This window comes from Nostoc sp. (genome assembly GCF_035638895.1).
GTDB lineage: Bacteria > Cyanobacteriota > Cyanobacteriia > Cyanobacteriales > Nostocaceae > Nostoc.
This window is the reverse complement of sequence record NZ_DASQZC010000118.1, coordinates 1-57671: the sequence shown is the minus strand read 5'-3', so window position 1 is coordinate 57671 and position 57671 is coordinate 1. Positions and strand designations below refer to the sequence as shown.

The 57671-nt window shown below is 41.3% G+C and carries 52 protein-coding genes and 1 pseudogene (1 of these 53 running past the window's edge); 23 read left to right on the top strand and 30 right to left on the bottom strand.

Going from position 1 to position 57671, the window contains the following annotated elements; genetic code table 11:
• From VE944_RS05730 to VE944_RS05710, 5 genes are all read right to left on the bottom strand, one after another.
• On the bottom strand, window positions 1–3 hold the 5' portion of the coding sequence (locus VE944_RS05730) for a glycosyltransferase (protein ID WP_324973555.1). 1263 nt of this gene lie to the left of the window's left edge; only the first 3 of its 1266 coding nucleotides appear in the window; it begins with the start codon at window positions 1–3; its stop codon lies beyond the left edge, outside the window.
• A 120-nt stretch (window positions 4–123) separates the two neighbouring features.
• Window positions 124–1563 (bottom strand): Coenzyme F420 hydrogenase/dehydrogenase, beta subunit C-terminal domain, encoded by a 1440-nt coding sequence (locus VE944_RS05725; protein WP_324973552.1) that lies wholly within the window; start codon window positions 1561–1563, stop codon window positions 124–126.
• A 48-nt stretch (window positions 1564–1611) separates the two neighbouring features.
• Complete coding sequence (locus VE944_RS05720; protein ID WP_324973550.1) at window positions 1612–2664, bottom strand: polysaccharide pyruvyl transferase family protein; 1053 nt, start codon at window positions 2662–2664, stop codon at window positions 1612–1614.
• Window positions 2665–2669: 5 nt separating this feature from the next.
• Entirely contained in the window at window positions 2670–4190 is a 1521-nt protein-coding gene (locus VE944_RS05715; protein WP_324973546.1) for a lipopolysaccharide biosynthesis protein, read from the bottom strand.
• Window positions 4191–4838: 648 nt separating this feature from the next.
• Window positions 4839–5381, bottom strand: a complete 543-nt coding sequence (locus VE944_RS05710) for a tetratricopeptide repeat protein (RefSeq protein WP_324973545.1) — start codon at window positions 5379–5381, stop codon at window positions 4839–4841.
• Window positions 5382–5550: 169 nt separating this feature from the next.
• Between VE944_RS05710 and VE944_RS05705 the strand changes: the two genes are divergently transcribed.
• Complete coding sequence (locus VE944_RS05705; protein ID WP_324973543.1) at window positions 5551–5985, top strand: hypothetical protein; 435 nt, start codon at window positions 5551–5553, stop codon at window positions 5983–5985.
• Window positions 5986–6042: 57 nt separating this feature from the next.
• Here the strand turns inward: VE944_RS05705 and argB are convergent, their stop codons facing one another.
• Window positions 6043–6936, bottom strand: coding sequence for an acetylglutamate kinase (gene argB / locus VE944_RS05700; RefSeq protein WP_324973540.1), 894 nt, complete (start codon window positions 6934–6936; stop codon window positions 6043–6045).
• A gap of 284 nt (window positions 6937–7220) precedes the next feature.
• Between argB and VE944_RS05695 the strand changes: the two genes are divergently transcribed.
• On the top strand, window positions 7221–7844 hold the full coding sequence (locus tag VE944_RS05695) for a Uma2 family endonuclease (RefSeq protein ID WP_324973537.1): 624 nt from the start codon (window positions 7221–7223) through the stop codon (window positions 7842–7844).
• 103 nt (window positions 7845–7947) lie between these two features.
• Here the strand turns inward: VE944_RS05695 and VE944_RS05690 are convergent, their stop codons facing one another.
• The 3 genes and pseudogenes from VE944_RS05690 to VE944_RS05680 all read right to left on the bottom strand — a co-directional run bounded on the left by VE944_RS05690 (window position 7948) and on the right by VE944_RS05680 (window position 9419).
• Complete coding sequence (locus VE944_RS05690; protein ID WP_324973600.1) at window positions 7948–8283, bottom strand: XisI protein; 336 nt, start codon at window positions 8281–8283, stop codon at window positions 7948–7950.
• Window positions 8284–8456: 173 nt separating this feature from the next.
• Window positions 8457–8852: pseudogene (locus VE944_RS05685) on the bottom strand (XisH family protein); the annotation flags it as partial.
• 21 nt (window positions 8853–8873) lie between these two features.
• Window positions 8874–9419, bottom strand: a complete 546-nt coding sequence (locus VE944_RS05680; RefSeq protein WP_324973534.1) for a shikimate kinase — start codon at window positions 9417–9419, stop codon at window positions 8874–8876.
• Window positions 9420–9608: 189 nt separating this feature from the next.
• Between VE944_RS05680 and VE944_RS05675 the strand changes: the two genes are divergently transcribed.
• The 3 genes from VE944_RS05675 (at window position 9609) to VE944_RS05665 (ending at window position 10979) form a co-directional block, all read left to right on the top strand.
• Window positions 9609–9944: a DUF433 domain-containing protein gene (locus VE944_RS05675; RefSeq protein ID WP_324973531.1), complete on the top strand. Its 336-nt coding sequence runs from the start codon at window positions 9609–9611 to the stop codon at window positions 9942–9944.
• The gene (locus VE944_RS05670; RefSeq protein WP_324973529.1) at window positions 9913–10251 is read left to right on the top strand and encodes a DUF5615 family PIN-like protein; all 339 of its coding nucleotides are present in this window, start codon (window positions 9913–9915) and stop codon (window positions 10249–10251) included. The genes VE944_RS05675 and VE944_RS05670 overlap by 32 nt, the downstream gene beginning before the upstream one ends.
• Window positions 10252–10784: 533 nt before the next feature.
• Entirely contained in the window at window positions 10785–10979 is a 195-nt protein-coding gene (locus VE944_RS05665) for a hypothetical protein (protein WP_324973526.1), read from the top strand.
• Between the two features lie 19 nt (window positions 10980–10998).
• Here the strand turns inward: VE944_RS05665 and VE944_RS05660 are convergent, their stop codons facing one another.
• The 3 genes from VE944_RS05660 to VE944_RS05650 form a co-directional block, all read right to left on the bottom strand.
• Complete coding sequence (locus VE944_RS05660) at window positions 10999–11700, bottom strand: LapA family protein (protein WP_324973597.1); 702 nt, start codon at window positions 11698–11700, stop codon at window positions 10999–11001.
• Window positions 11701–11995: 295 nt separating this feature from the next.
• Window positions 11996–12616 (bottom strand): flavin prenyltransferase UbiX, encoded by a 621-nt coding sequence (locus tag VE944_RS05655; RefSeq protein ID WP_100901789.1) that lies wholly within the window; start codon window positions 12614–12616, stop codon window positions 11996–11998.
• 17 nt (window positions 12617–12633) lie between these two features.
• Window positions 12634–14985: a ribonuclease R family protein gene (locus tag VE944_RS05650; protein ID WP_324973524.1), complete on the bottom strand. Its 2352-nt coding sequence runs from the start codon at window positions 14983–14985 to the stop codon at window positions 12634–12636.
• Window positions 14986–16210: 1225 nt separating this feature from the next.
• On the opposite strand from VE944_RS05650, the gene VE944_RS05645 reads away from it, so the two are divergent.
• Window positions 16211–17098: a hypothetical protein gene (locus VE944_RS05645; protein WP_324973521.1), complete on the top strand. Its 888-nt coding sequence runs from the start codon at window positions 16211–16213 to the stop codon at window positions 17096–17098.
• 81 nt (window positions 17099–17179) lie between these two features.
• Window positions 17180–17497 carry a hypothetical protein gene (locus tag VE944_RS05640; protein WP_324973518.1) on the top strand — a complete coding sequence of 106 codons (318 nt, stop codon included), beginning with the start codon at window positions 17180–17182 and terminating at the stop codon, window positions 17495–17497.
• Window positions 17498–17617: 120 nt separating this feature from the next.
• Here the strand turns inward: VE944_RS05640 and clpP are convergent, their stop codons facing one another.
• Complete coding sequence (clpP, locus tag VE944_RS05635) at window positions 17618–18229, bottom strand: ATP-dependent Clp endopeptidase proteolytic subunit ClpP (RefSeq protein WP_196517036.1); 612 nt, start codon at window positions 18227–18229, stop codon at window positions 17618–17620.
• Between the two features lie 466 nt (window positions 18230–18695).
• Here clpP and VE944_RS05630 point away from each other — a divergent pair, with 466 nt between their 5' ends.
• The gene (locus VE944_RS05630) at window positions 18696–18851 is read left to right on the top strand and encodes a hypothetical protein (protein WP_324973513.1); all 156 of its coding nucleotides are present in this window, start codon (window positions 18696–18698) and stop codon (window positions 18849–18851) included.
• 365 nt (window positions 18852–19216) lie between these two features.
• Window positions 19217–21268 (top strand): thioredoxin domain-containing protein, encoded by a 2052-nt coding sequence (locus VE944_RS05625; RefSeq protein ID WP_324973510.1) that lies wholly within the window; start codon window positions 19217–19219, stop codon window positions 21266–21268.
• Between the two features lie 53 nt (window positions 21269–21321).
• Here the strand turns inward: VE944_RS05625 and VE944_RS05620 are convergent, their stop codons facing one another.
• Window positions 21322–21744: a type II toxin-antitoxin system VapC family toxin gene (locus tag VE944_RS05620; protein ID WP_324973507.1), complete on the bottom strand. Its 423-nt coding sequence runs from the start codon at window positions 21742–21744 to the stop codon at window positions 21322–21324.
• On the bottom strand, window positions 21741–21965 hold the full coding sequence (locus VE944_RS05615) for a hypothetical protein (protein ID WP_324973504.1): 225 nt from the start codon (window positions 21963–21965) through the stop codon (window positions 21741–21743). Before VE944_RS05615 ends, VE944_RS05620 begins: the two co-directional genes overlap by 4 nt.
• Window positions 21966–22058: 93 nt before the next feature.
• Here VE944_RS05615 and VE944_RS05610 point away from each other — a divergent pair, with 93 nt between their 5' ends.
• On the top strand, window positions 22059–22661 hold the full coding sequence (locus VE944_RS05610; RefSeq protein WP_324973501.1) for a molybdenum cofactor guanylyltransferase: 603 nt from the start codon (window positions 22059–22061) through the stop codon (window positions 22659–22661).
• Window positions 22662–22946: 285 nt separating this feature from the next.
• Here VE944_RS05610 and VE944_RS05605 read toward each other — a convergent pair whose 3' ends face one another.
• From VE944_RS05605 to VE944_RS05595, 3 genes are all read right to left on the bottom strand, one after another.
• Window positions 22947–24173 carry a hypothetical protein gene (locus VE944_RS05605; protein WP_324973498.1) on the bottom strand — a complete coding sequence of 409 codons (1227 nt, stop codon included), beginning with the start codon at window positions 24171–24173 and terminating at the stop codon, window positions 22947–22949.
• A gap of 106 nt (window positions 24174–24279) precedes the next feature.
• Window positions 24280–26691: an nSTAND1 domain-containing NTPase gene (locus VE944_RS05600; RefSeq protein WP_324973495.1), complete on the bottom strand. Its 2412-nt coding sequence runs from the start codon at window positions 26689–26691 to the stop codon at window positions 24280–24282.
• A gap of 19 nt (window positions 26692–26710) precedes the next feature.
• On the bottom strand, window positions 26711–27091 hold the full coding sequence (locus tag VE944_RS05595) for a hypothetical protein (protein ID WP_324973492.1): 381 nt from the start codon (window positions 27089–27091) through the stop codon (window positions 26711–26713).
• A gap of 239 nt (window positions 27092–27330) precedes the next feature.
• On the opposite strand from VE944_RS05595, the gene VE944_RS05590 reads away from it, so the two are divergent.
• Window positions 27331–27465: a hypothetical protein gene (locus VE944_RS05590; protein WP_324973488.1), complete on the top strand. Its 135-nt coding sequence runs from the start codon at window positions 27331–27333 to the stop codon at window positions 27463–27465.
• A gap of 192 nt (window positions 27466–27657) precedes the next feature.
• On the opposite strand, the gene VE944_RS05585 is transcribed toward VE944_RS05590, so the two are convergent.
• On the bottom strand, window positions 27658–29157 hold the full coding sequence (locus tag VE944_RS05585) for a family 10 glycosylhydrolase (RefSeq protein WP_324973485.1): 1500 nt from the start codon (window positions 29155–29157) through the stop codon (window positions 27658–27660).
• 269 nt (window positions 29158–29426) lie between these two features.
• Here VE944_RS05585 and VE944_RS05580 point away from each other — a divergent pair, with 269 nt between their 5' ends.
• Both VE944_RS05580 and VE944_RS05575 read left to right on the top strand, forming a co-directional pair.
• On the top strand, window positions 29427–30362 hold the full coding sequence (locus tag VE944_RS05580) for an ABC transporter substrate-binding protein (protein ID WP_324973482.1): 936 nt from the start codon (window positions 29427–29429) through the stop codon (window positions 30360–30362).
• A 180-nt stretch (window positions 30363–30542) separates the two neighbouring features.
• On the top strand, window positions 30543–30788 hold the full coding sequence (locus tag VE944_RS05575) for a hypothetical protein (protein ID WP_324973479.1): 246 nt from the start codon (window positions 30543–30545) through the stop codon (window positions 30786–30788).
• Between the two features lie 504 nt (window positions 30789–31292).
• On the opposite strand, the gene VE944_RS05570 is transcribed toward VE944_RS05575, so the two are convergent.
• The 5 genes from VE944_RS05570 to VE944_RS05550 all read right to left on the bottom strand — a co-directional run bounded on the left by VE944_RS05570 (window position 31293) and on the right by VE944_RS05550 (window position 35725).
• A complete protein-coding gene (locus VE944_RS05570; RefSeq protein WP_324973476.1) occupies window positions 31293–31541 on the bottom strand; it encodes a hypothetical protein in 249 nt (82 codons plus the stop codon).
• Between the two features lie 301 nt (window positions 31542–31842).
• The gene (locus tag VE944_RS05565) at window positions 31843–32811 is read right to left on the bottom strand and encodes an FTR1 family iron permease (protein WP_324973473.1); all 969 of its coding nucleotides are present in this window, start codon (window positions 32809–32811) and stop codon (window positions 31843–31845) included.
• 96 nt (window positions 32812–32907) lie between these two features.
• Window positions 32908–33342 carry a ferritin-like domain-containing protein gene (locus tag VE944_RS05560; protein WP_100901802.1) on the bottom strand — a complete coding sequence of 145 codons (435 nt, stop codon included), beginning with the start codon at window positions 33340–33342 and terminating at the stop codon, window positions 32908–32910.
• A gap of 150 nt (window positions 33343–33492) precedes the next feature.
• Window positions 33493–34530, bottom strand: a complete 1038-nt coding sequence (locus tag VE944_RS05555) for a helix-hairpin-helix domain-containing protein (protein ID WP_324973470.1) — start codon at window positions 34528–34530, stop codon at window positions 33493–33495.
• 169 nt (window positions 34531–34699) lie between these two features.
• Window positions 34700–35725 (bottom strand): multicopper oxidase domain-containing protein, encoded by a 1026-nt coding sequence (locus tag VE944_RS05550; protein WP_324973467.1) that lies wholly within the window; start codon window positions 35723–35725, stop codon window positions 34700–34702.
• A gap of 698 nt (window positions 35726–36423) precedes the next feature.
• On the opposite strand from VE944_RS05550, the gene VE944_RS05545 reads away from it, so the two are divergent.
• The 5 genes from VE944_RS05545 to psb27 all read left to right on the top strand — a co-directional run bounded on the left by VE944_RS05545 (window position 36424) and on the right by psb27 (window position 42146).
• On the top strand, window positions 36424–36615 hold the full coding sequence (locus VE944_RS05545) for a CbtB domain-containing protein (RefSeq protein ID WP_229551865.1): 192 nt from the start codon (window positions 36424–36426) through the stop codon (window positions 36613–36615).
• Between the two features lie 290 nt (window positions 36616–36905).
• On the top strand, window positions 36906–38075 hold the full coding sequence (locus VE944_RS05540; RefSeq protein ID WP_324973464.1) for a hypothetical protein: 1170 nt from the start codon (window positions 36906–36908) through the stop codon (window positions 38073–38075).
• A gap of 316 nt (window positions 38076–38391) precedes the next feature.
• The gene (locus tag VE944_RS05535; RefSeq protein WP_324973461.1) at window positions 38392–40401 is read left to right on the top strand and encodes an ArnT family glycosyltransferase; all 2010 of its coding nucleotides are present in this window, start codon (window positions 38392–38394) and stop codon (window positions 40399–40401) included.
• A gap of 56 nt (window positions 40402–40457) precedes the next feature.
• Window positions 40458–41603, top strand: coding sequence for a 7,8-didemethyl-8-hydroxy-5-deazariboflavin synthase subunit CofH (gene cofH, locus VE944_RS05530; protein WP_324973458.1), 1146 nt, complete (start codon window positions 40458–40460; stop codon window positions 41601–41603).
• Window positions 41604–41741: 138 nt separating this feature from the next.
• Window positions 41742–42146 carry a photosystem II protein Psb27 gene (psb27, locus tag VE944_RS05525; protein ID WP_324973455.1) on the top strand — a complete coding sequence of 135 codons (405 nt, stop codon included), beginning with the start codon at window positions 41742–41744 and terminating at the stop codon, window positions 42144–42146.
• A 132-nt stretch (window positions 42147–42278) separates the two neighbouring features.
• Here the strand turns inward: psb27 and polA are convergent, their stop codons facing one another.
• Complete coding sequence (polA, locus tag VE944_RS05520) at window positions 42279–45218, bottom strand: DNA polymerase I (RefSeq protein ID WP_324973452.1); 2940 nt, start codon at window positions 45216–45218, stop codon at window positions 42279–42281.
• A gap of 193 nt (window positions 45219–45411) precedes the next feature.
• On the opposite strand from polA, the gene VE944_RS05515 reads away from it, so the two are divergent.
• On the top strand, window positions 45412–46281 hold the full coding sequence (locus VE944_RS05515) for a Cof-type HAD-IIB family hydrolase (RefSeq protein ID WP_324973449.1): 870 nt from the start codon (window positions 45412–45414) through the stop codon (window positions 46279–46281).
• Between the two features lie 179 nt (window positions 46282–46460).
• Here VE944_RS05515 and VE944_RS05510 read toward each other — a convergent pair whose 3' ends face one another.
• Window positions 46461–47246, bottom strand: a complete 786-nt coding sequence (locus tag VE944_RS05510; RefSeq protein ID WP_324973446.1) for a DALR anticodon-binding domain-containing protein — start codon at window positions 47244–47246, stop codon at window positions 46461–46463.
• 486 nt (window positions 47247–47732) lie between these two features.
• Here VE944_RS05510 and VE944_RS05505 point away from each other — a divergent pair, with 486 nt between their 5' ends.
• The gene (locus tag VE944_RS05505; RefSeq protein ID WP_100901811.1) at window positions 47733–48452 is read left to right on the top strand and encodes a Crp/Fnr family transcriptional regulator; all 720 of its coding nucleotides are present in this window, start codon (window positions 47733–47735) and stop codon (window positions 48450–48452) included.
• A gap of 79 nt (window positions 48453–48531) precedes the next feature.
• Here VE944_RS05505 and VE944_RS05500 read toward each other — a convergent pair whose 3' ends face one another.
• The 4 genes from VE944_RS05500 to VE944_RS05485 form a co-directional block, all read right to left on the bottom strand.
• The gene (locus VE944_RS05500; RefSeq protein ID WP_324973441.1) at window positions 48532–49578 is read right to left on the bottom strand and encodes a PstS family phosphate ABC transporter substrate-binding protein; all 1047 of its coding nucleotides are present in this window, start codon (window positions 49576–49578) and stop codon (window positions 48532–48534) included.
• A 499-nt stretch (window positions 49579–50077) separates the two neighbouring features.
• Window positions 50078–51124, bottom strand: a complete 1047-nt coding sequence (locus VE944_RS05495; RefSeq protein ID WP_324973438.1) for a PstS family phosphate ABC transporter substrate-binding protein — start codon at window positions 51122–51124, stop codon at window positions 50078–50080.
• 25 nt (window positions 51125–51149) lie between these two features.
• On the bottom strand, window positions 51150–52550 hold the full coding sequence (locus tag VE944_RS05490; protein ID WP_324973435.1) for a serine/threonine-protein kinase: 1401 nt from the start codon (window positions 52548–52550) through the stop codon (window positions 51150–51152).
• 344 nt (window positions 52551–52894) lie between these two features.
• A complete protein-coding gene (locus VE944_RS05485; protein ID WP_324973432.1) occupies window positions 52895–53908 on the bottom strand; it encodes a LysR family transcriptional regulator in 1014 nt (337 codons plus the stop codon).
• A gap of 212 nt (window positions 53909–54120) precedes the next feature.
• On the opposite strand from VE944_RS05485, the gene VE944_RS05480 reads away from it, so the two are divergent.
• From VE944_RS05480 to VE944_RS05470, 3 genes are all read left to right on the top strand, one after another.
• Window positions 54121–54843 carry an NnrU family protein gene (locus tag VE944_RS05480; protein ID WP_324973430.1) on the top strand — a complete coding sequence of 241 codons (723 nt, stop codon included), beginning with the start codon at window positions 54121–54123 and terminating at the stop codon, window positions 54841–54843.
• Window positions 54844–55259: 416 nt separating this feature from the next.
• Entirely contained in the window at window positions 55260–55646 is a 387-nt protein-coding gene (locus VE944_RS05475) for a thioredoxin family protein (protein ID WP_324973427.1), read from the top strand.
• Window positions 55647–55838: 192 nt separating this feature from the next.
• Window positions 55839–57671 (top strand): NAD(P)H-quinone oxidoreductase subunit 5 (locus tag VE944_RS05470; RefSeq protein ID WP_324973424.1); only part of this gene is annotated, 1833 nt, incomplete at its 3' end.

Genomic DNA, 57671 nt, shown 5'->3' with positions numbered 1-57671 from the left:
CATCAGAAATATCCTCAATTATCAAGCAAAAAAGCTATTTTCATCAGAAATACCCTCAATTATCAAGCCACAGTACTTAACTTGCAAGATTACACGCCAGCCAAAGTTTTACAAAAATTGACCTTACCTCAAAAATACTGATTTAATAATCTTTTTCAAAACAAGTATTAAGCTTTTCAAAAATAGCGGTTTATATAGATAATTATATTTTTCAATTACAGTATCCATAGAACTTTTAAAATAATCAAAATTGCCTACTTCCAGAGCTTTATCGAAAGCAGTATGGCTTTGACTGGCCATCAATATTCTCAATTCATATATCTTTTTTTGCCTCAGGTTTATATGATTAAATTGCACTTTAATGCGTTTTAATGGTCTCCAAGAACCTACTTTATCTTTCAAATGGAGACGATAAGCTAAACCATCGCGTCTATGCCGTAATCCAGCGTCTTGTGATTTTGCAACCTCATCAGCGCTAATGTGATCTAAATTTAGCCTTCCTGAAGATATGCCACTTTCAATTAAAGCTTTAATTAATGGATTACGGACGACAACAACATTAGTACCATCACTATCTTTAACATATTGAGGCAACCAAGCATCACCAACAACGATATCTGCGGTTTCAGCTATTACATCATCACAGTAATCACAAGCTTGATACTTGAAAAAGCCATGTCCCCAAAGATAGCCATAAAAATTATGGTTTGACCTCGTAATTCTAACTTCTTGGTTATCCTGATTCCCTACAATCTCAATACCATACCGATTTGCATCTTGATTAGGAATTTTCTTTCGGAAGTTGATAGAAAGAAGATTACCAGATTGCACTCCACACTGCCAAGCAAACATATCGGCAAATCGAGTACTTTTTAAGTGTCCACATACGAGTCCTATACAGAATCGAATGCGTTCACCAATAATGGGGTCTTGTTTTGCTAAAAGACGAACTGCCTTAATAAAGCATGGAACACCAACAATTGCGTATCTGCCAGGACGTTTCCGCACTAAATCTAAAACTTCTGACATTTCAATTGGATAATAACGAGATTTCGCACCAGCGCAGATTTTATCAATTGAATCTGAAACTTGAAAACGAAATAACATCGGATCAGTTGCCGATGGTTTTTGCCCATGCACATGAATTACAGCATCAATCAAACCTTGGCTAAATAGTTCAGTGATAATCCATGTACCCATACCACCCGAACTACCATGCTTGCGAAAATTTTTCTCTGAAACGAATCCAGCATAATTAGCCAAGTAGTAACCAATCAGCTTATGATGCTGGCAATTCTCACTAAAAAGTTCTTGGCCTATTTGGTCTTCGTTGGCACTAACCCCCGAAAATGGACACACTGCCAGCACAGAAGGATTAGAAGTTTTACTATCATTTGAACGATCTAGTGATGCACAAAAACGACCATATTTATCCAAAGTTATATTAATTGGTGAATCCTGAACTGATGCACAGACTCCGCAACCAATACAATATCCACCTGCAACTACGGTATTAAATAGAGTAGATACTTCTTCTGATTGACTTTCGTAGATTTTAGACATTTATTCTTCAATTTATGGTATATCTAACAAGAAAAAATTGTGAATTATTTAAGTCTTCAGTTCATTTAACACTATTCTCTTAGGAATTGTATCAAAATATGTCTTATTCCAATCAGGAACTTCTCTACTTTCAACGGATATACACTCATCTACCGCTGAGGGAATTGCATCAATGTTAGGTACAAATTTAATGAAAGGAATTTCTTTAAACCAGTGCATTGCAGAGGTCAATTTATGATCTACCGTTGGTAATACTACACATGGCTTTCGGCATAAAATTGTAAAAATTAAGCCGTGATAACGATCAGTTATTACAACGTCCGCAGCCTGAAATAAATCAAGTGTACGTTCTACAACTTCCTTTCTTTCATTAACTTTGATAGGGCTTGCAATTGTTGTATCAAAGTAGGTGCAATCATAAGGCAGCTTTTTGGCTATTTCCTCTCGTTGCTCTACATTTAAAGCAGATTCGTCATCAAGCCGCAAACAAAGAAGAACTTTTGGTGGGTTATTCTTTCTATCTGACTGCCTCGAAGGTAACGAAAGCACGAAGTCAGGCATACAGAATGTCTGAGCTTTTGGAAATAACTCTTTAGCCAACTCACCACTTTGCGGATCGCGACCTATAACTGTGAGATTTTGGTGAGTAGCATAAATTTGGCGTGTATTCTCCTGCTCTGTTCTGCCAGTCGGAGTATCACTAAAGTAAATTGTTTGTGGTAAACTAACAATTTGGTTCTGAGGGAAGGAACTGATGAGTAAACGCCGAATACTCTCAGACCAAATACCACGATCGCCTAGATTTCCTCCACTATGAAGGAAAAATAAATCATTTGGTTGAACCAATTGCTTTAAAGCTGGAATAAATTTTTGAGATTCGTTTTTATCCAACTCAATCACAGGCAGTTCAGGAAAGTGCTTTTGTAGCCAAACCCTGATAGCAACTACCTGGGCATGATCTCCTATATTTTTTAAGTAGGGTGGAGGAGTCAAAGCATAAATGATTTTGCGTTGATTTATTAAAGATTTATGGGTGTATAAAAAATTTGCATTTTGTAGTTTTTGCTTAACTGGACGAAGAACTTCTTTAATGTTAGTCATAATGGTCAATTGTTACTTTTAGGTTTGATAATGAATGGCATTAAATTCTTGAAATCTTGAAGTGCCGCTCTTCCTGCTGGTAGAGCAATAAGAACTAATAAAGTTATCGCTATATTAATAAAAAAAGCTATGGTAAGGCTAATTATCGGATGGAATATTCCTACCCATTGACGAGTTATTAATAAGACGAATAGACTACATAAAGATGCAAGGGTAGATGGTGCCATTGTGCGATATAAGTCTACAGCTTTAACTGAGCCAGATCGTCCAACATACCAGAACAATATGGGCGTACGAATGAGTAAACCAGAGATTGAATAAGAGGCAGCTACACCGACTGATCCCCACTGTATACCAAAAACAATAGCTACAACAGACAATGTACTACCAATAATTCCCCACTGGAACATGTGGTTGGTGCGTCCTTGTGTAATGAAAAGCCAACCAGTTGTATTTGCAACAGGCTGAGTGAAAGCTATAATACCGAGCAGTGAAAATATTGGACTGGCATCAGTCCATTGTGATCCTAGAAGCAACAACACTATCCAGTCGGAAGTTGCAATCATGAATACGACTAGGGGACCAGTTATGATAGTTAGCTTTTCTAGAATTCGTAGGTATGCTTGTCGATAGCGCTCTGGTGAATCTATTAATCTACTCAAAGCCGGTATAGCTACTTTTTCAAATGGTGCATTGATTTGTTGAAGTGGCAATAATAGCAACTGATAAGCTTTGGTATATAAACCCAACTGTTGCGCTCCCCAAACTTTTCCGATAAGTAAATTATCAAGGTTACGGGCAAAGTAATTGACAATATTGAAGCCAGTTAGGTTGCCACCAAAAACTAGCATAGATCGCACTCCAGATTGTTTAACAGGAAAACTCGGACGCCAACTACATAGAATCCAAAATCCGACAGTGCTAACAATTCCTGTTACTAATGGTAAAATTACCAGCGCCCAATAGCCCAAACCAAACCAAGCAGCAACGATCGCACTTCCAATACCAATCCCTACAGACATAATCTCGTTGATCGTCAGCGCTTTGTATTGCATCTGGCGATTGAGCAAAGCAGAGTGTTGAACACCTAAGCCACTGATGAAAAATCCTGATGCTAAACTTAGGGTAATCCAGAGCAAGCGTGGTTCATTATAAAACCAAGCGATTACAGGTGCGATCGCTATTGTAACTATGCTAGTTACAATCCCTAGTGCTACATTCACCCAAAATAGGGTACTAACTTGCTTGTGATTAATCTTTTCCTTCTGAATAGTTGCCGTTGACAACCCCAAGTCTTTAAATATGGTGACCAGACCGGTAACTACAGTCACCATACCCACCAAGCCATAATCTTGTGGTGTTAATAACCGAGCCAACACTACATTTGATCCCAAAGTCAAGCCAAACTTCAAACCTTGGGCAATAATAGTAACTGCTCCACCCCTAATAGAGCGTTCTTTTAGGTCAGCCTTAAGATGCTCAGTATGGAAATACTGATTATTGTCACTAGAAGCACGATTTTTCATGTATCTGGTCTAAATTTCTAGCCGATATGTTGCTATCAACTAAATAAAACTGGTTGTTTCAGCAGTTGGAGCAAATACACAAATCAAAATGGGAACCAAAGAAAAACTGAATTGCAGATCCAGATTTAAAAATCTAGTGATTTCACTGAAGCCTTTGAGTCTGTTTGATGGCATTGAAAATTGCCGGAAATGTTATAGAGTAATTCTGCCATAGTTTTTTGGCTAATTTGCAGCAGCTTTAAAAACTTTTTCAAAAAATACTACTAAATAAAATTACTAACCTACATACTGCTTGAATACAAGTACTTGCGGCATTTTAACTGTATGTGTACAGCTATCAAATTGTGAAGTTTATATAAATATTTTATAATTTCTATTGCCAAAAAGATAATTTTGATGTAAGTGCGGTTAAGGTACTTTACATTGAAGAGGAAAAGGCAATAAAAGCGTGATTTTTGTTGCTCTTTTCTCGTCTTTTATCTAATAAAGGTTTTTAGGGTGAGGTTCATCAAACTCACATTAACTCAGTCTCAGCCTTCTTTAGCACCTTTTTTTAACTCGTCGAACTACTAGGAAACTAGATTTTTTCTGTTAAGGCATCACGAATGTGGTTCGTTGGAAACTCACCTAATCCAATGTAAATTGGTATCAGCCAGGGTTCCCTGAAAAACTTAACCACACTAAGTACGAGATGGTTAAACCAATGGCAATTAGCGCCACCCAGATAAAGCGATTATCTCTGGTATTGACCTGACTGAGGTCAACAAATTCTGGCTCCGTAGGTTTAAGCTTTTGCTGCACAGAAGATTTAGTAGACTTAGCAGGTACAGAAATTTTGAGTTCATTATCGGATAGTGCGCCTAAATCGGGGATTTCGGTCATCCACTCGCTGGGTCTTTTCAGCTTTGGTGCTTTTAAAATGTAAAGCATCTGTCGCGCTTGTTTGCCAATTTCAAAATGGGCATGGCGTTTGAGTCTTTCGCAAAGAGCGATCGCATCATCGGTGCGTCCAGCTGCTTCATAAGCTGTCACCAGATGAATTTCTACTTCCCCCGCAAGGCGAGAATTACGAGCTAACAGGGCGCTGGCCTTTTCTAAATTTTCTATGGCTTCGCGGTATTGCCCATTTTCAAAGGCAGCTTTCCCAGCCTGGTAGCGGGTTTTAGCAATTTCTAAACTTTCTACACTCACGGTTTATACAATAATCAGCACTATTTTAATTTTGCCAATGCCAGCAATCTTTTTGGAATTTTTTCAAAAGCTGGCAACCTGAAACTAAATAAACTTCTAAAATTTTAACTAAGTAGCTGCAATTATTTTCTGATTAAAAATTCTGGTATCAAATACACGTGAGCAAAATATGTTGAAAATCAAGCATTCGCAACTGAATTGGCTCTTAGCAGGTATGACTTTAGCAGTTGTGGGTGTAAGCATTGCTCCAGCTTCTGCACAGCGTGTGATCGTAATTGATGGTGGTTATGGAGTCAGGCGTAGATGCGAAGCAGCTTGTCGTCAGACATCGCCTCCTGTCGGTTCCTTCATCTATGGTAGCCCGATTCCCACACCTATGCCTGTAGACCCAGCAACGGGACTGATGCCACAACGCAATAATTACCCTGATTATTACTATCCCCAGTTCAGGCAGAACGTGAGAAATTCTACCCTAATTAATCCAACTTTGATTAATCCGGCAATTCGAGACTCAACCATAGTTAATCCGGTGATTATAGATAATTCATGGCATCGTAGATCATTTAGCGGCGGGCGATCGCGTGTTTTCGTTTATCCCCGGTAGAGTGCAAAGTGGGGAGCAGAGGAGGAATCCTAACTCCTCACTCCTAATTCCTAACTCCTATGAGGTATGCGAACCGAGAATCATTGTCCCGATCCCAACATCAGTAAAGATTTCTAATAATAGGGCGTGGGGAATGCGACCATCGATAATGTGTGCTGCACGGACTCCTTGAGCAAGCGATCGCACACAACAACTGACTTTGGGAATCATTCCACCGCTAACTATACCATCGGCAATCAGTTCGCGGGCTTCACGAATATCTACTTTTGGAATCAAAGTAGATGGGTCTTTATAATCTTTTAAAATTCCACTAGTGTCAGTCAATAAAATTAGCTTTTCTGCTCCCAGTGCAGCAGCGATTTCTCCAGCTACAGTATCGGCGTTAATGTTATAAGCTTGCCCTGTCTCGTCTCCGGCGACGCTGGACACTACCGGAATATAGCCATTGCTAGCGAGGGTGTCCAAAATCTTGATATTCACATTGCTGACTTCCCCAACAAAACCGATGCCTTCTTGACCTTGGGGACGGGCTGTAAATAGATTACCGTCTTTACCGCAAAGTCCTACAGCCAATCCACCAGCTTGGTTAATTAGCGCGACAATTTCTTTGTTGACTCGACCAACTAAAACCATTTCCACCACATCCATTGTGGCGGCATCAGTGACTCGCAAGCCATTTTTAAACTGTGGTTCGATGCCTAGCTTATCTAACCAACTGTTAATTTCTGGGCCACCGCCGTGGACTACAATTGGACGTAAGCCGACGCAGGATAAGAATACAATGTCGCGGATAACTTTGTCTTTAAGTGTGCTATCTTTCATCGCTGCGCCACCATATTTGACAACAACAGTGCGACCGGCAAATTGTTGAATATAAGGTAGTGCTTCGCTTAGTACACGTACACGAGTGGCTTCATCTTGCCTGATGTATTCAGAATCGTTGTCCGTCATGAGGAGCCTAACAGAGAGAGTTAAAACCTATGCAGTCAGTGTAGAAGACTTTGTAACTCCTCACAATCTCTGATGCCAAAATTGAGTATTTTTGTACTATAACAACTCTAGCAATCTGGCTGGATTTGTAAAAATATGGTTGCTTGTTATGTAAATAACACAGCAATAACAGTAATAGTGGCAGTATCTCTTTTGTAAGGAGATACTTTTAGTGGTATTAATAAGCGCTTTATTGGAGTTATGGATATTAATTAAAATCATTCGGCTGAAGCTAGGGAATGAAAATGACCACGCTGCTAATTCAAACTGAAAGCACACCCCTAACGGTAAATTTCCCCTCGCTGGTGCAGATGACAAATGAGCAGTTCTACGAATTTTGTCAAGCTAATGGAGATTTACGAATTGAGCGTACTGCCAATGGGGAAGTTATCATTATGCCACCAGCTTTTTCAGATACGGGCAACCGTAACTTTAATATTGCTGTACAGCTGGGGAATTGGACTGAACAAAATGGCACTGGCATAGGCTTTGACTCCAGTGCAGGTTTTACACTACCCAATGGATCGATGTGTTCCCCTGATGCTTCTTGGATTGAACTGGAGCGCTGGAACGTCTTAACAGATGCACAAAAAGCCTCATTTGCGCCAATTTGTCCTAGCTTTGTGATTGAGTTACGCTCATCTAGCGTAGGCGTAGCCCGTCGTAGACATCGCTTGATAAAATTACAAGAGAAAGTGCAGGAGTACATTGATAACGGTGCATCACTAGGCTGGTTAATTGATCGGCAGAATCGAAAAGTCTACATTTACCGTCCTAATCGAGAAGTTGAAATTTTGGAAAATCCCGAAGCCGTTAGTGGTAATCCAGAATTACCAGGATTTATCCTACGGATGACCAAAATTTGGTAATTTGAGTCTTCTTAATGAGAAACTTGGGGTTTAAGAACATTAGCAATTGCTTCAAGAATTCGCTGAGAGTAAAGTGGTGTTCGTTGTTCGAGGAGCGATCGCACTACGCTACGCCATAATCTGTATACTGACGCTTATATGGAGCTTGCAAACCCAAGACAATATCCTCTCGCGGTACTCCCATCATCACTAATTCCTCTGCTGGATTGCGATCGGTTAAATTCTGTTGCAGCCAGATTTTCCCATTTTTAATATCAAAATGGATCACGCATCGATAAATACGATTAAATTCTTGCCAACCTACATTCATCCATTGATAATGATTGCGTTCTGTGTCTAAAATCAGTTGGACTTCAACATTGTTATCCGAAACATCATCACTGGCATAGTTCGTCAACAATGTTTTAACATATTCTTGATATTTTGCTAGTTTATCCACTCTATAATAGACCTCTTGCATAATTATTTTGTGGTATGGTTAAGGGTTTAGAAAAAATCCATATCAAAATCTATACAGAGAATTTTTGTTACCTCATTAGGATGTTTGATAGAGATAGAAAGCAAATTTTTAAAACCCCCCATCATACCATAATTTATTTTTGCAAGAGGTCTAATCACCTCATCTACTGGATTGTAAACAATTAATAGCACCTGATACTGTTTGATCGCAGTTTGAGTAAACTCCAGTTGAAAAAATGTTTTGTACGTATCCAATGGAACTGCTAAGTATAAGACTCGCTCTGGGTCATATCCTGCTAATGCTAGACGGTAACTAAGAAATTGTCCCACAGAGTAAAAATCTGTAATTGCCGAGGGGTTTAAAAAGCTTTTGATTTCAATTGCTATTTTTTCATTTCCTTTTTCTGCGGCAATTATTTTCTCTACGCCTAAATCAATTTGGAAATTGACTTCCCCAAATTTAAATTGTAATGGATCGTTCGTAATCCTCCATTGTTCTTTTTGCAAAGCTTTTTTAACTGATTCATGAAAAATATCTTTTGCAGACACAGTTAGATTAATATTCCCTAATTAATGAGAAATAGTTTTTTTTAGTACGCCAGGAATTGCCTCAAGTATTCGCTTGGCAACGTCTTCAGGTGTATCTCCCTCTCGCTCGGTGATGTGCAAATCAGCTTGAGAATAAAGTGGTGTTCGTTGTTCGAGGAGCGATCGCAATTTCCCTTTAGGATCAGCATCTTGCAGCAGTGGTCTTGTGGTATCCTCAGCTAAACGGCTGTAAATTATCTCCACTGGCACATCTAGCCACACTATCAAACCGTGGTGCAGATAGCCCCAGTTTTCTCGCCGCAGTACAATACCTCCCCCGGTTGCGATAGTTAACCTTGTAAAAGCACAAACTTGTGAAAGTACGTCGCTTTCTAACTGGCGAAACCCTGCTTCACCTTCTTCGGTAAATATCTGATTGATAGATTTACCTGTTGCTTGGGCAATAACATCATCGGTATCCACAAACCCATAACCCAATTCCTTCGCCAGTAAGCGCCCTATTGTCGTCTTACCAACGCCCATTATCCCAATTAAGTACAAGTTGACTCCTTGTAATAAGCTGCTCACCAGTTGTTTCGCTCCAATTCTGAGTGCTGAGTCACAGTTTCTAATTATAAACTCAACGACTTAATCTCGGATTTAAAAATAGGAAGTTTACCACTATCGTGCAAGCGGATAAAATTACTTGATTGGCGATCGCTAATTAGGTGATAATTAAAATATAATTTGTTCTTATAGGAGTATTTCTTGGATAAAATGTCTAAGATACCAGTAATCTCAGAACACATTGAAATTACTCCAGATGGGAGTAAACCACGCATTGCTGGACACCGAATTAGAGTGCAAGATATTGTTATTTGGCACGAACGGATGGGGCTTTCGCCTGACGAAATCGTTTATCATTATCCCAGTATCACTTTAGCTGATGTTTATGCTGCTCTAGCTTATTACCACGATCATCAAGATGAGATCAGGCAAGAAATTGCAAAAGGAGAAGCCTTTGTCAAAGAAGTACAGGCTAAAACTCCTTCGATTCTGCAAGAGAAACTAAAGAATCGAAATGACACAAAAAATTCGATTCCACCTAGATGAGAATGTCAGTAATGCTATAGCAGATGGCTTACGTCGTCGTGATATTGATGTGACGACTACATCAGGAACAGGACTGATAGCTGCATCAGATGGAGAACAGCTTTATTTTGCAATGTCTCAGAATCGGGTAATTTTCACCCATGATGATGACTTTGTAATACTTCATCATAGTGGCTTTATTATGCACACAGGAATTATTTACTGCGCTCAGAACCGTCGGTCAATTGGGGAAATATTGAGAAGTTTAATTTTAATCTGGGAAGTTCTTGAGCCACAAGAAATGAGCTATCAACTTGAATTTATTTGAAAGCTTTTATTTATTTTTAAATTCTACAAATTTATCTTCTATTTAAGAGGAATTAATTGTTGTAATTACCGTTATTAATGTAATTGAAGTAACTCAAGCAATAGATTAAGATGCTTCTGTGAAATTACCATAAATAATAAACGATGAATTTGTCAAAAACCTAGTAATATCCCTATTGTAACTTGGTATTTGCTGTATAGCGATCGCTATGCTTAACTAAAAAATTAATATAGCTTGTTTGAAACTTTATCCAAACAATTTCTGTCTATTTAAATAGTCCGAATTTTCACTCTGGTGGGTAAATTTAGGTATACCCAATACTGTGTTTCTACTAACACAGGGTCGTGATTCTAAAAGTTCAGTTATAACAAGCCCCAATCAATTAAATGTTTCCTATAAAGGTGTAAATAATGACTTATATCCGGCGATCGCCCACAAAAGCTTGCCAAGTTGAAATTTCGGCACAAAAACTACTGCATATTTCACCCCAATAAGCCTGAATGAATAAATATAGGATGGATGAGGCGTCAACTATGACTCGAATTCGTGATGTTGTAAAAAAAGCTTTAGCAATTGGCTATTTGACAGTGGAAGCTGAAAATCAACTACGACAACTCTTGACTACCCGGTATGACTTGGAAGATTTTAATGCTTTCATGACTTTGCAAGAAGCTGCCATGACTGGTAAGGTCAAGCAAGAGTCTAGAGAGCAGTGTGGCATCAAATAGAGACGTAGCCTGCTACATCTCACCGACGGGGGCGTTTACCATCATCTTCAAAATCATCATCATCATCAAAAAATTCCCAATCATCATCATCATCGGCTTGATTGGTAGTTGGCGGCTGATAAGGGGGGACGATTACCCGGTAATCAGCATCATAAACAGATTCAGTTTTTCCCGCAGCCGTATTTTTTGGTTCCCGGTAGCTGTAGGAATAAACTGAACCAGACTGAGAACTACTTTTAGCTTCTGATTGACGTTCGTAAGTTGTAGAGTCTTTAGGCTGTTGAGCTTGAGAATTAGGAGTAGATGTTTCCTCTGACTTTTCATCAAAGTTCCAATCATCATCTTTACTGCCATTTGTCTCCCAATCATCAAATACATCACTAGTAGGCTCTTCTTTTTTACTAGCTGGTGGTGGAGAACCGGCAGGGCGAGATGTAAATTCTTCTCTACGGGTTGCCTTGGCACGAGGTGTTGTGCTTCGGCGGTCAGGAGCTTGGCGTTGTCTTCCTCCAAAATAATTGGATAAGTTAAACAAGGTAGCAATCAATACAGATGTGAAAGCACCAGTGGCAGTACTAAACAAAATCCATATAGCTAGTGGTAATGGTTGAGTTCGCACGCCCAAAAATACTAGCGATACGGCAGGTGAGAAATTTTGGACTAATAACAGCGTTAGTCCTCCCAGTACTGCCACCAATAGAATTAAGCGAATTACAGCCATAGCAATTTTGTCAGTTGTCATTTACTGAAGAGGACAAGGGGCAGGGGACAGGGGGCAGAGGGAAAACCTCATAAATCAAATTTATTTGCTCTGACACCCTAATAGAGCCGGGAATTCCAGAATCTTTCTCCCTTTGTCCCCTCCTCACTACTCCCCTGCCTCTTTTGTCAGTGGTCAGTTATCAGTCTGAATATTCTTCGCTAATTACTGTTCACTGACTACTAACACTATCAGCCATCTCTATCATTACCTTTTTAGAACTATTGTGAAATTTACAATAAATCCATTGAGAATGTTAGCGACGACCTTGCCACCTCTGAATTGGAATGCAGTCAATATCTAATTGATCTAAAGCACGGGCAACTACAAAATCCACTAAATCCTCAATGGTTTGGGGATTGTGATACCAGGCAGGAATAGCGGGGACAATTCTCACTCCAACTTCTGCTAGAGACGTTAAGTTACGGAGGTGGATGAGGCTAAAAGGGGTTTCACGAGGAACAATGACTAACTTTCGTCCTTCTTTGAGTTGGACATCCGCCGCCCGTTCTAGTAAATCGGAACTCAAGCCAGCCGCTAGCTTTGCCACTGTGCTCATGCTGCATGGAATAATTATCATCCCCAGAGTGGCAAATGAACCACTGGCAATCCCGGCTCCAACGTCACCCCAAGGATGGCACCGAAGTTTACCCGAAATTGCGACTCCAGCTTGCTCTCGCCAGAATTGTTCTTGTCCGGTTGGTTCAGGTGGCATCCGAATTTCCTGTTCTGACTGCCAAACCATGTAAGTAGATTTAGAGGCAACCAATTCAATACTAAACTCCGCTTCTAGCAAAAATTTGATTGCGCGAACAGCGTAAATCAGACCAGATGCGCCTGATACGCCTAAAATTAGAGGTTTTGTGTTATTTGACACGTAAGGGTTACTTAATTTTACTCGTCATCAGAGTAAGGGTCTAGGTCATCAGGTTCAATATCATTTGGTAAGTAGAGGTCTGAAAGCTCCTCATTGGAACCACCGCCAGTTAAACCTCTGGGTACGCCATCGCTGCCAACTGTTACCAAATCAATTTGCTGACGGTAGTAATCGACACTCTTAACTTGTACGGCGACGCGATCGCCTAATCTGTAAGAAGCGCGATTTTTACGACCAAACAGTGCTTGTTGTCTGGCGCGATATTCATACCAATCGTCTTTGAGAGAACTGACGTGTACCAATCCTTCTACCCTCAAAGGCACACCAGGATTACTACTGGACTCCACCTCGGCTGCTGGTACTTCAATTTCTACAAAGAAACCGTAGGATTGAACCCCGGTAATCACGCCTTGAAATACCTGACCGATGCGCTGCTTCATCAGTTGGGCTTTTTGCAGCCCAGCTAAATCGGCTTCAGCTTCTAGGACTTCTTTTTCTCGGTCGTTGATTTGGACAATTACCCTAGTCAAATCGCTTTGCAGTTCTTGTTGCAATTCTGGGGGTAAAACGTTCCAGTTAATTTCCTCGTGGCTGGAGGAGTGGCGCAGGTTAACGCGCTCTCTCACACGGGTATTGCGGCGATCGCGTCCGTTTTCGAGTAGCGCGTAATACACTCTCTGCATCAGCAAATCTGGGTAACGCCGCAAGGGAGCGCTAAAGTGGACATATTGCGGTAGTGCCAGACCAAAGTGAGATCCTTTGGTGGTGCTGTACGCTGACGGCTTAAGTGTATCTTGTAACAAGTAAGTAAGAACTTGCTCAGAGGGAGATTCAGCAAAAGCTGTGGTCAAATGTTGATAATCTAAGGGTTGGATATCGACTTCTGGATCTAGTGTGAGGTCAACGCCTAAATTGACTGCCAATTTCAGCATTTCCTGGACATCTTCAACATCAGGTGTGCCTTGAACTCGCCAGATGGCGGGAACACCAAGAGCATTTAAGTGAGTTGCTACCAGTTGATTAACTAACAGTACCAACTCCGTGAGTAGCGATCGCACTGGTAAATCATTCACCACCACAGCGCCGAGAATCCCCTCATCATAGTAGGCGTTTTGGCTGGGCGGCAGATTCAACTGGAGGCTACCACGATTTAACCGTACCTGTTTGACGGCTGTTTGCAAGGCTTGGAGGTCTTGCAGGATTTGGGAAACCTGTGGGGATTGAACTTGAGATTCACCTGTGAGAATTGCTTGGGCTTGTTCAGTAGTCAGTGCAGTTTCGACGTTAATTACACTGGGTTGAATTTCCCACTCTAGGACTTGTCCAGATTGGGGATCAATGGTAATTAAAAAAGAGATAGTTAAGCGATCGCTTCCAGGTACTAAAGAACAGCGTTCTACCACACCTGGGGGCAAAATTGGCAACACTAATTCTCCCAAATACACTGATTTGCCCCGTTTGAGTGCTTCTCTATCTAGGGCTTCGTCAGGTTGGACATAGTGAGAAACATCGGTGATATGAACGCCCAAAAGCCAATTTCCGGCTAAGTTTTTTTCTAAACTAAAAGCGTTTTCTATAACTTTGGTATCGCCTACCCCTTCAATGGTGAAGGTAAATAAATTACGTAAATCCAGCCGATTTTTCAGGTCTGCTTTTAGTAGCTTTTTGGGCAACTTGGCGGCTGCATCTAGGACATTATCTGGAAAAGTCCGGGAAAGGTCGTGTTTGCACGTAACTAAATCTATATCAGCAGCAGCTTCGGCATCGCTACCGAGGATTTGCACTACTCGACCAAGGGGAGGATATTGTGCCAATGGGTAACGCAAAACTTCTACATGAACCAAGTGATCGATCGCTTCTTCCAACTTTGCCCCATTAGGCTGGATCTTCAGTTCAAAGAGCAATCGATCATCTAAAGGCACAGCCCTAAAACCAGCTTCCACCTGCTTGATTCGTGCCAGTAAAGTGTGGTTAGAACGTTCTAGAATTAGCTTTACCTCCCCTTCGGGAGAGCGACGGCGACTGCCTTCTTTAAGAACTCTGACCAAAACGCGATCGCCATTCCAAGCATTACTCAGATGACTTTCGCGGATGTAAATATCCTCAGCTCCTTCCACATCTTGAATAGCAAAGCAAAAGCCTTTACTAGAACAACGGAGTTTTGCTTCGATTATTCCCTCTTCTGAGACACGGCGGTACTTGCCCCGTTCTTTTACTAAAATACCGATTTTTTCCAGAACATCTAAGGCAATGTGAAGTTTTTGTAAGCTTTTTTCATCTTCACAGCCAAGTTTCTTTTCTAAAACCTTCCGAGCTACCAATTTATCATCGGTGAAATTGGCAAGGAGTGTAGCGATTGAAAATTCCATGCAGTGAACCGACCTTTGGTCAAAACATCATTTTTGTTTAACAAAACAGAATTCAGGAGTCAGTCGCCAGAATGGGCTAAACCTTAGCTATCCGCTAACAGAATTGAATTCTCTGTAACTTGCGGATAGCGCAGTGGTAGCGAGTCCGCGTTTGAATCAAGAGGTTTAAGTTCCCCACAAAAATTTTCTTGTTTTGTGGTCAACTTTTATAGTGGCGGGTCTCTCTTACAAAATTGCTCCTCTTCTCCCAAGGGGAGACGCTAAAAGCGATGGGGAGACCCCAAGACCGCGCTTTGCGCTGAATTCCCCACTATATTGATTCTGAATTCTGAATTCTGAATCAATCTGGTTCTTTTCTCTATACCCTCACGGCTTACAGAAACAAGTTGGAAACGAATTGCTCAGAGGCAAGACTTCCTAAGTTCTAAGGAAAGGAAGCCCGACCCCGCAAGAGTGATAAACTACTCCCGCAGTTCTAAGCAAAGGAAGGCGACCCACACATAATGGGCGTCTACGAACTTCTCACTGCACGATGATCTCAGAGTTCGCCTGCGTTCAAGTCTCTTCACCTAACCAAACTTAAGATTACACGCCTGATTAGGATTTAGCCCCGCTAGGTAATTACGCGACGGGTTTTTGAGAAGCTGGGTTTAGAGAATCCAGACTGCCCAAAAGGGCTATGCAGGGGAGCCACTGCCGTCTTGGGGTTTCCCAAAGTAGAGCAAGTGGCGTGGAAACTACAGGTGTTTGATTGTCTAGAGTGAAGGTAATTTTACGACATTATACTCTGATTTTTAACTAGGCAAAACTGCGGTGAACCCAATTTTCCCACATGTAGAATCGGTAACAATTAGGTGAGCAGCTTAATAAGCAGTGAGGGCGAACCTTATCTCCATTATTGTAGATTTAGAGCGCACTTCCAGAAAATACTTCTAGATATCCAGTTGGGTAATCAGTATAGCATTGCAGGCAAGGCTACCCAGATAAGTTAGCACTAGCCAAAAATTTCGTCAAAAAAGAGCTACTGCTACAATTGGGACACAAGGCAAAGCATTAGAAGGGACTATGGATTGGGTATTAGGGACTGGGTATTAGGGATTAAGGATTAGGGGTTAGGGATTAGGATAAAATAATTCTTTCCTCAGTCCCCAGCCCCCAGCCCCCAGTCCCCATTCCCAAGTCCCAAGTCCCAAGTACCCAAAAGATTTAGATTGGTAGCAGTATTATGTTGGCTCAATTCCAGAGCTTGTATCCCAAGGGCAGTCTGATTTCTGAATTAGTGCAAATTTTTCAAGGAAAATATATTGTCCGGGCAAGCGTGCAAATAGAAGGCGTAACCCGTGCTACGGGTATGGCAGCAGCAGAAACAGTAGAAGCAGCAGAAGACCAAGCTAGAACCAGGGCACTGATAGTTTTGGGTATTACAAATACGCCACAGCAATCAGTGGCATTTAGCTCAAATCCAATTCCCCCAGTGCAGCTAAACCCTTCCTTGAATACCAAAGGTGGATTAAATGAGTCTGCTGCCTATTCTTCTGCCAAAGATCAAGATTTTGTTAGTAGTCAGTGGCCAGTGGTCAGCGACAAAGAAATATCTATACCGTCTTCTAAAGTACGGAACATAAAACCCGAAGTAGTAACAAACAATAATGAACAGTACGGCTACAGCAGTGGTACGTCTCTACTAAGCGATAACTATAGCCAGGATTTAGGTCAAAACTTTCCTGCGACACCCAACAAGGAGCTAGAATTTGATCCTCCAGTGGAAAACTTGGAAATAACCTTTGATAACCAGGTGGAAAATCAAACCTTTCCAGGGATTTCTGCCAATAATGTCACACCATTTACACCTCGGAGTTACAGCCCTCAAGAGGATATCGCCACCCCGCCAGTGACAGGAAAGAGAAAGAAAAAAGCTGAACCCGTTGATTTATCGGATGTAATTGCTAAAACAGATGTCGAACTTCAGCGTTTAGGCTGGACACCAGAACAAGGGCGAGAACATCTGATTGAAACTTATGGTAAGCGGGGACGTACTTTGCTAACTGAAGAAGAATTACACGGATTCCTCAAATACTTACAATCGCAGCCAGACCCAATAGCGGGATTTTGATTAGTCATTTGTCATTAGTCATTAGTCATTTGTAAGGACTAATAGACTTCTTGCAAAAGTCTATCTCCTTTTCCACATTCCGTGGAAAGTCAGGTTGAGCGATCGCATTTGCTTGTTGGGCGGCAGCATTTGCTTGTTGGGCGATCGCATTTGCTTGTTGAGCTACAGCATTTGCTTGTTAAGCGATCGCATTTGCTTGTTGAGCGGCAGCATTTGCTTGTTTGGAAGAAGGTATTGGCTAAGACTGATGTCGAGATAGAGCGTTTAAGCTGGACACCAGAACAGGGACGGGAGCGACGCGTTCTTTACTGGCCGACGATCAATTCCAGCAATTCCTCCAATATCTCCAATCTCAGCCAGACCCAAAAGCAGAATTTTGATTTCCAACTTCTAAATTAAGTGTTGAACTTCAAAACTCGGTTTAGAAGTCAAATAACCCCTCTTCAGTTATGAAAAGGGGTTACTTTTAGGGTTTAAGGGAATTAAATGTGGTAAATCACCATTTACCGATCGCAACTATTAATTAAGAACAGCAACTGCTGGACGGCTACCAGCAGCGTGACGGTCAATCACTTGGTCAATCAAGCCATATTCCCTGGCTTCCTCTGGTGACATGAAAAAGTCACGCTCAGTATCTTCCGCAATCCGCTCGATTGGTTGACCTGTATGTTCAGCTAAATAGTCATTTAGCCGCCGCTTGTGGTACAGAATCTCCCGCGCCTGAATTTCAATATCAGTTGCTTGTCCTTGAGCGCCGCCTAGAGGTTGATGAATCATAATCCGAGAATGGGGTAGACTCATCCGCTTGCCCTTAGCACCAGCACTGAGGAGAAAAGCGCCCATACTTGCCGCCAATCCGGTACAAATGGTACAGACATCAGGGCGAATATGCTTCATAGTGTCAAAAATGCCCATACCAGCCGTCACCGAACCACCGGGAGAATTGATGTACATATAAATGTCTTTCTCCGAGTCTTCGGCATCCAAATACAGCAGTTGGGCAACAATCAAGTTAGCAATGTTGTTGTCAACTTGTTGTCCCAAAAAGATGATGCGCTCACGCAACAGCCGTGAGTAGATGTCAAAGGCGCGTTCGCCTCGACCCGATTGTTCAATAACGATAGGAATCATGGAAGCGTGTTTGTGGCTACTTTAAATACATTTTATCGGTGACAGCACGAAACTGGGGTTTATCTCTACTGTTCTCAAGCAGATAAATCCAACCTTTATCGTTTTCCCTTGCCCAAAAACAGTACAAAAGATGATTTGGCGATAAATTCAACCCCCAAGGGCACTTTTTAACCGCAAAAGGTGTCTAAGAAAATATCCCATGAAGAACAAATCAAAAAACTTCAATCATCGCCAACCTCATATCTCGGCATTTGCTGGACAACTTTGGCGATGTGGTGATTAGACCGAGAACCAAAATCAGACTTGCTTAGGGAATTGTCTTAATCCTGTAACATTTTAAACATTTTTTTAGGATTTCCCTCGGCAAATATCAAATTATTTTTGTTACATTCAGTAAGTACTCAAACTAAATGTATTTAGAATAACTAGTCATACTTGAAATGCTATCCATCCAGAGAGACGTGCCATGTTGGAAAAACTTGTACAAGCCGCCATCATCACCTTCTTGCTCCATCTGATAGCAGGACTTAGCCCAAATAGTTTAATTCAGTCAAAGACAGCATCACCTGTGCGAGAAACGCCACCAAATATTGTTAGCTTGCTATTGCGATCTTTTCAGTAAGAATTTTTCACAAATTGCATAGGTGTCAAAATAATTCGTAATTTATAATGACGCTCGTTCCTCGCTACCGCTACGCTAACGTAATTCGTAATTATCACCCCACGACTGAAGTCGCTTGCTCTGAAATAAAGAATAAATTTATTTGTCTCTATAAACTTTAGCTAGTTGCTTTGTACTTTTAAATACGAATTACGAATTACGAATTAGTAATTATTTGGTCAGCAATATCACAGATATGCACTATGACCTCTGACTCAAGAGATAATTCGCTCGTAGGATTTCTTGCTTATCTACATACCCGTCTAGGCTAAGACTCTTGAGAAGAGGATAGACTGAGCAAAGAAGGCAACTATTTGCATTTAATCATGACTAATCGGCTTGCTGAAGCTAAGAGCCTCTATCTCCGCAAACACGCCGAAAACCCGATTGATTGGTGGTCTTGGTGTGATGAAGCACTTGCAACTGCAAGGGCGCAAAATAAACCGATTTTCCTTTCCATTGGCTATTCTAGTTGCCACTGGTGTACTGTCATGGAAGGCGAGGCTTTTTCTGATATTGCGATCGCTGACTACATGAATGCTAATTATCTTCCCATCAAAGTAGACAGGGAAGAAAGACCTGACCTTGATAGCATCTACATGCAAGCTTTGCAGATGATGAGTGGTCAAGGGGGTTGGCCTTTAAACGTATTTCTTTCCCCAGAAGATTTAGTGCCATTTTATGCCGGTACTTATTTTCCTGTAGACCCGCGTTATGGTCGTCCTGGATTTTTGCAGGTGTTGCAAGCCCTTCGCCGTTATTACGATACAGAGAAAGCAGAATTACAGGAACGCAAAGCCTTAATTATTGAGTCGCTGCTTACCTCTGCGGTGTTACAAGATGGTACAACAGATGAGCTTGAAGACCATGAATTACTCCGCCAAGGTTGGGAAACCAGCACAGGTGTAATTACTCCTAGTCAATCTGGTAATAGCTTTCCGATGATTCCCTATGCAGAATTAGCACTGCGGGGAACTCGATTTAATTTTGAATCTCGCTATGATGGCAAGCAAGTTTGTACCCAACGGGGATTAGACTTAGCACTGGGAGGCATTTACGACCATGTGGGCGGTGGTTTTCATCGCTATACTGTTGACGCTACTTGGACAGTACCCCACTTTGAAAAGATGCTCTACGACAATGGGCAGATTGTGGAGTACATAGCAAATTTATGGAGTGCAGGAGTACAAGAAGCAGCTTTTGAGAGAGCGGTTGCTGGTACTGTACAATGGCTGAAGCGCGAAATGACCGCGCCTGAAGGTTACTTTTATGCTGCTCAAGATGCCGACAGCTTCATTGAACCCACGGCAGTAGAACCAGAAGAAGGAGCCTTTTACGTCTGGAGTTACAGCGAACTGCAACAACTGTTAACACCTGAAGAATTAAGGGAATTAGAACAGTTTACTGTTACACCTAACGGCAACTTTGAAGGACGTAATGTCTTGCAAAGACGCTATTCTGGGCAACTGAGTGCAACGGTGGAAACTGCTCTGAGCAAGCTGTTTACTGCTCGCTATGGCGTTAGTTCTGAGTCTTTAGATTTTCCTCCGGCTCGTAACAACCAGGAAGCAAAAACCACTAACTGGCCAGGTCGCATTCCCTCAGTGACAGATACGAAGATGATTGTCGCTTGGAATAGCTTGATGATTTCTGGGCTGGCTAAAGCTGCTGGGGTTTTCCAAGAACCGTTATATCTGGAATTAGCAGCACGAGCGGCAAATTTTATCTTGGAAAATCAGTTTGTCGATGGGCGTTTCCATCGACTCAACTATCAAGGAGAACCAACCGTTTTAGCGCAGTCTGAAGATTACGCCTTTTTTATTAAAGCTCTCCTGGATTTACAAGCTTCCAACCCTGAGCATAAGCAATGGTTAGAAAAAGCGATCGCTATCCAAGATGAATTCAACGAATTTCTCTGGAGTGTTGAATTAGGTGGTTATTATAATACATCAAGTGGCTCTAGTCAAGATTTAATTGTACGAGAGCGCAGTTACGTTGATAATGCTACACCATCAGCGAATGGGATTGCGATCGCTAACCTTGTCCGTCTTGCCCAACTCACCGATAATCTAGATTATTTGGATTTAGCGGAACTTGGTTTGAAAGCTTTTAAAAGTGTGATGCATCGCGCTCCCCAAGGTTGTCCCAGCTTATTTATAGCGTTGGATTGGTATCGTAATTCTACCTTGATTCGCAGCACCACTGAGCAAATAAACTCTCTGATCCCCAAGTTTTTACCAACGGCTGTGTTTGCCATAACATCTGATTTGCCAGAGGGAAGCGTTGGGTTAGTTTGCCAAGGTTTGAAGTGTCTTGCACCAGCAGAAAATGTAGAGCATTTATTGCAGCAAGTCCAGAAAAGTCAGGTGAGGGCGTGAAATAGTTTTATTTCTCCTAACTAGGATGTTACTGACCCATTATAGTGATGAGCCTAAACAGACCAAGGATTAACGATTACAACTTCTGTTCCAGCAAAATCTTTTTCGTTACGAGTGACAAGTGATAAAGAGTTATGAATTGCAATCGCTGCAATAAGAGAATCCATGAGAGGTAGAGGTCGCCCATTCTGTTCTAGTTGCCCGACTAAATTTCCCCACAACAACATTGTTGAGACATCTATATTTAAGATTCTTTGTTGAAAGCGATTGGGCAAGGTTTCATTCAGCCAAGTTGTTAGAGATTCTTTCCGCTTAGATGCAGTAATTTTGCTGATGCCTTTAGCAATTTCGCCAATTGTGATGACGCTAAGGTAAAGTTTTTCTGGCACTTGGGCATCTAGCCAATTTAAAACTTGTTGATTTGGTTGTTTGGCAACAAGTTCGGAAATCAGGCAGGTATCAAGGAGATAATTCATGGGGTGAAGGCATCGCGCGGAAGGGTGCGATCTCGACTCAGGTCAAGTTCTTCGGTGAATTCAGCTAGGGGGGATTGACGGAAAAAATCTGAGAGTTTGCTTGGTTGATCTGGTTGGGTGTTGTTGTGTGTGGTCAGGCTTTGGGCAAGGAGTTGGATGATGTACAGTTTATCGTTGGGGGAAAGCTGAAGGAGTTGTTGTTTGAGTTCTTGGATAGCCATGATGGGGTTTAAGTAGAAGATAAATTTATTCTACTTTCAGCGTCAGGGGTTAATTTAGTTTGACTCGTTTTTTACCCTCTATTTTTTTGACGAATGACTATTAACTCATGTAGCAAATTAACTGCCATTGTGTTAGCTGGGGGTAAGAGTTCTCGGATGGGTCAAGATAAAGCGTTGATTCCCATTCAAGGAGTGCCGTTGTTAGAGCGAGTTTGTGGTATTGCTCAAAACTGTGCTGATGTTGTTTATGTAGTAACTCCCTGGCCAGAACGCTATCAAGATTTGCTTTTGCCTGGTTGCCAGTTTATCCGAGAAGTACCTTTGTCTGGAGAATCTCTAGCCCACGGGCCTTTAGTTGGGTTTGCCCAAGGGCTAGCGGAAGTTAAAACAGATTGGGTGCTGTTGCTAGCTTGCGATTTGCCGAGGTTGCGAGTTGAGGTGTTGCAAGATTGGGTAACTCGACTTGATAGGGTGGGAGATGATAAGGTCGCAGCTTTAGCTCATAATCCTAAAGGTTGGGAACCTCTGTGTGGTTTTTATCGCCGTAGCTGTTTGCCCCAACTTTTAGAGTTTATCAACCAAGGGGGGCGATCGTTTCAGGAGTGGCTGCGGCAATATCCTGTAGAAATTTTGCCTTTACCAGAACCAGAAATGCTGTTTAACTGTAATACACCAGAAGACTTGGCTTTAAGTTAAAATTAGTCTCCAACAGAGGCGCACGTTAAAAATTTAATTGCGAATTGCGAAAGCGTTGCGGTAGCGTACCCCTGCGGGGAAGCAAGCTACGCGCAGCGTCTCGTAGAGAGGAACGAGCGTCATTGCGTTAGCGTAGCGGGGCGTAGCCCATTGCGAATTGGTTTCATTTTTGCGTGCCGATGCCGTCGCACAAGTGCCGATCGCTCTGGCTAACATTAGGATTATTCTCTAAATAACTGCGTACTGAATCACAATTATCCTGAATTAAAGAGTCTAACTTTAATTTTACCTTGATGATGAAGGTTCGGAAGTTTGCGAAACTTGTTGATTAAAGGCGTTGATTAAAGGAGTAATATCCTCAGACCAGTTACTACCGTTTAGAAAGATTTGAACAGGTTCCTGGTTGACTAGGTTGCTAATACCAATTACACTTGTACTTCCTTGGGTGCCGTTACCAAAGTATATATAGCGACTACCTGCTCCTACAGAGATTTCCGAATTATCCGCAGCCTGAATTGTAACGGCTCCAACCAAAACATCGATCGCCATATTATTGTCAAGATTATGGGCGTAAATTAAGGTTAAGTCTTCAGTTGGGGAGACTTGTACTTGACTCTCAATAGATGCTACATTTTCAAGGATGTTTTCAAAAGAATCATCAGTTCCATTTTTGTTGTTGTATCCTCTTCTGATAGCTTCTCTCAAACTCTCTTGATTAATTTGAGGATTCTGTGGAAGTTCTTCAACTCCAAGTATGTCTTTGTAATAATAAAAAATTTTGTCAAGATCCGCCCCTCCATTTTTGAGGCGTTGATTTTGAAGAATGTTAAGGCACTCTATGACAATATTGTAATATCTAAGGTCTGAATCACCTATCCATTCAAGTATTGCCGATTCAGCAACACTGTAATTAATGTTAACTTCTTTCAGCTTTTCTAATATTTTCTGAGCGTTTTCTTTATTAAGCTTAGTCATTGCTTTTTCAGCAAGATAAGAATTGCGTAAATATGATTTTTGAAAAGCAGGATGTCCAACACTGATGAATTCACATCTCCTGGGACTTTGCTGCTGAAGCCCCCAACCAATTACAGCACTGCCAGGTTTGTTTAGTTTGCAAGGAAAAGTGTACTCAGTATCAGTATCATCAGTACCTGCTTGCACTACTGGATCAACCAGCCTAGATTTTGCCCACAGTTTGAGATGCGCCCAACTTTTGGGGCTTGAACCAGACGGAGTTTTAGCAACGAATAAGATATCTGGTGCTGGTGAATTGGTAAGTTTAGGATGTTTTTTAGGTGTCTTTGATAAACTTGTGTCTCCTCCTGGAAAAACACGAATAGTTCCCTGGAATTTATCGAAAGTTGCACTATCTGGTCGTGTTACAGCCGTACTTGTTATAGGTGTTAGAAGTATACAGATAGGAACTATCACGATCAATGCAATAAAAATCAACCATTTTGAGAGGCGTAACTTCCACAAAATGTACGCTTTAAAATCTCTTATTTTTTTCATTGTTCCTCCTTATTTGATTGGTTTTTAGCGGAATACTTTTAGATATTTATAAAAAATTTGAGCCAACACATTTATTGCTTAGGGACAAACTCAATGATTTAAAGCTTTATAACTTGAATTTATCTTTGCAATCCCCTTTATTTTTTACACTTTGCTTAATCCGAGATTCTAAAACATCAGGACTATTAGGAACCCCTATAACTAACATTGTCAGTGTGCTGTTATCCTGATCTAATTTGCAATCACTATCCTGATATAAATCATCATTATCACCAAGCCACCCACAATGTTTATTGGTATAGTGTTGCCATAATTCATCAATTTCTTGTAGAGTTTTACAGGGTATCTGGTTTACTTCTTCTGGAGTATCAATCAAACCATTTTGATTTAAATCTGCACCCGCACCAGATTCTCGTTCTAAAATTGCATAGGTAGTTTGTAAAGCACCCTCTGTAAAACGATTCTCAAAGTCTGTAGATTTAGTTTCATCTTTTAAATTTCCAAATTTTTTTTGCTTGAGATAAGACTCTAATTCTGGTATTCGATACTTATGGATCATCTCAGCCAATGAAGTTTCCGCAGGGTTAGAGATATCTTCTTTGATTTTTTCCGTCCCAAATAATTTTTTTTGTTGAAGTCGATAAGCAGCCGATAAAATACTGCGATAGTAAACAAATACACTATTAATTTCGTTTGTATGAGTCGTATAATAGCGAACTGGATCTGCTCCATCAGGAAGTTTATCAAATTCATTTCTCTTATCATTTGCCTGTTTAATAAATTCGGGCAAAGCTTTTATAATTTGATTACTATCTGTTCCTAAAAAGACGGACTCAATTGTTTTCCAAGACTGCTGCTGCTTCAAGGCAGAAAAACTAAGAATAATTAAAGCCACGATCGCCAAGACTGTTGTGGCGATCGCCCATCTGCTTTTAATCTGAGCTTCCTTACGCACTTTTCTTTCTGCTTGACGGGCTTTCTCTTCTTCGTCCAAAGCTTTTTCAAGATAGCTTAATTCGCGCTCTAGACGGGCTTGTTCAGCTTTTTCCAGGCGATCGCGTTCTTGGATACTCTGCTCAATAAATTCTTTCTCATTAATTAAGTCGTCCGGGCGTTCTTTCAGTTTTTCTTCTGCCTCCGCCAAAGCTGTACCACGCAACAATGACCCTGGATCTTGCTTCGTTGCTTCCCATTGTCCCTTTGCTCCCCGCAGTCGCTCTTGCCAAGCTCTAAAAACGCGGCTTGTATTCATCCATTCTCGCAATTCTCCCCAATTACGAATTAGAGCTTCATGAACTACCTCCACCGTTTCTTGACTGCTGAGATTGCGACTTGTCACCACTAACCGAGCATCAGCTAATTTTTTTACCAAAGACCAGCTTTGCTCCCCCAATTCCGCTTTCATCGCTATGCGTCTGGTATCCTCTGCTCCCTCACCCGGACGCACCAATTGAATAAAAATCCGTCGGACTTTTTCCTTCTCGTCATCTGTCAAGTTGCCATATTTCTCATCAGCATGGCGCGCTAACGCACCTTCTACTTGACCAATTTCTTCATAGATTTTGTGAGTTAATAGTTTACCCGATCGCTTGTTCCACAACTCTGTTAATGCAAACTCTAGCAAAGGTAAATTTCCCGGTTGGTCTTCCACATCATCCAGAATGCGTTCTACCAGTCCGGTTTCAAATGTCACCCCTAATTTTTGGGCAGGTTTTTCAATGACTTCTGTTAGTTCTTCCCGATTCATCGGCCCCAGTTTCAAATCAGCATTTTGCAACACATCAGCAAAGGGACGATAGGAGAGAGCATTTCCCAAAAAATCTGCCCGCATCGTTGTCACCAACACCGTAGCCGATGAAGACAGGGAAACAGGAGTTTCTAGGCTGGCTAATAAACAGTCGAGAAACTTACGGCGTATTTCCTGATTGTTACAGAGTGTGTAAATTTCTTCAAATTGGTCAGCAATCAGTAGCAGTCGATGATTAGGATGATTTTGCTGAATTTTAGCAAAAACATCTGAGAGAGGAACAGAGCCATCTTGCAAGTAACCAGCCATCTTTCGGGCTTGGGCAATTTGGTCAGTTTGATCTAAATCAGGCGTATAAAGAGGAACAAGAGCTAAAGCGATCGCATGGAAAGGATCAGAACCAGGACGAAAGTGAGTAAACTGCCAATGACCCGCTTTTTGCAACTTAGGGACTAATCCAGCTAATACCACCGAAGATTTACCGCTTCCTGATGCACCTAACACCGGAATAAAATTATTGGTTTTAGTTGCACTATAAAGTTCTTCTATAAATATTTCACGCCCAAAGAAAAATTCAGCCTCATTGGGGCCAAAATGAAACAAACCCTGATAAGGACAAGGCAGATATTCATCAACAGCGATCGCAAAATCAACAGGTTTTACTTCTTCCCTAGAGTAGAAGTAGTTGTAGATAATGTTTCCTTCACCAACTACAGCACCTTTGACTTCACTTTGAAACGTTGAGTGGTATTTAGAACTCTCTTCAGCCATCTAGATACCCCATTGGCTTTTAGCTAAATTTATTTTCTTGTTTGTTGCGATCGCCAACCTGAATCCCCTTCACTTCTCCTTGAAACACTGTGTTATACTTACCTGCTGCTGATTCTTCAGGCTTTTCCTGTTTCAGTAACTCCTGAGCAGCCTTAATAATTTCCGCATCCCGATCAACACCAGCTTCCGCTAATTTCTTTTTAAGTGGTGCTTCATAGGTTTCAGGATCTGTTTCGTGTTCTTCCAGAACCATTTGGGCTTTTGGTTCACTTTCAAACTTCTTCTTAATCAAGGCTTTCAAACCCTGATAGGCATCTTTAACAGCTGTCCCTGCGGTATCTTTAGTAGCAGCGATCGCACCAGCACCTAAAGCCGCAATAATCATAGAAATAGGTTCCATAGTTAATCCTAAATAGTTTGTAGTAGCTATAGTTATTATTCGACGTTTAGAGAATATTTAAAAAGGGTCTTTTGCTTTCATATTTAACACACCGAAGCATCTTAATTATATGGCTGAAACCTTTATTTTTTTGTCGCGCTAAAGCCAAGTCAAAACGACAAAAATATACCTTGCGCCACTTGTTAAACACCCTCTTACATTATCACAAGACGCAAGCTTTCCCATTGATTGCAGAAATCATGAAACTTCAGAAGATTTGTGTGATGTCGAGGCGAGATCCAATGGTAAACATAGCCGAGAAGAAAGATTTTTCTGAGATATTTTTAGTCTCGGTGTTTTTTGTGCCTTCTTTGCCGATTTTCGATCAATCTTAGCGATGCCTGCGGCGGGCGTAGCGATCGCAATACCTGCCCTGTTTCTTATACTTCATATCTAGCAAGCTTTTTACCTTTTTGTAACCGTCGAATTCACATTAAGTTCATTGAAGAAGAATACAGAATTCAGAATCAATTAGTAGAAGATGAGGGGAATTTTCCTTCTGAATTCTGAATCCTGACTCCTGCTGTTTACCGACTGCGACAAAATTTGCGATCGTTATCATTCTCAGGATATTGCCAAGAATAGGCAAAATGGCTAACTCCCTTCAGTTGGGGAGAAAATTTGCGAAGTGCCTGCATTTGCGCTTCTAGGGATGGACGATTACTAACAGATTCTCCCCATTTGCCTGCTAAAGCTGGGATTATCTGCGTACCCGGTTTTGCCATACTCAAAACTCGTTGCACTTGTGTCACAATACAACTGACATTACCGCAATTCCCATAAGCCATAGGATGCCACTGCAATGAAGTGGAGAACCGATCCCAAGGTTGCAAACGGGAATCATACCCTTGCCCTACAGTTTGGTTGCCATCTGGGAAAAACACTACTCCTGTGGGAATACCTTGCTGCTTTGCTGGATAACTGGCTATGGTGACAAAATCTAAAATTCCTTGCATAGCGTGGGCAACAGCAAGCTGCCATAATTCCCATTGTAAAAGCGGCTGTCTATCGGTTGCAGACAGGATTGATTTTTGCGCTGGTGAGGGAATGCGTCCTTGCCACAGAGGTTCCCCTTCTTGAGGATAAAGTTTATCAACTTCCGCTATATCTCCGGCGCCGACGAATCCCTTACTCAAAAAGCGCCGAATCAATTCCTGCCCTTTGTAATTTAGTGCCCGTTTAAATAAAGCTTCTTGGGTTGCGGGACTAAATAGCCATAAATCTGAAACTTTGGTGGCGATGGAATCACTTCCTGCTTGTCGGGGATAGCGTACATAGTCTAATAGCAAGCCATCTGGGCGACGGCGCAAAATTTCTTTTACTAATTGGTAGTAGTCGCGTTTTGCTTGCAAGTTGTATGGGTCGATAAATACTTGAGAGCCATTGTCTACCACATATAGGCTAGTTTGACCTTTGCCATTACGAGCGATCGCACTTTCTCTATCTCGGCGCTGGGCGTAAGTATAGCCGAAATTGTTCGTAAACATCCAGGCGTAAACCTTTAAACCGCGTTGCCGACCTTTTTGAATTGCTGTGGCGAGTAAATCCGTGTTTTCTGCTCCTGGGGTGCGAATTACAGAAGGCCAAACCGTCGGGTTAGCTTTTGCTGGCAATAATGCCTGCCCGTCGGAAAATACTTCTAAATAAACTTGGTTATAGCCACGATTAACAATCCGATCCATAATTTGATCAATTGTTCCTGGCTGAACGTCACAAGGATACAAGCGCAACCAAATGGCTTGTATTTGCGGCCAAGTCCGCGTGCGGCACTCCTGTAATTCCTGTGCCTGTTTTTTTAGAATGTTTTGATAGCGGGTTTGGGCATCTGGTTTGCCTTTGAGCGCTGACAAACGTAAGTTTTCTTTTTCTTGTGCCGCCGTTGATGATAATTGACAATACTGGGTTACTTGTGCCCTTGCCGGTTCGCTTCCAAAGCTGGGGAGCAACGAACTACTAGTGAAAACAATAGCGAATAGACGCCGCCAAAATAATGTTGATCTTGCAACGTTCAAGGGATGGTTAGACATATCTAGCAGTAGATGGACACAATAATCATCGACCCCAATTCAGATAATTGTGGGCAATTTCATGTATATAATTATACATTTAAATAACGGGGGTTTTTAAACCTATTTTTTAAGACTATTAAAGGCTTGTTTGTGTTGCTGAATTTTTTGATAAAGACATAAAACATCTGAATACACACCAAGCTTAGTCTGTTATTGGGTAGATTTTGCCTGTACCTTAGTTAGTGAAAATCTGCTTATGCCATTTTTACCCCAAAAGGAATTTTAATATGCATCGTCGTTGGCTTTTATCTGCTTTAGCACTTTTGATGAGTATATTTTTAGCTGCTTGCACGACCGTAAACACTCAGCAGCCACAAATAAAAATCACAAGCAGTACGGAGACGATAAACACAAATTCTCAGCAATTACCGAAAGGATCAGCAAAAAGAGTTGTTGCTCTTTCTTCTCTTTCTGCTGACATTATCTCTCGACTCGATCAAACAAAAATTGTTGGCATTACTGGTAGTAAATTATTTAAGGATGACTCAATATTTAAGGATATTCCCCGTGTTAGTGAAGGGCAAAGTCCGCCAAATTTAGAAAAAGTGGTAGCACTCAAGCCAGATTTAGTTATTGGTGCAGAAGGTTTTTTTAACATTCAAATTCAAAAACTTCAGCAGCTAGGAATTCCGACTTTTCTAACTAAGGTGAATAACTGGGAATCTCTAGAAGAACTTACTAAAACACTTGCTAAATCAATTGATGCTGATCCTCAGGCTTTGTTAAATCGTTATAAAACTTTCTTGCCAGAAAAGCCAACTCAGGGTTTTTCTACTCTAGCGCTGGTTAGTCGTCAACCAATTTTAGCGCCGAATAAAAATAGTTGGGCAGGGGATTTGCTGGCAAAATTCCAGGCGAAAAATATAGCAGCAGATTTACAAGGGAAAAGTCCTGTTGGTGGGTATGTGACGCTTTCGGCTGAGAAGATTTTAGAAGCAAATCCAGAGGTGATAATTTTAGTTAATCCCCCACAAGGGAATTCGGAAGCGGGGCTTTTAGCTTCGCTGAAAAAGGAAGCTTTTTGGCAACAACTGCAAGCAACTAAAAATAACCGAGTCTATGTGTTTGATTATTATGGTCTGGTGAATCCAGGTAGTATAGATGCAATTGAAAAGGCTTGTCAGCAGCTTAAGCAAGCGTTGTTTGTAGCGCAGGGAACTTAAGCTCAATAATGGGAGAACTTCGCAGCCAATCAAGGATGCATTTATCGGAGGTGATTTTAGGTATAGCGCTTCTCGATTGAGGTACAAGAACCCCACCCCCAACCCTCTCCCCGCAAGTAAGGCTACGGTGTACACACAAGTATGCCCAGCACTATGTTTCAATTATAGTAGTTTCGTAGGGTGCGTTATGGACACGCCGAAATAACAAATGAGTATGCCGAAATAACAAATGAGTACGCCGAAATAACAAATGAGTATGCCAAAATAACAAATGAGTACGCCGAAATAACAAATGAGTACGCCGAAATAACAAATGAGTACGCCGAAATAACAAATGAGTACGCCGGAATAACAAATGAGTACGCCGGAATAACAAATGAGTACGCCGGAATAACAAATGAGTACGCCATGATTGCAAGAGTTTAGCTTTGTCACGGCAGCGTAACGCACCCTTCTCCTATCGGAGACGCTACGCGTAGCAAGATCCCCGAAGGGTACGGGTGACGCTCCTGCGGACGCTCGTTCCTCTCTACGAGACGCTGCGCGTAGCTTGCTTCCCCGCAGGGGTACGCTAACGCTTCCCTAACAGCAGCCGCCTGCAAAGGGAAACCCTACCTAGAGCGCTGCTTCACTGCAAATCTTTGGTAGATGAAGTTTTTCCGACTTGTGTGTACACCGTAGCGCAAGTAAGGAGAGGAATCAATACTGCTTAGTTAAGAAAATTTGTAGGTTGGGTTGAACCAAGTGAAACCCAACAAAGCCTTGTAAATGTTGGGTTACCCTGCGGGAAGCCCCTTCGGGTCTACGTTCCTCAACCCAACCTACGAAATTTAAGCTTTTTGAGCTTAACCGAGCAGTATTGGGAGGGGAATATGATGTACCTTAGTTAAATAAGGGCGATTCAGCTTTCCCAACAACTCTAAAAACTAGCTATTTACAATGTTGTTGAAGAAGAGATACAGCTAATTCAAAACTATTAGGTTGAGTTTGTACTGCATAGGCTTCTCTTTCTAAATCTTGTCGTTTGACATCGGTATAACGTTTAAAAAATGGTCTAGCATAATTGATTGGTTGAATGTCTAAGCCTAAAATTTTGATTTTTCCTTTTCCAGCACATACCTGCGCTGCATGAACAGTTTCATGGATTAATGTTTGAGTCCCAATACCTAACTCAAACACTACGGGATTAATCCAAATTTTTTTGTCAGCTTCTCTTAGTAACCCATAAGCTCCTCGCTTTGGTGGTAGTGCAATGATTACCTGAAACCCTTTTTTCTATAATTTATTTTTTAAATCTAAAAATTTTGCTTCTGGATTAGGTATTTGAGAAAGCAACAGTAAGGAATTTAATATAAAAGTTTTGCTCATTGCCTAATCCGCTCTAGGAAAGCTTTGGTTACTTTGTGTTGGTGACAAATGCCGATCCTTAAGGTGATTCCCAGTCATAGATAGACTGGGAACAAGGCAACTAATTATGTTTTTAATCTTTTGCAGAACTAATTGGTTTTTGAGCAAAGGGGATATTTTTTTTACCTTCAGGAGAAGCACTTCCAAGGCTGCGGAAATACAGTCCTCCAATGGTGAGTAAAAATGCCACATATCCCACTGCTTGCACAAGATAGAGATTGTCTCTGTAACCAAATAAAGATTTGAGGATAACGCCAGGAAACTGTTCGTCAGGCAAAATTGTGGAAGTATTTGAAACTATTGGCCCCAAAATACAGGAGTGGACTTTTGTAAAACGTTCGTAATAGAAACAAAGTCCTTCTGTGGCACGACTGCTAAGGGCAAGGTTAGCCACTGCGTCGTCAAAATGTTTCAAGGCTGAAACTACCAATCCAGCGACAATTAACACTAATAAAACGCCCATTACTTGGAAAAACTGGCGGATGTTAATTTTGACACCCCATTTAAATAGCAGCACTCCAATGGCAGATGCCGTTACCAAACCACCAATAGCACCCAATGCTGGCATTAATCCCTGTTGAGAACTAGCAGCAACGAACAGAACAGTTTCAAAGCCTTCACGGACGACGGCAATTAAAATTAAAGTAAAAACACCCCAACCAGCATTTGAGTTTTGTGTCAGTGCTTGAGTAACTGCTCCTTCGACTGTAGCTTTCATGAATCTGGCTTGTTTAGTCATCCAGATTAGCATCCAACTGAGCATTGCGATCGCTAACACACTAAACACCCCCTCCAACGCTGGCTCAACTACAGTGGTGTATTGAGGATTCGCTGCTCCTAGTATTTGAATTATCGAACTGAATAGCACGCCTATTAAGGCACTGACGACAATACCAACGCCAATACCAGCATATACCCAAGAGTTAAGCCGGGATTGTTTAGCTTTTTTCAGTAAAGCTAGCACAATCCCAACAACAAGAGCAGCTTCCACTCCTTCTCGGAGCGTTATTACAAAAGTAGGTAGAGCAGTACTAAAATCCATCTTTTATCCTTTGTCTTTTCTCCTTTCTCCTTTGCCATTAGTCATTTGCCGCCGCTTGTTCTTTGAATTTGACAAATGACTAATGACTAATGACTATTAACTAAAATCGCGTAGCATCTTTTTGAGTTCGAGATTATGCATCTCTTCTTGCCCAATCATGCCGCGAGCGAATTCTTCAAGATAAATGCTGGCATTGGTAACAGTATCGAGCAGATTTTTATACAGATCCAATGCCTTTTTTTCGTGGGATAAGCTTTCTTCCAAGATATCCTTAACTTTATGCTGGTAGGTTTCTTCCATTGGGGCAATTTTCAGGGAGGGATGCCCATCTAAACCGGTGAGAATTTCTCCCACTTGTTCAGCATGAAGTAAAGATTCACTTGCCTGTGCTTTGAAAAAGGCCACAATTGGAATACGGTTAGGGCCAGTCACCATCAAAGAATAATGTGTATAGCGCACTACCCCTGCTAGTTCAAATTCCATGATGGCGTTCAGCAGGTCAATGGTCTTTTTATGGTCAAGTTCTTGCATCAGTTGTTAGTTCAAGTAATGAATGGAGTGTAATTAGTGAGGAGTTGGAAGTTAGGAGTTAACAGATTGGGATTCATAACTCATAATTCATAACTCCTAACTCCTACTATTTTAAACTCCTTATCATATACTTCCCATTAAAACAAAGTGTTATCGTTGTGCTTGGGTATTGGATTTGTCAACCACTTTTTGAGAGTTTTCCTCAATGGTTTTCACTAGCTTGGTAACATCACTAGGTGTTTTGACTGCTTTTGCTGGTGGGATGGCAGCAGGCCAAACTTTTATGAGTTCAGCGAAACTAGTATCGATCGCTTTGTGCGCTTCGGGATCTGCTTGAGCTACTTGACTAGAAATTCCTTTGTATAAATCATTGGCGTAAACCACAAAACCACGGGAATCTTGATACTCAATTGGCGCGGTTATTTTACCATCTGCGATCGCAGCGCCATATTCGGAGTTGGCTGAATCTAGCAATTCGTTAATTACCTGTAGCACAAATCCTGGTTTTGAGCGTTGATCTGCTGGTAAAGCTGCGATCGCGGAATCAACTGCTTGTACTGAAGAAGTAAAATTAGTTTTAACTTTGCTATCTTTAGGGCTAGATTTCACTAAATCTTGCAAACTTACCAATGTTGTCTTAAATTCTTTGACTTTGCGCTCATTAAGTTGATCTTCTACATCAACATAAATCTCTTCAACTGGATGTCCAATATGAGGTTCTGCCTGTTTCGGCTGATTCTTATCCAGCAGTTCTTGCGCTACCAAAAGATGCCCTTTCATTAAGCCTAATTTAGACATATAGTCAACATCTTTTGCCTCACCCGTAAGTGCCACTTCTTGAACACTAACCTGGTCTTTAATTTGGTCGAACTGCTCTTTAGTAATTACTTTTTTAGTAACTAAATCTTCTGGGCTACCATAAGGACGACTTGCCTGGATTTTGTTCGATAAAGCCGGAACACCTAGTTTGGCTTCAAACTTATCTAATTCTGACAATATAGCATTGTTAATGTTAATTTTGTCTTTGCCACCGTGGCCACTGTGACTGTTACTACTTACTGCCTCTGTCGCTGGAGAGCTAGCAACTGGTGCTGATGGATTTTCTGCGGTTGGTGTACTACTACAGGAACTCAAGGTAACTATTAAGGCTGCTGCTGCTGTTAAACAGATATAACGAACTTTTATCATCTTTGCTCCACGCACAACTAAAAAAGGTATTAATTGAAACATTTCATATTACTAGAAGCTAGTTTGTTTGACACATTGTCATAGATTTTACTGTCTCATATAATGAGATTTTTTATCAGCTATTTACCTAAAACTTTAATAAATTAATTACGAATTACTAATAATATTGTTAGGACTTTTTAACAGAATTTTGAGAGCTACTCTCAGTAAGTACTTCAAATTGACCCATGCAACCATTTTCTGCGATCGCATCTTGATGGGGATGGAACATATACTTACCTGGGTAGCGAAAAGCAAATTCCAAGATGTGCCTTTCTGCGACACCCATCGTAATCACATCAGTTTTCTCACTAGGAGTCATACTCATGCCATTGCGATAGACATCAAAAAAGTTGGCATGGAGATGAAAAGTCACCGCCGGATCGTATTCAATGATGTTGAGAACATACAGCCGAATCAACTGATCTTTATAAATCCGAATCGGGTTATGCATGTAATAGTGGGGCAGACCGTTGAAGGCGTAATAATCATTATGGCTATCATCATTCACGTCATACCCACCCATCACTAGCACCATCTCATCAGCCGGGGGACGCGAAGTAGGTGGATCGATGATGAACATGCCGTACAGTCCCTTGGCGATGTGGCGGGTGACTGGTTCAATATGGCAGTGGTATAAGTGAACGCCATAAGGTTCAGCATCAAATTCATAAATTGTGGCTTTGCCATTACTTATGGGGCGAATACCATCCATTTCTGCCGGATGAACGCCATGAAAATGCAAAGAGTGAGAATGTCCCGCATTGTTGAGAAATAGTACCCGGATGCGATCGCCCTGTTTTGCCCGTAGCGTTGGCCCTGGTATGCGACCGTTTAAATCCCAGATGTTGTAAGAGACAGCACTATTGAGTTTTATTATGGAAGTACCCGCAGTTAACTGAAATTCCCTGATAGTCCGCCCATTTTCTTGCTTTACCGTCCCATAATCAAAATCCCTTAACATCTTCATCGGGTTAGTAACGTCGTCTGGTGCTTCCATACTGAATGGTGGCACTTTGACGATTGACTTACTTTGTAGATTTAGCATCTGCCAAAGTCCGGCTGCACCAGTCACTCCAGCACCTGCTAGTCCCAGCTGCAATAATTGACGGCGGCTCCAGGGTTTTCCGTTACCTAGAGCGAAGTTGTTGGGCATGAGATTTTGTTACGGTTAGCGCCAAAAAAAGAATTGCAAAAGATTTTCAATTGCTTTTAAATATTAGAGGAATTAATAAATATTGTCAATAATTTTATAGCGCTTCAAAATAGTTAGTTAAGTTGCTAAATTTAGATAAAGCTAGAATCAGTCCCTGAAAAATATAGCCAATTATCTTTAGTTTTTACAGTATTTATACGCTTCTTTTATGTATGAATACTATTTAGATTAAACTAACTTTTTATGCCTATTCCTGATATACTTATTGCTTAAGCAGTACTTTAAGTACAAACAGCGAGTATAATAGTTACCAATTTTAATATAAAACCTGTTGGTAATCTGTGGCATATTTAATTGGCTTAGAGATAATATCAATTACATTTCAAGGAATTTTGGATGCTTGGCAACATGACCAATTTTAAATTTTAATCTGTTACCTTCGTGTTATCAGCTTTGAAAATGCCATCATTCAAATCCGTATGTCATTCTTTTGTTATTTGTATAGACTTTATGTGGAGATTTCTGTCTCATGATGAGTCGATCTTCAAAAGATAGTATAGTATTCACTAAAGCCCACTTACTCAATACATTTGATACACACTTGTCAAAGACAAAGTTGATCGTATATCTTTTTGCAATCAAGCGGCATAATGCCCTTTGATTGATGAATTACCCGAATTTATTATAGGAGATCAAAAATGACTACTTTTTCTCATATTTCAGTCTTGCAGAAGACCGCAGGTATTACCTTATCCAAGCCTGTGCAGGTAACGCTTTATATGTTGCTATCTTCTTTAGTTATCTGGACTGTGTTGTTCTCTACCTATCCTGCGGCTCATAACACAGCACACTCAGCGCGTCACCACACATTAGGTGTTGCATGTCACTAAATTATCATAATCCCAAGATTTTTTCGGTGTATAAAGCAATGCTTTGACATCTAAGAAAATTACGACGCTAAAATAGCGCAAATTTCGCGCCAATGTTTTTGTTTGGATATACTTTTAGGTTTTGTAGAGATGCTTTATTTACCATCTCTACATCACCTTAACTAAATTGAAAATGGTGTCTGAATTTATGACTAATTATTTGATTTGAATTTTTGGCTTTAACTTTCATCAACTGCTATTTAAGTTTCAGTTGCTAAAAGTACATGAGTTTCACATATACTATAAGTTTTATGAAAAAATATCGGCTTTTTGGAGTTATCAGTGCTGTTTGCATCACTTTATCAATTGTTTATTCTTTTGTAGGGAATTCTCAAATTCCTGCATCCAGAGTGCTACTCTCCACCAACCCACCTTTAGAACGCATTCTCCCCTTTGAAGCAGGGGCAGAAAGACCGCAATCTCCCGTTACCCTAAAGTTACAAGCTGTTAATGCTGCGGGTAAAGCATTAGAAAATACAAAAATTAGCTTACAAATTCTAACGCCTAATCGGAATCCTTGGTTAACAACAGATTTTCCCATTGTTGAGGGAACAAAATTGCTGCAAATGGATGCCACTGCACCTGATGGGAAGCTAGAAATTCAACAGATGTTACCCATACGTGGTAATTACCAACTGCTGGTAAATGTGTCACCTTTGGTAGCAAATGCCTTTGCCCCATATCAGCAAACTTTAAATCTGAATGTCCGGGAAAATCCAATAAAATATAAATACTTTGTTGTTATTGCAGCTATTTTGTTATCACTTGGATTGTTGGGTGGTTGGGTTATTGGCGGACAAGAAGAACTCCAACAAGGAGAAATTGCACCACAGTCAGTCCGCCTTTTATTAAGTGCATTGACAGTGGTAGCTATAGTAACCCTATTAGTTATCAACATTAGTGCAGAAGTTGCCGAAGCTCACGGCAGCGAACACCATTCAAATACTACCGAAGCAATCGCACCATCATCTCAAAAATCTCAGGGATTGGAAATTAACCTTGGGGGAGATAAAAACGCAACTGTCGGAAAACTTGCGAACTTATCATTACAGGTGAAAGATAGCGCAACTGGACAACCTATCAGAGATGTAGCGTTACAGGTGAAAGCGATCGCCCTTGAACATAATTTAACAGTCTTTGATTACAAAGGTATTCCTGACGAACAAGGGAAGTTAACATGGCTAGAGCAATTTTTTGATGGTTCACCCCACAAAATTGAGGTGGAAGCAACTCCTCTACCAGGATCTAGTCGTCAATTTGCACCAGTGAAGGTAGGACAAGAAGTTGAAGTTGAAGCGATCGCACCACCAACTTATATCCGATTGATTGGTTTATTCTACTTTACAGCCTTTGTCGGCATTGGTATGGCGATCGGATTGCTAATACAGCACCGACGAACACCGCAAGCACGGGAAAATTAGTGAAAATTTCAGCTAATATAACAATGTGTATTAAGTAAGCGGGTCAAATTAAATACCTCACCCTACCTCCAGTTTTCCTCCCCTTACCAAGGAAAGGGATTGAGGATGAGGTTTGATATTATGTTTAATTATGCCTACCTACTTAACTTTTAGACTGGCAAAAAATAAATTATCCAAAATTATTTGCACATTTCTAGGGACGCAAAGTTTTCCGTCCCGGAGATAGGATGTTTTTAAATTGGAAGTCTCTTAAGTGAGCAAGAATAAATCAAAGTATCTTACGCAGTGTAAAATTAATTAAATTAGCTGGTAGTAAGTGGCTTCAGCCCATATTACAATTACTACAGCAGAAATTATATTTAAAGTGGAAATATTATTGATGTTTATATTTTTGCCTCTTATTTCCTTAATTACTATTTTTTTGTTAGTTAATAAAAAACGTACCGATTGGCGTGAAGCGCTGATATTAGCAATTACTTACTGGGGAATTTTACTTACTGCAATCACTGAACTTTTGAGTCCTTTTAAATTAATTACTTTTGGCTGGATATTGGTAACTTGGGGATTAATATGTATCATATTAATTTATATATACTTTCGACTAAATCACCAAATAATTCCGAATCCAAAGCAAAGAAATTCTTCTCAAATAAACAAAAATATTAAAGTTAAACCCTTAATAAATTTATTGTTATATGGCATAGGTTTCGTTGTAGCGACAGTTGGATTAATTGCTATCATCGCACCACCCAATAATTGGGATTCTATGGACTATCACATGAGCCGTGTTGCTTATTGGATACAAAATCATAGCATTGCCCATTATCCTACAAGTTATACTCCACAGCTATATCAAAACCCTTGGTCAGAGTTTGTGATTTTGCATTTTCAGCTTTTAAGTGGTGGTGACTACTTCGCTAACTTAGTCCAATGGTTCAGTATGATTGGCTGTATTATTGGAGTGTCATTAATTGCAAAACAACTAGGAGCAGATTTACGAGGTCAAGTTTTCTCTGCGGTTATAACAGCAACAATTCCTATGGGAATCTTGCAAGCTTCAAGCACTCAAAATGATTATGTAGCTGCATTTTGGTTAGTTTGTCTTGCTTACTACTTACTATCGACTATCCAAGCAGGTAAAAGCGATATTTGGACGAATTCATTTAATATTGGTAGTAGCACGGGATTAGCTATTTTGAGCAAGGGAACTGCTTATTTTTATGTACTTCCCTTTTTAATTTGGGTTGGTTTTTACCTGGTTAAACGCTTACGCTGGCAAGCATGGAAGCCTGCTTTGATAGTAGGAAGTATCTCTTTGTTGCTTAATATTAGTCACTATTTACGCAATTATAATTTATTTGCTTCGCCACTTGGTGAAGCGAGTGGCTATCGTAATGAAATATTAGGTGTTAATATACTCATTTCTAATATCCTGAGAAATCTTGCTTTACATATAGGAACACCGATTGGTTTCTGGAATGGAAAAGCGAACAGATTAATTCAACTTATACATACATTCTTGGGTGTAGATTATAACGATCCTCGGATAACTTTTTCCCAGACATTCTTTGTACCAGGAGGTTGGTCAACAATTGGGATAACTGGTAATGAAAACAGTGCTGGTAATTTATTACATCTAGCATTGATATTGATATGTATTATTATTTTTCTAGCTCGAAAATCTCTCCGTAAAGAAAGTTATATTTTTACTTATCTCATCGCTACCGTATCTACATTTTTGATATTTTGCTACTTGCTAAAATGGCAAGTCTGGAATAGTCGTCTGCATTTACCTTTGTTCGTCCTAATGTCTCCATTTGTAGGTGTGGTGTTATCTAAGGTTAAACAGCAAAAAATCGCAATTTTTATAGTAACATTTTTGCTAATCTCATCATTACCGTGGGTGTTTTTTAATAGGTACAGACCTATTATTGATAGCAATAATATATTCCAAACCCCTAGAATTGAGCAGTATTTTAGTAATAGACCATTTCTAAAAGGTACTTATACGGGAGCAGTTGAGTTTTTAAATTCCAAAAAATGCTCGAATATTGGGCTATCAATGGGAAATGACCCTTGGGAATACCCTTTATGGATACTTTTGCAGCAAAGTAATCAAAAAGGACTTAAAATTCAACATATTAATGTTAATAATACTTCGGCAAGTTTAGAAAAAGAGGATTCCTATCAAGATTTTGAGCCTTGCGGGATTATTTCAATGGAAACTAAAAAAAGTAAACAAAAAAAATCTCAAGAAATTAATTTTAAAGACAAAACTTATGTCCGTTCTTGGGATTCTCCAGAACTTGGTGTATTTATTAAGTAGAATTTTATTATTAACAAGATCCTAAAATTAAGATTTACTCAGAAGTTAAGAAAGTAATGCTAACAAAAATTACTGTTGAAAAAATTCTTGACCGTGCCTTGATGGGATACGACTTATCTCTCGAAGAGGGAATAGTATTGTTACAACAAACAGATGAGGAGGCGATCGCTGCGATACGTACTACATCCGATACACTCCGCCACACTCAAGCAGGCGATACAGTTACATACATAATTAATCGTAATATTAACTTTACTAATATTTGTGAGCAGCACTGTAGTTTTTGTGCTTTCCGTCGAGATGATGGTGATGCCGGTGCATACTGGTTAGATTCGGCGCAAATTTTGGAAAAAGCGACAGATGCAGTGCAACGGGGTGCAACGGAAATCTGTATGCAGGGCGGATTAAATCCACAAGCACAGATAAATGGTAAATCTTTACCCTATTATCTCAAGGTTGTGGAAACCATTAAACAGGAATTTCCTCAGATACATTTACATGCTTTTTCTCCCCAAGAGGTGGAATTTATCGCCAGACTTGATGGACTTGGGTATGCTGATGTAATTGCTGCTTTGCGTGACGCTGGTGTTGACTCAATGCCAGGAACAGCAGCTGAGGTGTTAGACGATGAAGTAAGGCGGATATTGTGTCCAGAGAAGATTAACACAGCCACTTGGCTAGAAATTGTCAGCACTGCTCACAAATTAGGCTTGCATACCACCAGCACCATGTTATCTGGGCATATTGAAACCCACGAACAGCAAATCGGGCATTTAGAAAAATTGCGATCGCTCCAACAAACCGCCATTAATCAAGGATATCCCGCCAAGATTACAGAGTTTATTTTATTACCCTTCGTTGGGCAAGAAGCGCCCAAACCCTTACGTCGCCGTGTCGGACGCGATCAACCAGTTTTGAGTGATGCATTGCTACTAGGCGCTGTGGCGCGGATTTACTTAGGTAATTGGATTCCTAACCATCAGCAGAGTTGGGTAAAACTGGGGCTTGGAGGTGCAACAGAAGCTTTACTTTGGGGTTGTAATGATATCGGTGGCACATTGATGGAGGAGCATATTACCACAATGGCAGGTGCTTTGGGCGGTACGTGTATGGAAGTGGAAACTTTGGAAAATGCGATCGCTTCTTTAGAACGACCTTACCAACAACGCAATACTCTTTATCAAAAAGTCATTAGTCATTAGTCATTGGGCAATAATTAATAGTTCTTCTTCCCCTGCTTCCCCTGCTCTCTCATCCCCCATTCCCCACTCCCCACTCCCCATTCCCCAAGTTACCAATCCAAGATACGATGGACGTTAATTTACGTATCCTTTTACTTAATGAATATGAAGCGCTATTGGTCGCGTTTGCTTGCGCTGGTTTTGGTTGTATCTATCGGCTTAATGGGCTGTTCTGGCAGTCCAGATAGTTTGACTGGGGATTATCGCCAAGACACCTTAGCTGTGGTCAATGTTATGAGACAAGCTCTGGATATATCACAAGATTCACCAGAAAAAGCAGCAGTTCAAGCAGAAGCACGTCAAAAAATTAATGACTTTTCAGCTCGCTATCAGAGAGTTAACTCTGTTTCTGGTCTTGGCTCCTTTACAACCATGCGAACAGCCCTCAACTCCCTGGCTGGACACTACAGTTCTTACCCAAATCGTGCCGTACCCGAAAAACTCAAAACTCGTTTAGAGAAGGAGTTACAGCAGGTAGAATTAGCGCTGAAGCGTGGCGGTTAATTCTTAACTATTGCCTACTCCATCATCAGGAATCAAGAGTCGATACTTTTGACTCTTGATTATCTTGATTAGTTAAATTTTCAACTCAACTGATTGACACTTCTCTAGCTAAAAGCCTTGTCAAAGTTTAACTTACTTCGTCTCCATCCAATTTTCACCGACACGCGCTTCTACCAGTAACGGCACACTTAACTGGACTGCATTTTCCATCACCGACTTAATTTGCGGTTGTAATTCTTCCCACTCATCAGGGGGAATTTCAAACACCAATTCATCGTGAACTTGCAACAACAAACGCGCCTGATAGTTCTTTAAAACCTCATGCAGTCTTACCATTGCAATTTTGATAATATCAGCGTTGGAACCTTGAATTGGTGCATTGGCAGCAGAGCGTAGTAAACCTGCATCAAAAGGGCCTAAATTCTTCAATTTACTCAGATCAATATCTTCTGGGTTGCTGCCTTTTAATTTGCGTAAACTGTTATTAGTAAAGTCAAAATAACGACGGCGACCGAAAATAGTTTCTACATAACCAAGAGCGATCGCTTCTTTTTTCATTCGCTCTAAATATGCAAATACTTTCGGATATCGTTCATTAAACCGCTTAATGAACTCGTTGGCAATAGTCTTATCTATCCCAGTTGAGCGCGAAAATCTTAGAGAACCCATTCCATAAATCACGCCAAAATTGATAGTTTTTGCCATCCCTCTTTCTTCTGAGGTTATATTTTCTTTTTCAAATACTAACCGCGCCGTAACAGTGTGAACATCTTCATTTTGCTGATATGCTTGCACTAATATCGGCTCTTGACTCAAATGAGCTAAAATCCGCAATTCAATTTGTGAGTAATCAGCAGCCACCATTAACCAACCAGATTCTGGCAAAAACGCCTTCCGAATTTGGCGACTAAAAGCTGTACGAATGGGGATATTTTGTAAATTCGGATTAGAAGAAGATAATCTACCAGTTGATGTTGCTGCTTGATTAAAATCAGTATGCACTCGCTGTGTATCTGGACGCACCAATGCAGGTAATGCATCAACATAAGTAGACTTTAATTTAGATAGAGTGCGATACTCAATTATCGCTTCAACAAATCCAGTATTATCATCTTCTTGGAGTTTTTCTAGTGTTGCTGCATCTGTAGAGAAGCCCGTTTGAATTTTACGAGAATGTCTAGTACTTAAACCCAACTTTTCAAACAAAATTTGGCTCAACTGCTTAGGCGAACCCAAGTTAAAATTTTCCCCAGCTATTTTAGTTGCTTCCTCTTTTAACCTGGCTAACTCAGTTTCTAAATGCTGTGAAAGCTCTTGTAAATAAGCTGAATTAATGCGAACACCCGTATATTCCATTTCAGCTAAAACCGCTTCTAGTGGCTGTTCTACTTCCACTAATAGCTTAGACAAAGTGGGAATTTTATCCAGTTCTTCACGCAATTTCGCCACTAAGCCAAAGGTAGAATAAGCATCCATACCGCAGTAATCTGCTACCGCAGGAATATCTATATCAGCAATGGTTTTACCTTTAGGAACTAAATCCAAATAACTTTTCGCTATTAATCCCAAATATCGCTGCGACAAATCCATCAAATTATGACTGGAATCGGGATTTAGGATGTAACTTGCCAGCATGGGATCAAACATCACTTCTGCCAAATTAATTCCTTGACACTTTAAAACTAAGCGGTCAAACTTGGCATTTTGGAGAGCTTTAGGATAATCAGTACTTTCGAGAATTGGGCGTAATGCTTCTAGCGCCAAATCTTTAGGCAAATTTTCCCCAGTTTTATGCCCCACAGGAATATAGGCTACCTCATCTGGTTCCGTTCCCCAACAGCAACCAATTCCTACTAACTCAGCGTCTCTTGGTTCTAAAGCTGTAGTTTCAGTGTCCCAAGCAACAGGAGTCTCTGGGTTAGTAAATTGTTGCAATAGTTCCACTAACTCAGTTAATTTAGCTTCAGTGTTGATGATGCGTGGTGTAATTGGGGAAGTAGATTGTTGTGTAACTGTTGCTGTATCACTAGCACTGAAAAACCACAAATCATTATCTTCATCAGCACTGAATTCTGAGTTAGTATTGGGATTAATTGTATCTCTTTTGGCTTCTTGTTTGTCCTCAATTTTGCCACCAAAACGTTGCTGTAGATCGTTTATTTTACCTAAAAAAGACTTGAATTCTAATTTTTCTAAAATTGGTGCTAAAACGTTTGTATCAAAGCCTTTTAACTTACAATCTTCTAAATTAAACTCTATAGGAACATCTAAAACTATGGTTGCCAAATAGCGAGACTTTTCGGCATCTTCTTTACCCGTTGCCAGTTTTTTCTGAGTTGCGCCTTTAATTTCATCTAAAGCAGCATAAACACGATCAAGTGAACCATAAGTATTTAACAGCTGCACTGCTGTTTTTTCCCCAATTCCCTTGACACCAGGAATATTATCTGATTTGTCACCACAAAGAGCTTTGAAATCAACAATTTGTGAAGGCAAAACTCCCATCTTCTCTTTGACTTGTTCTGCTTCAAATTCCGTAATGCTATTTGTAGAGCGCTTTAAGGCATCTGGACTAAAATTCAGAACAGTGATTTCTTTGTCAGAGTCAATTAGTTGAAATAAATCGCGATCGCCAGTGAGAATCTTCACCCTATACCCAGCAGCAGTTACTCGTTGTGATAATGTTCCCAAAACATCATCTGCCTCGAAACCAGGGGCAGTGAAAATTGGTAAATTGAAGCCATTGAGCAACTCATGCAGGTTTGCTAAGTCGGGAATGAAGTCTTCTGGCGTTTCTTTGCGATCGGCTTTATAAGTATCGTCAGCTTCATGGCGAAAGGTGGCCTCACCTAAATCAAAAGCGATCGCCATTGCTTGTGGCTGTTGTGTTGCCATTACCTCTAGCAGGCACTTCACAAAACCAAAACATATACTGGTAGGAATGCCCGTTTTTGTACGCAGCCCTCCATCTCGCCCTTTGGCGAAAGCAAAGTATGAACGATAAGCCAACGAGTGTCCATCTACGAGGATGAACGTGGGGCGTGTTGCAGTTGCAGAAGTGATTTCAGACATAGCCCTATTTTAGCCAGAAGCTTTGTCACATAGTTAGCAATTTTAGATGCTAGTTCAGCTTTGCTTTGGCAACAATAGCGTAGTTTTGCGTACAAAGGGACTTTCAAATCAAAAACATTCAATTTTTTCTACTACTCACCACAGGTTGCTAGAGCCTGTTAACCTCTTACTGGAACTTAAAATCTAGGAAATTATGCAGAAAGTATCTGCCACACATTTGGCATCTAATGATAATCAGGCTGCTACAAAAGACATTAAACTACTAGTTTTGGATATAGATGGCACGATCGCTGGACACTCTAACACCATCAGCGAACCTGTAAAGCAAGCTATTATTGCAGCGCAAGCACGAGGAATTCAAGTGGCTATCGCTACAGGTAGGATGTATCGTTCAGCCTTGCGCTTTCACCAAGATATCGGCTCTACCCTACCACTAATGGCCTATCAGGGAGCCTGGATTCAAGATCCGATCACCCAAAAAATTCATCGCCATTGGGCTGTTTCTAGGGAAATTGCCCACCAGTTACTCGACTATTTTGAACAGCCTGAGTTGCGATCGCTCCTATCTGTCCACTTCTACATCAATGATCAACTATACGTCCGTGAAGTAACCAGAGAAACCCAAATTTATGCAGAACGTTCTGATATTACCCCGATTGCCGTGGGTGATTTGCGCCAAGCCTTAAGAAATGAACCGACAAAAATTCTTGCTTTGTGTGATGACACTGATGTGATCGACAAGCTATTGGGGAATTTGCGCCGTCAATACACACCTGCTGAACTTTATCTGACAACATCTGTTGCTACCTTCTTTGAAGCAACTAACGCCTCTGTGAATAAAGGAACTGCTGTACGTTACCTAGCCGAAGAATTGCTAGGATTAGAGTTAGCCAACGTTATGGCAATTGGCGATAACTTCAATGATATAGAAATGCTGGAGTATGTTGGGCTGGGTGTAGCTATGGGCAACGCACCAGCAGGAGTGCAAGCGATCGCGCAGTGGGTAGCTCCCAGCGTAGAGGAAGATGGAGCAGCAGTAGCAATTGAAAAGTTTTTGCTGTAGTGAGGCTACTTTTTGAAACGCAACTCATATAAATCAGAAAGGACACCGACGACTGGCCGTGTTTCGTCTCGGTGTCCTAGCTGGTTCGCTCCTCACACACCTGTTAATGTAGCTGAGGAGATGCATTGAGTCAATAGATATATAAAAGTTTTTATTTTGGCCTAAGCGACATTACCGATTCATAACTCTAAGGGCGCAAAAACACCCAACTTTTCCTCTAACACAAATCTTAATACTGACTGAGTAGCCATAAGCAATCCGAGTCTGTCTTGGGCTAACTCTGGTGAGGTAATTTTCACCTCACCCCAAATCCGGCAATTACACCAAAACTTTTCAAAAGCTTGGCTCAAACTCAACGCTACTTTTTCCCATTTCACAGAACCCTTAACATCAGGGCATTCTATGTTGTCTACCACTTGTATTAACTCACCAATTAGACGACGTTCATCTGGGTGATTTAGCCGCAGTGTTCCGTCACAATTAAGCCAAGGTAAAGGGTTAGGAGAGATAACACTCCAAAAAGCTGGACTAGTATTTGGAACTGGTTCTCTAAGTTTAATCAATCCCTCTCGATGAGCCAGAAGCACCAGCGAACAGCAGCGTGCATGGGCATATTGAATAGCAAATAAATTGGGCATCCCTTCTCTGCGAGACGCTACGCGAACGGCTCCGCTCAGGGCAAGTGGGCATTGGGCATTGGCTTTAGTAATCCCCCTTGTCCCCTTGTCCCCTTGTCCCCTTGTCCCCTCATCTCCCCCACTCCCCACTCCCCACTCCCCACTCCCCTCTACAAGACTTTGTAACCAAGTCGCTAACGTCGAGTGAGTTAATTCAAAATGTATCAAACCAGGGGGAACTATTTGGATGCTAAAAACGTCTCCACAGATCCCTGATATATCTGAGGCGATCGCACTGGCAAGTTCTATCGCTTTTCGATTCTGAGATTTTGATAGTCCCAAAGACACATTTGATGTGTATAAAATTCTATTATTATCTCTACCTTTGTGTAGAGGAATTTTCTCATTTTTTATGCAGTTATTTTCTGCTTTATAAGTATCAATGCTTAGTGATTTTATTAAATAACTGTACACTAACTGTTTGATTGACGTATATTTGCTAACTTGTATTTTATAATGCACGTAATATTATTTAAATCATCATGTAAGATATATTTGTTACTTTTCTGTCATCCATCTTGCGGTATAAATTTAATTTAGATAAAGAAAAATGAGAAGAGGATAAAATTTGATGAATAATTGATGAATAGTAAGTAATCTTTACTACCATCATTGTACAGTAGGAAGTATAACAAAAGAGTAGAGAGTAATTTGCTTTCTATTCTTTGGATTGGCTGGCGCTGTTAGGCGTTAAGCCTGCCTCGCCAACACAAAGACACTCCTTGCACCCTTTTATTTACGTCTTTGTCTTCAGCCGAACGCTCTTTGTTACCTATGCAATCTCCATCCTCCTTTTCTGAGGCATCACGGCCTTTTTTAACTTGGCAACGCATTCTTGACTGGGCTCAAGAACACTACCGCTGCCGTACCTTTAGCAAAGATGAGCGCATTCCAGCCCGGCCTGGATTGCTATATTTGGTGCAAAGGGGTGCGATCCGTATGGTAGGAACCGCCCAAGTTAGCGCGACTGCCAGCCAGCTAACGTCTCGACGAATTAACAGAACCCCAGAAGAAGCGTTCTTGGGTTTTGTGGGAGCGGGACAGCCATTTGAAATTGTTGCTCAATCACCATTCACACTCCAGTCCTACGCCCATGTTGACCAAACTGCGGTGTTGTGGATGTACTGGCATGACTTAGACAACTGGCCTCACTTCCGTCGTGAAGTTATGGATGCCTTTAGGTATCAGCACCAGCGTAAGCTACTGTGGCTGAGTGCCTTGGGACAACGCCGCACAATTGATCGACTCTTAGGATTTCTCACATTGTTAATTGAGGAATATGGAGAGCCAGCAATGAGCGACACTGATCCTGATGTGATTCGCGGCTATTGTCTGCCCTTCCCCCTCACCCATGCCCAAATTGGGAGCGCGATTGGTTCCACTCGTGTTACTGTCACCCGCTTGATGGGTAAGCTGCGTCAACGTGGCTTAATCCTGACTCAAGGCGATAATCTCATTTGCTTGCCAGCAGAGTCGATTAATAGAGCTGGTTAAAGCACAGTTCAGAGCGGCGATTTCCGCCACTCTGTCTTGAGCGCGATGGGCTACGCCCCGCCGGAGACGATCGCAAGAGTCAGCGAATTTTGACAAACCCAGCTTGGGAAATAAGTTCCTGTCCCTGTTCAGTCAGCAGTAAGTTGGCGTAAGCGACACCTGCTTGCTGCTCAGTCTGACCATTCTGTTTGACCACCACAAACAGATTGCGGGTAATTGGGTATTTTCCTGATTGGAAAGCCTCAATGTTCAATTTGTTCCGTTTACCAGGACATTCGGACGGGAGGACAGATGGTTCTTGGTATGGAGCAATATATTGCCCTTGCGTTCGCCCCAACGGCAAGGCTTTGATTGAGCATTGAGGAATCACCTCTGGGGCAGAAGCGTAGTAGATGCTACCAGGACTACCAGCCAATTTTTGCAAGGCTTGGGTGGTTGTGGAGATAAATTCCACATTAGAACTGAAAGGTTGACCACCCAAGATATCTTGGACAAAAAGCTCCACCGTACCGCCATCAGCAATGCGGCGGGAATAGGGTTTAATCGGAATATTGGGGCCGCCCACCTGGCTCCAATTATTGATTTCGCCTGTGTAAATTGACTTTAACTGGTCTACCGTTAGCCCTTGGATGTTAAGGTTGGGGTTAACTGCGACTGCTAAACCATCAATTGCCACAGGAATTTGTTTCAAAGTGAACCCACGTTGCTGGGCACGGCCTAACTCTGGATCTAAAACTGGTCGGGAGGACTGGACAAAAGCTAGTTGACCATCTATCAGAGATTGAATGCCAGTACCAGAACCAGGAGATGCATTACTGGGTTCTACATAGCGCAGCCGAAGTTCTGGCCGCGCCGCTTGAATTGCTGAATCAACTACCAGCCGAATCGGTGCCCAAGATGTACTGCCACCGTAATTAAATAATCCTGTAGGCACATCCTGTACTGAAGTAAAAGTATTGCCACTAGGCTGTTCTGATGAGGCTTTGGGTGTTTGGGTGCTAGTAGAATTAATTGTATTTAGGTTAACACCAGACTTTTTAGTAAACCACCAAAAACCGCCAGCTATTAGCCCGACCGTGATCAGGATGGATAATACAAGAATAGTTGTTTCATTTTTTTGGGACATAGTATAATTACTCACGCGTCCATTCAATACAAATGCTTAACTTGATAAGTGCTTGCTATTTGAAATTGTATTTGGAGGACGGGTGTTTTATTAACAAATGCTGATAAATCCTCACTTTTTATTACAATAGATGTCAAGGCATAATATATCTCCCTTGGATTATTCCTCTGTTTTCTCAAAATTTGAGCGCAAGTAAGGGATTTCCAAATAAAAAAATATCCCATCCCTGCGGGACGCTACGCGTAGCTTGCTTCCCCAAAGGGGTAAGTTTTTAGGGCAGGGGAGCAGGGGGAGGAAAAGTCGTTGTGATTCCAAAAATTGGATAATTTATTTTTTGGAATTCCCTAAGAATAAATTGACAGTAAAATTTTTCCCATAAAGTTCAATTTCTCATTTTGAGGGTTTTTCCAGGTTAAGTATTGGTTAATTTTTAATTTTTTATTGCTGATGATCGGACTGGTTCAAAGTCATAACCCGTGCGAGAGCGGGAACCATTGGATCATTTAATTCTGACAAATCCAGCTTTTTCAATCAGTTCTTGGCTCTGAGGTGTCAGCAGCCAATTTGCATAAGCTTCCCCACCTTGCTGATCTGTTTGACCATTCTGTTTAACAATTACAAATAAATTGCGAGTAATTGCATAATCTCCACTACGAAACGCCTGACTATTCAACTGGTTACGTTTATTGGGACATTCAGATTGAGGTACAAGTGGTTCTTGGTAGGGAGGCACAAATTGACTGCTTGTTCGCCCTAGTGGTAGGGATTTAATCATACACTGGGGTACAACCTCTGGGGCAGAAGCATAGTAAATTCCACCAGGACTTGCAGCTACTTTTCGCACTGCTTCTGTGGTCGTACTAATGTAATTAACGTTATTACCAAAATTCTCTTTATTTAGAACATTTTCCACAAAGAACTCGACTGTTCCCCCAGCTTCTTTACTGCGAGAATAGACTGTAATTGGTAAATTTGGCCCACTCACCTGTTGCCAATTAGTAATTTTGCCAGTGTAGATATCTTTGAGTTGGGCAACAGTTAAACCAGAAATATTAAGATTTTGGTTAACTGCGATCGCAATTCCATCAATCGCCACCGGAATTTCTTTTAAACTAAATCCTTTTTGTTTAGCTTCGGCATTTTCTTCAGCTTTAACTGAGCGAGAAGATTGAGAAAAAGCTAGTTGATTATCTATCAACATCCGAATGCCGGTTCCAGAGCCTGGTTGACCTAAAGGAGGTTGAGTATAGCGGAAAGTAAATTGAGGACACAAGCTTTCTAGTACAGAGTCTACGTCTTTACGAATGGGTGCCCAGGTTGTGCTACCACCATAGTTGAATGTTCCTTCTGGGAGATTTGGCACGTTACATTTCTTGTTGACAAACTGCTTTGTGGAATTATCTGTGTTGCTACTCTCCGAAGGTTTAGCAACAGTTCCATTTAGTTGTGCCCACCGTTCCATAAAAAACCATAAGCCACTAAATATTAAGCCAATGGTGATGATAGCAGCTAAGAAAAGGCTAAGTGTTTCGTTTTTCTGAGACATAGTTAGCTGTTAGCAGCAAAAGTTTTTAAAGTAAGAGAGATAATAATTTATAAATAAGTCGAAATACGGCTGTTAAAGAAATGGCTACTAAGGCTGCTGCAACTGATAAAATTATTACTGCCTGAATGCCAAGCCCCCCCTGTAAAAAAGGGAGAAAAAAAATAATAGCAAAAGTAATTGTTGGAATAATTAATAAATCAAACTTTTCAATCCACCGCCTGGTTTGGGCAAATATCAGTATCCCCAAAATCACACATGCAATGGTGAAAGTAACTATTGGTAATTTTACTAGGCTGAAGAGAGCGATCGCAATTAATGCTCCTTCAAATCCACTAAATGCCGCCCCACCCAGCAATTCCACTGTCGAAAACGCTGGTTGAGTTGGTGAACGGCGAGGGACGACGGGACTAGAACTGGGTGGTTGTGGCGGAAGTGTTACAGAGGGCGAATTAAGTTGTGTAGAGGCTTGAGCCGCCTGTGAGTTAAGTACATCTAAAACCTCTTGGGCTGACTGAAAGCGCTGATTGGCAGCAGGTAGCAGCATCTTATCTAATATGTCAGTAAGGCGAGGGCTGACAGTTACTTGGGTTCGCCATTTCCATTGGTTGCTATAGGCATCAAATAGTTGAATTGCTTCTTTATTTGTCAACAAAATAAGAATAGTTACAGCCAAAGCGTATAAATCCGTAGATGGAAATACTTGACCCCCAGCCATCTGCTCAGGCGGTGCAAATCCCATAGAATAAATTCCTGTGGAAGAAGCAGCAGAGCCAAGTGCAACATTTGTTACTTGTTTGACTGCGCCAAAATCTAGTAGAAAAAGTCTACCATCACGACGGCGCATGATATTAGAGGGTTTAATATCTCTGTGGATAATGCCTCTATGATGGACAAACTTTAGCACCTTCAGGATTTCTTGCAGCACCTCCAACACTTGCTGTTCAGAAAACTTGCCTTGTTGAACTAATTCTTCCTCTAAGTTTTGCCCATCAATGTATTCTTGTACCAAGTAAAAAAACTGGTCTTGTTGTCCTGATTGTAAACCATTAACTATTACTGGAAAGAAAGCAAACAAGTCAGGGATTTGTTCGTGATCATTACCCAGTTGTGATAAAACTTCTGCCTCTCTCTCAAACATCAACTGTGCTTGTTGCAGTTGATTTAAGCTTAAATTTCCCACAGGTTGAAACTGCTTAACTACGCATTGACGCATTCCTGGAATTCGGCGATCGCGTGCCAAAAAGGCTGCTCCAAATCCCCCTCTTCCCAGCAGCTTCACGGTCACATATCGCCCATCTAGCAGTAATGGCATACCACAGGTAGTACAGTATTTTTGCTGCGTTGTTTTCAGCGTCGTAATATCATCTAAATCGGCAAAATAGTTTTGTGGGCGTGGGCAACGTGGACGAGTACAGTAAACTTCCATTTTCGTGATTAGTCATTAGTCAAAATAATTCGTAATTAATAATGCGTAATTCGTAATTCATTCAAGTTACATAGAAACTAAACTTCTTTATCAAGATCAGGAACTTTTTTACTAATGTCAAATTCTTAGCTTGCCTACGGTATGCTACGCGAAAAGCTATGAATAATAATTACGAATTACGTTAGCGTGGTGGTAGTGAGTCCGCGTACTCTTACAGAGAAGTAAGCTACGCTTTTAGCGTCTCGTAAGAGAGCGTCATTACGAATTATTTGCTCATTGGTCATTCACAAAAAACATCGGAAAAATGACGTAGACCCCATAAGGGTAAGACTAATGACCAGATTTTAGTCTTCGGCGACAGAGGTTGACGTCCCTATATCCAATGTAGACATCACTATGCTTTTTTGTGCCAATGCTAACACATCTTGACTCCATCCAGGATTAGCAAACTGGGGCAAAATTTCCCGACTAAAAGCTTCTGCGGCCTTGGATCTATAGCGATTAGGATTAAAAATCAGCCACAGTGTCCGTTTGACGACAACGCCTTCAATGGGGGTACGATGCAGAACACCCATTTGTAACTCTTTAGCGATCGCGCTAGTTGAAACAAAGGCGGCCCCCAAACCAGATTGCACAGCATTTTTAATTGCTTCAATGGAATTTAATTCCATTTCAATCTTAAAACGTCTGGTATCAATTTCACAGCGTGCTAGCACTTGGTCAATTACTTTGCGGATAGTAGATTGGGAATCTAGGGCAATGAATTGTAATTTGTATAGGTCTTCTTTTTGGATTTTTTCCAGCTTGCTAAAGGGATGAAAGACAGGTAGAATTAGCGCTAGTTCGTCTTCAGCGTAAGAAACAACTTCCAAGGATTCGGATAATTCACCAGGAATTTCACCGCCAATAATTGCCAAATCAACTTGTCCGTTAGCAACACTCCAAGCAGTCCGCCGGGTAGAGTGGACGTGTAATTGCACTGCCACATCTGGATATTTTTGTCGGAACATACCGATCATCCTGGGCAAAAGATAAGTGCCGGTGGTTTGAGAAGCACCAACAATTAAAGTACCGCCTTGGAGATTTTGTAAATCCTCGATCGCGCGGCAGGTTTCCTGACATAGACTGAGGATTTTTTCACCGTAACTTAGGAGTAGATGTCCTGCTTCGGTTAACTGGGCGCGTCGTCCTCCCCGATCAAATAGGGGGACATCTAGCTGCCGTTCGAGATTTTGCACTTGCAAGCTGACGGCAGGTTGCGAAACGTAAAGACTATCAGCGGCACGCTTGAAGCTTCCTTCTTGTGCGATCGCTTTTAAAATACGTAACTGATCTAAAGTGAAAGGAAGGTCAGACATAAGGCTCAAACCACAAACTTTGAAAGGAGCAGATACACAAAACAAATCAGGTTTGGCAGCAATTAGCCAGGTATGATTTGTTGCATATTAAACTTGAAAAGTTGACTCGAAAAAGACAGTAGCACAACATCTTGACTAAAGTCTCCCTTTGAATACTTTGTGGTATTGGTTGTACTGAGTTCCATTTTCTTTAAATTATTTCACCCGTGTATATGCTGTTGATTTCTTGGTTGACACCCAGTCATTTTGTCATGCTGGGGCTACAAATAGTTTTTGCGATCGCTCACAGTGGAGGCGCTGCTTTGCGTCCAAGGGCCGAAAAATATATTGGCCCAAGGCTTTATCGCGTTCTTTTTGCATTAGTCAGCCTACCGTTGGCTGTAATATTAATTGTTTACTTTTTTGGGCATCGCTATGATGGTTTGCAACTTTGGCAGGTACAAGGAGTGCCAGGAGTGCGAGAATTTGTTTGGCTGTTATCAGCTATCTCGTTTTTATTTTTATATCCTGCTACCTTCAATCTACTAGAAATTGCTGCCATTCAAAAGCCCCAAGTTCATCTCTATGAAACAGGAATTATTCGGATTACCCGTCATCCCCAGATGGTAGGACAAATAATTTGGTGTGTTGCCCATACTCTGTGGCTAGGTACTACCTTTACACTTGTGACTTCTATTGGATTGGTGTTGCATCACTTGTTTGGAGTTTGGCACGGCGATCGCCGTTTAAGCGATCGCTATGGGGAAGCCTTTGAAATTGCCAAACAACGGACTTCAATTATTCCCTTTAAAGCAATTATCGACGGGCGTCAATCTATCAAATGGCACGAATTTCTTCGTCCTTCCTATTTGGGAGTTGCCATTTTCATAGCTTTGCTTTGGTTATCGCACCCTCTGTTGCTGGAAGCAACTAGTAAGATAAGATGGGAAATTTAGGCGATCCCCAGTGTCAGCAGAAAATCCAAAATAGATGAGGATTTCAGTTTATCAATTGCCCTAAATCAATGTACTATAAGTTCAAACATCTACAGATGGGGGTGGTCTGAGTCGAGTTAAGATTTTAAATTGGTAGTTGTTGGTCAGTTGCTATTTCCTTGGGAAAAAATGGCAGATTCAGTCAGATACCCAGGTGGCCACGGCAATCAGGAGCCTAACATCCAAAAAAGCCACCGTGAGAGTAGCGCTGGGTTTTATTGTCAGAGACACATCAACACGCTCAATTTTTGCCTAATTATTCTGTGTCCTGAGATTTGGTTCCTGAAAGCATCTATCGGCAGTTACTGACTTACCAATCTTTCACTTCAATGCAGATAGGTAGTTTAATATAAAAACCTTATAATCCAAGAGGCGTCATGGTTTTGTTGGTTAGTGAGCAGACATTTACTCAAGAAGTTTTAGAATCACCTATTCCTGTTTTAGTTAATTTTGAAGCACCTTGGTGTGGCTTGTGTCGGATTATCCACCCACTGTTATTGCAATTTCAAGCCCAATGTGGGGAAGAAATCAAATTAGTTGGAGTTAACGCCGATCAAAATTTTAAATTGTCTACTACTTATAGGCTCAAATCACTACCCACTTTACTATTGATTGAAAATGGCACTATTCGCCATCGCTTGGAATGCTTTCGCGGTAGAGAAGATTTACGTCTAGCTTTAGAAGAGATTCAAGCTAAGTACAGCAGTTGCCCGAAAATTTACAAGAGTTCAAAAACACTGGACTTAGAGTGTCGGTCAGCCTGATGGATATTGGGCATAGGGCATGGGGCTAAAGACTAATGACCAATGACCAAAGACTAATGACCAAATCTAAAACCATGCTTAACACCCCACCCAACTCAGTCTTGGGTGGGTTATTTTATCCTAAAGGGTGTGTGTCACAATTATTAACAGTTTTGACACGCTAATCAAGAATTCTAAAAGTAGGCGTCAGTGATGGAAGTAATCTATCAGTATGCCTGGCTGATTCCAGTGTTCCCTCTTCTTGGGGCAATGCTGGTCGGTCTAGGGTTAATCTCGTTGAATCAGGTGACAAACCGCCTCCGCCAGCTTAATGCTGTGGTGATTATCTCCATGATGGCAGCAGCTATGGGGATGTCGTTTGCCTTGTTGTGGAGTCAAATTCAAGGACATGCGGCTTATATTCGCACCTTTGAGTGGGCGGCAGCAGGTAATTTTCACCTGAGCATGGGCTACACTATTGACCACCTGACAGCCCTAATGCTGGTGATTGTCACAACGGTAGCCTGCTTGGTCATGGTTTACACTGATGGCTACATGGCTCACGATCCCGGTTACGTGAGGTTTTACGCCTATCTCAGTTTGTTTGGCTCCTCAATGTTAGGTCTGGTGATCAGCCCCAACCTAGTACAGATTTATATATTCTGGGAACTGGTCGGGATGTGTTCCTACTTGCTGGTCGGCTTTTGGTACGATCGCAAGTCAGCAGCAGATGCCGCTCAAAAAGCGTTTGTGACCAACCGCGTGGGCGACTTTGGTTTGTTACTAGGCATTTTGGGGCTGTACTGGGCAACGGGAAGCTTTGATTTTAATATCATGGGCGATCGTCTCGCCCAACTTGTCGAATCAGGTTCTATCAGCAATTTTCTCGCTGTCCTGTTTGCGATTTTAGTTTTCTTAGGCCCAGTAGCAAAATCAGCCCAATTTCCTCTCCACGTCTGGCTACCAGATGCGATGGAAGGCCCCACCCCCATTTCTGCCTTGATTCACGCGGCAACAATGGTGGCGGCTGGTGTTTTCCTAATTGCCCGGATGTACCCAGTATTTGAAGACGTTCCAGTTGCAATGAATGTCATTGCCTTTACTGGGGCGTTTACGGCGTTTTTGGGGGCAACCATTGCCATTACCCAAAACGACATCAAAAAGGGCTTGGCTTACTCCACCATTTCCCAACTTGGTTACATGGTGATGGCAATGGGAATAGGTTCCTACAGTGCTGGACTATTCCACCTGATGACCCACGCCTATTTCAAGGCGATGCTGTTCTTGGGTTCAGGTTCAGTAATTCACGGTATGGAAGGTGTTGTTGGACACGACCCCGCCTTAGCTCAAGATATGCGCTTGATGGGTGGACTGCGAAAGTATATGCCCGTCACAGCAACTACCTTTTTGATTGGTTGCTTGGCAATTTCTGGTATCCCGCCCTTTGCTGGTTTCTGGTCAAAAGATGAAATTCTAGGGAAGGCTTTTGAAGCTAACCCATTTCTCTGGATGATTGGCTGGCTAACTGCTGGGATTACTGCTTTCTATATGTTTAGAATGTATTTCATGACATTTGAAGGCAAATTCCGGGGTACTGACGAGAAAATCAAGGAAAAACTTAAAAAAGCTGCGGCGACAATTGTCCTGGAATTAGAGTCAGAAGAACCAGTCCCGAATTTTGGGCCTGGGGCGATGAAGAAAGGAGAATTGGCGGCAACTAGTCAGCAGCATGATTCCCATGACTCTCACGGGCATCACAGCGACTCCCCCCACGAATCGCCGTGGACAATGACGCTGCCGTTGGCACTGTTGGCTGTGCCTTCGATTTTGATTGGTTTGGTGGGAACTCCCTACGCCAATTATTTTGAAGAGTTTATCTTTCCTCCTAGTGAAACCCTCTCCGAAGTTATAGAAAAGGCTTCCGAGTTCAATCCGACGGAATTCTACATCATGGCGGGTGCCTCAGTCGGAATTTCCTTGATTGCGATTACCCTGGCTTCGCTGATGTATTTGCGCCGTAAAATTGATCCAGGTGCGATCGCTGCT

Bases quoted from the DNA above. Each gene is read 5' to 3' on its own strand.
- VE944_RS05725 (WP_324973552.1), bottom strand. From the start codon at position 1,563: ATGTCTAAAATCTACGAAAGTCAATCAGAAGAAGTATCTACTCTATTT.
- VE944_RS05720 (WP_324973550.1), bottom strand. From the start codon at position 2,664: ATGACTAACATTAAAGAAGTTCTTCGTCCAGTTAAGCAAAAACTACAA.
- VE944_RS05715 (WP_324973546.1), bottom strand. From the start codon at position 4,190: ATGAAAAATCGTGCTTCTAGTGACAATAATCAGTATTTCCATACTGAG.
- VE944_RS05705 (WP_324973543.1), top strand. From the start codon at position 5,551: ATGTTGAAAATCAAGCATTCGCAACTGAATTGGCTCTTAGCAGGTATG.
- argB (WP_324973540.1), bottom strand. From the start codon at position 6,936: ATGACGGACAACGATTCTGAATACATCAGGCAAGATGAAGCCACTCGT.
- VE944_RS05695 (WP_324973537.1), top strand. From the start codon at position 7,221: ATGACCACGCTGCTAATTCAAACTGAAAGCACACCCCTAACGGTAAAT.
- VE944_RS05675 (WP_324973531.1), top strand. From the start codon at position 9,609: ATGTCTAAGATACCAGTAATCTCAGAACACATTGAAATTACTCCAGAT.
- VE944_RS05670 (WP_324973529.1), top strand. From the start codon at position 9,913: ATGACACAAAAAATTCGATTCCACCTAGATGAGAATGTCAGTAATGCT.
- VE944_RS05665 (WP_324973526.1), top strand. From the start codon at position 10,785: ATGACTCGAATTCGTGATGTTGTAAAAAAAGCTTTAGCAATTGGCTAT.
- VE944_RS05660 (WP_324973597.1), bottom strand. From the start codon at position 11,700: ATGGCTGTAATTCGCTTAATTCTATTGGTGGCAGTACTGGGAGGACTA.
- VE944_RS05650 (WP_324973524.1), bottom strand. From the start codon at position 14,985: ATGGAATTTTCAATCGCTACACTCCTTGCCAATTTCACCGATGATAAA.
- VE944_RS05645 (WP_324973521.1), top strand. From the start codon at position 16,211: ATGTTGGCTCAATTCCAGAGCTTGTATCCCAAGGGCAGTCTGATTTCT.
- clpP (WP_196517036.1), bottom strand. From the start codon at position 18,229: ATGATTCCTATCGTTATTGAACAATCGGGTCGAGGCGAACGCGCCTTT.
- VE944_RS05630 (WP_324973513.1), top strand. From the start codon at position 18,696: ATGTTGGAAAAACTTGTACAAGCCGCCATCATCACCTTCTTGCTCCAT.
- VE944_RS05625 (WP_324973510.1), top strand. From the start codon at position 19,217: ATGACTAATCGGCTTGCTGAAGCTAAGAGCCTCTATCTCCGCAAACAC.
- VE944_RS05620 (WP_324973507.1), bottom strand. From the start codon at position 21,744: ATGAATTATCTCCTTGATACCTGCCTGATTTCCGAACTTGTTGCCAAA.
- VE944_RS05615 (WP_324973504.1), bottom strand. From the start codon at position 21,965: ATGGCTATCCAAGAACTCAAACAACAACTCCTTCAGCTTTCCCCCAAC.
- VE944_RS05610 (WP_324973501.1), top strand. From the start codon at position 22,059: ATGACTATTAACTCATGTAGCAAATTAACTGCCATTGTGTTAGCTGGG.
- VE944_RS05605 (WP_324973498.1), bottom strand. From the start codon at position 24,173: ATGAAAAAAATAAGAGATTTTAAAGCGTACATTTTGTGGAAGTTACGC.
- VE944_RS05600 (WP_324973495.1), bottom strand. From the start codon at position 26,691: ATGGCTGAAGAGAGTTCTAAATACCACTCAACGTTTCAAAGTGAAGTC.
- VE944_RS05595 (WP_324973492.1), bottom strand. From the start codon at position 27,091: ATGGAACCTATTTCTATGATTATTGCGGCTTTAGGTGCTGGTGCGATC.
- VE944_RS05590 (WP_324973488.1), top strand. From the start codon at position 27,331: ATGAAACTTCAGAAGATTTGTGTGATGTCGAGGCGAGATCCAATGGTA.
- VE944_RS05585 (WP_324973485.1), bottom strand. From the start codon at position 29,157: ATGTCTAACCATCCCTTGAACGTTGCAAGATCAACATTATTTTGGCGG.
- VE944_RS05580 (WP_324973482.1), top strand. From the start codon at position 29,427: ATGCATCGTCGTTGGCTTTTATCTGCTTTAGCACTTTTGATGAGTATA.
- VE944_RS05565 (WP_324973473.1), bottom strand. From the start codon at position 32,811: ATGGATTTTAGTACTGCTCTACCTACTTTTGTAATAACGCTCCGAGAA.
- VE944_RS05560 (WP_100901802.1), bottom strand. From the start codon at position 33,342: ATGCAAGAACTTGACCATAAAAAGACCATTGACCTGCTGAACGCCATC.
- VE944_RS05555 (WP_324973470.1), bottom strand. From the start codon at position 34,530: ATGATAAAAGTTCGTTATATCTGTTTAACAGCAGCAGCAGCCTTAATA.
- VE944_RS05550 (WP_324973467.1), bottom strand. From the start codon at position 35,725: ATGCCCAACAACTTCGCTCTAGGTAACGGAAAACCCTGGAGCCGCCGT.
- VE944_RS05545 (WP_229551865.1), top strand. From the start codon at position 36,424: ATGACTACTTTTTCTCATATTTCAGTCTTGCAGAAGACCGCAGGTATT.
- VE944_RS05540 (WP_324973464.1), top strand. From the start codon at position 36,906: ATGAAAAAATATCGGCTTTTTGGAGTTATCAGTGCTGTTTGCATCACT.
- cofH (WP_324973458.1), top strand. From the start codon at position 40,458: ATGCTAACAAAAATTACTGTTGAAAAAATTCTTGACCGTGCCTTGATG.
- psb27 (WP_324973455.1), top strand. From the start codon at position 41,742: ATGAATATGAAGCGCTATTGGTCGCGTTTGCTTGCGCTGGTTTTGGTT.
- polA (WP_324973452.1), bottom strand. From the start codon at position 45,218: ATGTCTGAAATCACTTCTGCAACTGCAACACGCCCCACGTTCATCCTC.
- VE944_RS05515 (WP_324973449.1), top strand. From the start codon at position 45,412: ATGCAGAAAGTATCTGCCACACATTTGGCATCTAATGATAATCAGGCT.
- VE944_RS05505 (WP_100901811.1), top strand. From the start codon at position 47,733: ATGCAATCTCCATCCTCCTTTTCTGAGGCATCACGGCCTTTTTTAACT.
- VE944_RS05500 (WP_324973441.1), bottom strand. From the start codon at position 49,578: ATGTCCCAAAAAAATGAAACAACTATTCTTGTATTATCCATCCTGATC.
- VE944_RS05495 (WP_324973438.1), bottom strand. From the start codon at position 51,124: ATGTCTCAGAAAAACGAAACACTTAGCCTTTTCTTAGCTGCTATCATC.
- VE944_RS05490 (WP_324973435.1), bottom strand. From the start codon at position 52,550: ATGGAAGTTTACTGTACTCGTCCACGTTGCCCACGCCCACAAAACTAT.
- VE944_RS05485 (WP_324973432.1), bottom strand. From the start codon at position 53,908: ATGTCTGACCTTCCTTTCACTTTAGATCAGTTACGTATTTTAAAAGCG.
- VE944_RS05480 (WP_324973430.1), top strand. From the start codon at position 54,121: ATGCTGTTGATTTCTTGGTTGACACCCAGTCATTTTGTCATGCTGGGG.
- VE944_RS05475 (WP_324973427.1), top strand. From the start codon at position 55,260: ATGGTTTTGTTGGTTAGTGAGCAGACATTTACTCAAGAAGTTTTAGAA.